The sequence below is a fragment of the Streptococcus parasanguinis genome (assembly GCF_032163505.1).
Lineage (GTDB): Bacteria > Bacillota > Bacilli > Lactobacillales > Streptococcaceae > Streptococcus > Streptococcus parasanguinis_V.
Genome location: NZ_CP134147.1, coordinates 555,295 through 611,120, shown reverse-complemented (window position 1 = coordinate 611,120; position 55,826 = coordinate 555,295). Strand labels below are relative to the sequence as shown.

58 protein-coding genes, 10 tRNA genes, 2 rRNA genes, 1 pseudogene and 1 other annotated feature (2 of these 72 only partly in view) are annotated in these 55,826 nt (G+C 43.3%); of the genes and pseudogenes, 10 read left to right on the top strand and 61 right to left on the bottom strand.

Annotated elements, in window-relative coordinates; translation table 11 throughout:
* From ileS to typA, 13 genes are all read right to left on the bottom strand, one after another.
* Positions 1 to 2,060, bottom strand: partial view of an isoleucine--tRNA ligase gene (gene ileS / locus RIN70_RS03210; RefSeq protein WP_049523021.1) — the 5' portion only. Its footprint begins 733 nt before the window's first position; 2,060 of the gene's 2,793 nt are visible here — the first part of the coding sequence; its start codon is at positions 2,058 to 2,060; its stop codon lies off the left edge, out of view.
* 254 nt (positions 2,061 to 2,314) lie between these two features.
* Positions 2,315 to 3,142 carry a DivIVA domain-containing protein gene (locus tag RIN70_RS03205; RefSeq protein WP_003005971.1) on the bottom strand — a complete coding sequence of 276 codons (828 nt, stop codon included), beginning with the start codon at positions 3,140 to 3,142 and terminating at the stop codon, positions 2,315 to 2,317.
* Between the two features lie 9 nt (positions 3,143 to 3,151).
* A complete protein-coding gene (locus RIN70_RS03200) occupies positions 3,152 to 3,943 on the bottom strand; it encodes a YlmH family RNA-binding protein (RefSeq protein WP_195623295.1) in 792 nt (263 codons plus the stop codon).
* Between the two features lie 6 nt (positions 3,944 to 3,949).
* Positions 3,950 to 4,213, bottom strand: a complete 264-nt coding sequence (locus RIN70_RS03195; protein WP_003011858.1) for a YggT family protein — start codon at positions 4,211 to 4,213, stop codon at positions 3,950 to 3,952.
* Between the two features lies 1 nt (position 4,214).
* Complete coding sequence (locus tag RIN70_RS03190; protein WP_195623296.1) at positions 4,215 to 4,844, bottom strand: cell division protein SepF; 630 nt, start codon at positions 4,842 to 4,844, stop codon at positions 4,215 to 4,217.
* Between the two features lie 9 nt (positions 4,845 to 4,853).
* Positions 4,854 to 5,522 carry a YggS family pyridoxal phosphate-dependent enzyme gene (locus RIN70_RS03185; RefSeq protein WP_003011742.1) on the bottom strand — a complete coding sequence of 223 codons (669 nt, stop codon included), beginning with the start codon at positions 5,520 to 5,522 and terminating at the stop codon, positions 4,854 to 4,856.
* Positions 5,523 to 5,524: 2 nt separating this feature from the next.
* Positions 5,525 to 6,790 carry a cell division protein FtsZ gene (gene ftsZ / locus RIN70_RS03180; RefSeq protein ID WP_003005955.1) on the bottom strand — a complete coding sequence of 422 codons (1,266 nt, stop codon included), beginning with the start codon at positions 6,788 to 6,790 and terminating at the stop codon, positions 5,525 to 5,527.
* Positions 6,791 to 6,805: 15 nt separating this feature from the next.
* Positions 6,806 to 8,194 (bottom strand): cell division protein FtsA, encoded by a 1,389-nt coding sequence (gene ftsA, locus RIN70_RS03175; RefSeq protein ID WP_070450325.1) that lies wholly within the window; start codon positions 8,192 to 8,194, stop codon positions 6,806 to 6,808.
* A gap of 142 nt (positions 8,195 to 8,336) precedes the next feature.
* Positions 8,337 to 9,560, bottom strand: a complete 1,224-nt coding sequence (locus tag RIN70_RS03170) for a cell division protein FtsQ/DivIB (RefSeq protein WP_313790664.1) — start codon at positions 9,558 to 9,560, stop codon at positions 8,337 to 8,339.
* Positions 9,544 to 10,626, bottom strand: a complete 1,083-nt coding sequence (locus tag RIN70_RS03165; RefSeq protein WP_031575925.1) for a UDP-N-acetylglucosamine--N-acetylmuramyl-(pentapeptide) pyrophosphoryl-undecaprenol N-acetylglucosamine transferase — start codon at positions 10,624 to 10,626, stop codon at positions 9,544 to 9,546. The genes RIN70_RS03170 and RIN70_RS03165 overlap by 17 nt, the downstream gene beginning before the upstream one ends.
* A gap of 1 nt (position 10,627) precedes the next feature.
* Positions 10,628 to 11,977 carry a UDP-N-acetylmuramoyl-L-alanine--D-glutamate ligase gene (gene murD, locus RIN70_RS03160; protein ID WP_195623298.1) on the bottom strand — a complete coding sequence of 450 codons (1,350 nt, stop codon included), beginning with the start codon at positions 11,975 to 11,977 and terminating at the stop codon, positions 10,628 to 10,630.
* Positions 11,978 to 12,067: 90 nt separating this feature from the next.
* Entirely contained in the window at positions 12,068 to 12,316 is a 249-nt protein-coding gene (locus RIN70_RS03155) for a DUF3165 family protein (protein WP_004219693.1), read from the bottom strand.
* A gap of 23 nt (positions 12,317 to 12,339) precedes the next feature.
* The gene (gene typA, locus RIN70_RS03150) at positions 12,340 to 14,187 is read right to left on the bottom strand and encodes a translational GTPase TypA (protein ID WP_003005937.1); all 1,848 of its coding nucleotides are present in this window, start codon (positions 14,185 to 14,187) and stop codon (positions 12,340 to 12,342) included.
* A 178-nt stretch (positions 14,188 to 14,365) separates the two neighbouring features.
* On the opposite strand from typA, the gene RIN70_RS03145 reads away from it, so the two are divergent.
* On the top strand, positions 14,366 to 15,091 hold the full coding sequence (locus tag RIN70_RS03145; RefSeq protein ID WP_037607786.1) for a 16S rRNA pseudouridine(516) synthase: 726 nt from the start codon (positions 14,366 to 14,368) through the stop codon (positions 15,089 to 15,091).
* A 43-nt stretch (positions 15,092 to 15,134) separates the two neighbouring features.
* On the opposite strand, the gene RIN70_RS03140 is transcribed toward RIN70_RS03145, so the two are convergent.
* On the bottom strand, positions 15,135 to 15,518 hold the full coding sequence (locus tag RIN70_RS03140) for a rhodanese-like domain-containing protein (protein ID WP_045759160.1): 384 nt from the start codon (positions 15,516 to 15,518) through the stop codon (positions 15,135 to 15,137).
* Positions 15,518 to 15,736, bottom strand: a complete 219-nt coding sequence (locus RIN70_RS03135; protein ID WP_003017930.1) for a YqgQ family protein — start codon at positions 15,734 to 15,736, stop codon at positions 15,518 to 15,520. The genes RIN70_RS03140 and RIN70_RS03135 overlap by 1 nt, the downstream gene beginning before the upstream one ends.
* A gap of 87 nt (positions 15,737 to 15,823) precedes the next feature.
* Here RIN70_RS03135 and RIN70_RS03130 point away from each other — a divergent pair, with 87 nt between their 5' ends.
* Entirely contained in the window at positions 15,824 to 16,483 is a 660-nt protein-coding gene (locus tag RIN70_RS03130) for a prepilin peptidase (protein ID WP_195623300.1), read from the top strand.
* 7 nt (positions 16,484 to 16,490) lie between these two features.
* Here RIN70_RS03130 and trpB read toward each other — a convergent pair whose 3' ends face one another.
* The 14 genes and pseudogenes from trpB to asnA form a co-directional block, all read right to left on the bottom strand.
* On the bottom strand, positions 16,491 to 17,678 hold the full coding sequence (gene trpB, locus RIN70_RS03125) for a tryptophan synthase subunit beta (protein ID WP_272144650.1): 1,188 nt from the start codon (positions 17,676 to 17,678) through the stop codon (positions 16,491 to 16,493).
* 121 nt (positions 17,679 to 17,799) lie between these two features.
* Positions 17,800 to 18,035 (bottom strand) — a binding site (T-box leader).
* A 67-nt stretch (positions 18,036 to 18,102) separates the two neighbouring features.
* Entirely contained in the window at positions 18,103 to 18,630 is a 528-nt protein-coding gene (locus RIN70_RS03120) for a VanZ family protein (RefSeq protein ID WP_272144714.1), read from the bottom strand.
* The gene (rlmN, locus tag RIN70_RS03115; protein WP_003005918.1) at positions 18,617 to 19,705 is read right to left on the bottom strand and encodes a dual-specificity RNA methyltransferase RlmN; all 1,089 of its coding nucleotides are present in this window, start codon (positions 19,703 to 19,705) and stop codon (positions 18,617 to 18,619) included. The genes RIN70_RS03120 and rlmN overlap by 14 nt, the downstream gene beginning before the upstream one ends.
* 6 nt (positions 19,706 to 19,711) lie before the next feature.
* The gene (locus RIN70_RS03110) at positions 19,712 to 20,287 is read right to left on the bottom strand and encodes a YutD family protein (RefSeq protein WP_049474406.1); all 576 of its coding nucleotides are present in this window, start codon (positions 20,285 to 20,287) and stop codon (positions 19,712 to 19,714) included.
* A 147-nt stretch (positions 20,288 to 20,434) separates the two neighbouring features.
* Positions 20,435 to 22,147 carry a cache domain-containing sensor histidine kinase gene (locus RIN70_RS03105; RefSeq protein ID WP_313790663.1) on the bottom strand — a complete coding sequence of 571 codons (1,713 nt, stop codon included), beginning with the start codon at positions 22,145 to 22,147 and terminating at the stop codon, positions 20,435 to 20,437.
* A complete protein-coding gene (locus RIN70_RS03100) occupies positions 22,144 to 22,878 on the bottom strand; it encodes a response regulator transcription factor (RefSeq protein WP_272144712.1) in 735 nt (244 codons plus the stop codon). The genes RIN70_RS03105 and RIN70_RS03100 overlap by 4 nt, the downstream gene beginning before the upstream one ends.
* Before the next feature lie 58 nt (positions 22,879 to 22,936).
* On the bottom strand, positions 22,937 to 24,058 hold the full coding sequence (msrB, locus tag RIN70_RS03095) for a peptide-methionine (R)-S-oxide reductase MsrB (RefSeq protein ID WP_272144645.1): 1,122 nt from the start codon (positions 24,056 to 24,058) through the stop codon (positions 22,937 to 22,939).
* A gap of 11 nt (positions 24,059 to 24,069) precedes the next feature.
* Positions 24,070 to 24,630 (bottom strand): redoxin family protein, encoded by a 561-nt coding sequence (locus RIN70_RS03090; protein WP_272144710.1) that lies wholly within the window; start codon positions 24,628 to 24,630, stop codon positions 24,070 to 24,072.
* A gap of 56 nt (positions 24,631 to 24,686) precedes the next feature.
* A pseudogene (locus RIN70_RS03085) lies at positions 24,687 to 25,017 on the bottom strand (hypothetical protein).
* A gap of 26 nt (positions 25,018 to 25,043) precedes the next feature.
* The gene (gene ccdA2 / locus RIN70_RS03080) at positions 25,044 to 25,754 is read right to left on the bottom strand and encodes a thiol-disulfide oxidoreductase-associated membrane protein CcdA2 (RefSeq protein WP_272144643.1); all 711 of its coding nucleotides are present in this window, start codon (positions 25,752 to 25,754) and stop codon (positions 25,044 to 25,046) included.
* A gap of 162 nt (positions 25,755 to 25,916) precedes the next feature.
* Positions 25,917 to 26,999 carry a SepM family pheromone-processing serine protease gene (locus RIN70_RS03075; protein WP_195623304.1) on the bottom strand — a complete coding sequence of 361 codons (1,083 nt, stop codon included), beginning with the start codon at positions 26,997 to 26,999 and terminating at the stop codon, positions 25,917 to 25,919.
* A complete protein-coding gene (gene coaD, locus RIN70_RS03070) occupies positions 26,983 to 27,471 on the bottom strand; it encodes a pantetheine-phosphate adenylyltransferase (protein WP_195623305.1) in 489 nt (162 codons plus the stop codon). The genes RIN70_RS03075 and coaD overlap by 17 nt, the downstream gene beginning before the upstream one ends.
* Positions 27,461 to 28,000, bottom strand: a complete 540-nt coding sequence (gene rsmD, locus RIN70_RS03065; protein ID WP_070465380.1) for a 16S rRNA (guanine(966)-N(2))-methyltransferase RsmD — start codon at positions 27,998 to 28,000, stop codon at positions 27,461 to 27,463. Before rsmD ends, coaD begins: the two co-directional genes overlap by 11 nt.
* Before the next feature lie 96 nt (positions 28,001 to 28,096).
* On the bottom strand, positions 28,097 to 29,089 hold the full coding sequence (asnA, locus tag RIN70_RS03060) for an aspartate--ammonia ligase (RefSeq protein WP_049514189.1): 993 nt from the start codon (positions 29,087 to 29,089) through the stop codon (positions 28,097 to 28,099).
* 160 nt (positions 29,090 to 29,249) lie between these two features.
* Between asnA and RIN70_RS03055 the strand changes: the two genes are divergently transcribed.
* From RIN70_RS03055 to RIN70_RS03040, 4 genes are read left to right on the top strand one after another with little or no spacing between them, the layout of a single operon-like run.
* Positions 29,250 to 29,927 (top strand): helix-turn-helix domain-containing protein, encoded by a 678-nt coding sequence (locus RIN70_RS03055; protein WP_021152744.1) that lies wholly within the window; start codon positions 29,250 to 29,252, stop codon positions 29,925 to 29,927.
* A gap of 2 nt (positions 29,928 to 29,929) precedes the next feature.
* Entirely contained in the window at positions 29,930 to 31,342 is a 1,413-nt protein-coding gene (locus RIN70_RS03050) for a Y-family DNA polymerase (RefSeq protein WP_129824978.1), read from the top strand.
* A complete protein-coding gene (locus tag RIN70_RS03045) occupies positions 31,339 to 31,710 on the top strand; it encodes a hypothetical protein (RefSeq protein WP_129824977.1) in 372 nt (123 codons plus the stop codon). Before RIN70_RS03050 ends, RIN70_RS03045 begins: the two co-directional genes overlap by 4 nt.
* On the top strand, positions 31,691 to 32,017 hold the full coding sequence (locus RIN70_RS03040) for a DUF5960 family protein (RefSeq protein WP_003005875.1): 327 nt from the start codon (positions 31,691 to 31,693) through the stop codon (positions 32,015 to 32,017). Before RIN70_RS03045 ends, RIN70_RS03040 begins: the two co-directional genes overlap by 20 nt.
* A 52-nt stretch (positions 32,018 to 32,069) precedes the next feature.
* On the opposite strand, the gene RIN70_RS03035 is transcribed toward RIN70_RS03040, so the two are convergent.
* The 10 genes from RIN70_RS03035 to RIN70_RS02990 all read right to left on the bottom strand — a co-directional run bounded on the left by RIN70_RS03035 (position 32,070) and on the right by RIN70_RS02990 (position 39,361).
* Positions 32,070 to 32,786, bottom strand: a complete 717-nt coding sequence (locus RIN70_RS03035) for a YebC/PmpR family DNA-binding transcriptional regulator (RefSeq protein WP_003005873.1) — start codon at positions 32,784 to 32,786, stop codon at positions 32,070 to 32,072.
* Positions 32,787 to 32,906: 120 nt separating this feature from the next.
* Positions 32,907 to 34,004, bottom strand: a complete 1,098-nt coding sequence (locus RIN70_RS03030) for a nucleotidyltransferase (RefSeq protein WP_129824976.1) — start codon at positions 34,002 to 34,004, stop codon at positions 32,907 to 32,909.
* A 6-nt stretch (positions 34,005 to 34,010) separates the two neighbouring features.
* A complete protein-coding gene (locus RIN70_RS03025; protein WP_277755713.1) occupies positions 34,011 to 34,751 on the bottom strand; it encodes a class I SAM-dependent DNA methyltransferase in 741 nt (246 codons plus the stop codon).
* A gap of 323 nt (positions 34,752 to 35,074) precedes the next feature.
* The gene (gene rsfS, locus RIN70_RS03020) at positions 35,075 to 35,428 is read right to left on the bottom strand and encodes a ribosome silencing factor (RefSeq protein ID WP_003005865.1); all 354 of its coding nucleotides are present in this window, start codon (positions 35,426 to 35,428) and stop codon (positions 35,075 to 35,077) included.
* A gap of 14 nt (positions 35,429 to 35,442) precedes the next feature.
* Positions 35,443 to 35,943, bottom strand: a complete 501-nt coding sequence (locus tag RIN70_RS03015; protein ID WP_003005863.1) for a cysteine hydrolase family protein — start codon at positions 35,941 to 35,943, stop codon at positions 35,443 to 35,445.
* Entirely contained in the window at positions 35,944 to 36,540 is a 597-nt protein-coding gene (gene yqeK / locus RIN70_RS03010; protein ID WP_003005860.1) for a bis(5'-nucleosyl)-tetraphosphatase (symmetrical) YqeK, read from the bottom strand.
* Positions 36,537 to 37,169, bottom strand: a complete 633-nt coding sequence (locus tag RIN70_RS03005; protein WP_003012335.1) for a nicotinate-nucleotide adenylyltransferase — start codon at positions 37,167 to 37,169, stop codon at positions 36,537 to 36,539. The genes yqeK and RIN70_RS03005 overlap by 4 nt, the downstream gene beginning before the upstream one ends.
* Before the next feature lie 21 nt (positions 37,170 to 37,190).
* Positions 37,191 to 37,502: a ribosome assembly RNA-binding protein YhbY gene (yhbY, locus tag RIN70_RS03000; RefSeq protein ID WP_003005853.1), complete on the bottom strand. Its 312-nt coding sequence runs from the start codon at positions 37,500 to 37,502 to the stop codon at positions 37,191 to 37,193.
* A 222-nt stretch (positions 37,503 to 37,724) separates the two neighbouring features.
* The gene (yqeH, locus tag RIN70_RS02995; RefSeq protein WP_195623307.1) at positions 37,725 to 38,831 is read right to left on the bottom strand and encodes a ribosome biogenesis GTPase YqeH; all 1,107 of its coding nucleotides are present in this window, start codon (positions 38,829 to 38,831) and stop codon (positions 37,725 to 37,727) included.
* Positions 38,832 to 38,833: 2 nt separating this feature from the next.
* Positions 38,834 to 39,361: a YqeG family HAD IIIA-type phosphatase gene (locus RIN70_RS02990; RefSeq protein ID WP_313790770.1), complete on the bottom strand. Its 528-nt coding sequence runs from the start codon at positions 39,359 to 39,361 to the stop codon at positions 38,834 to 38,836.
* Between the two features lie 182 nt (positions 39,362 to 39,543).
* Between RIN70_RS02990 and RIN70_RS02985 the strand changes: the two genes are divergently transcribed.
* The gene (locus RIN70_RS02985; RefSeq protein WP_118095828.1) at positions 39,544 to 40,164 is read left to right on the top strand and encodes a TVP38/TMEM64 family protein; all 621 of its coding nucleotides are present in this window, start codon (positions 39,544 to 39,546) and stop codon (positions 40,162 to 40,164) included.
* Positions 40,165 to 40,317: 153 nt separating this feature from the next.
* Here the strand turns inward: RIN70_RS02985 and RIN70_RS02980 are convergent, their stop codons facing one another.
* From RIN70_RS02980 to rlmD, 10 genes are all read right to left on the bottom strand, one after another.
* Complete coding sequence (locus tag RIN70_RS02980; protein WP_173019418.1) at positions 40,318 to 41,073, bottom strand: protein NO VEIN domain-containing protein; 756 nt, start codon at positions 41,071 to 41,073, stop codon at positions 40,318 to 40,320.
* Positions 41,074 to 41,143: 70 nt separating this feature from the next.
* Positions 41,144 to 43,795, bottom strand: coding sequence for a valine--tRNA ligase (locus RIN70_RS02975; protein WP_195623309.1), 2,652 nt, complete (start codon positions 43,793 to 43,795; stop codon positions 41,144 to 41,146).
* On the bottom strand, positions 43,788 to 44,366 hold the full coding sequence (locus RIN70_RS02970; RefSeq protein ID WP_070594361.1) for an AAA family ATPase: 579 nt from the start codon (positions 44,364 to 44,366) through the stop codon (positions 43,788 to 43,790). Before RIN70_RS02970 ends, RIN70_RS02975 begins: the two co-directional genes overlap by 8 nt.
* The gene (locus RIN70_RS02965; RefSeq protein WP_070594360.1) at positions 44,366 to 44,926 is read right to left on the bottom strand and encodes a GNAT family N-acetyltransferase; all 561 of its coding nucleotides are present in this window, start codon (positions 44,924 to 44,926) and stop codon (positions 44,366 to 44,368) included. The genes RIN70_RS02970 and RIN70_RS02965 overlap by 1 nt, the downstream gene beginning before the upstream one ends.
* Positions 44,904 to 45,491 (bottom strand): flavin reductase family protein, encoded by a 588-nt coding sequence (locus tag RIN70_RS02960; RefSeq protein WP_195623310.1) that lies wholly within the window; start codon positions 45,489 to 45,491, stop codon positions 44,904 to 44,906. Before RIN70_RS02960 ends, RIN70_RS02965 begins: the two co-directional genes overlap by 23 nt.
* Positions 45,492 to 45,757: 266 nt before the next feature.
* Positions 45,758 to 46,105 carry a helix-hairpin-helix domain-containing protein gene (locus tag RIN70_RS02955; RefSeq protein ID WP_195623311.1) on the bottom strand — a complete coding sequence of 116 codons (348 nt, stop codon included), beginning with the start codon at positions 46,103 to 46,105 and terminating at the stop codon, positions 45,758 to 45,760.
* Between the two features lie 180 nt (positions 46,106 to 46,285).
* Complete coding sequence (locus RIN70_RS02950) at positions 46,286 to 46,540, bottom strand: DUF1912 family protein (RefSeq protein ID WP_195623312.1); 255 nt, start codon at positions 46,538 to 46,540, stop codon at positions 46,286 to 46,288.
* Between the two features lie 2 nt (positions 46,541 to 46,542).
* Positions 46,543 to 47,889, bottom strand: coding sequence for a DUF438 domain-containing protein (locus tag RIN70_RS02945; RefSeq protein WP_195623313.1), 1,347 nt, complete (start codon positions 47,887 to 47,889; stop codon positions 46,543 to 46,545).
* Positions 47,889 to 48,122: a DUF1858 domain-containing protein gene (locus RIN70_RS02940; protein ID WP_003005810.1), complete on the bottom strand. Its 234-nt coding sequence runs from the start codon at positions 48,120 to 48,122 to the stop codon at positions 47,889 to 47,891. The genes RIN70_RS02945 and RIN70_RS02940 overlap by 1 nt, the downstream gene beginning before the upstream one ends.
* Positions 48,123 to 48,154: 32 nt before the next feature.
* A complete protein-coding gene (gene rlmD, locus RIN70_RS02935; RefSeq protein WP_195623314.1) occupies positions 48,155 to 49,507 on the bottom strand; it encodes a 23S rRNA (uracil(1939)-C(5))-methyltransferase RlmD in 1,353 nt (450 codons plus the stop codon).
* Between the two features lie 55 nt (positions 49,508 to 49,562).
* On the opposite strand from rlmD, the gene RIN70_RS02930 reads away from it, so the two are divergent.
* The 3 genes from RIN70_RS02930 to ntdP all read left to right on the top strand — a co-directional run bounded on the left by RIN70_RS02930 (position 49,563) and on the right by ntdP (position 51,761).
* A complete protein-coding gene (locus RIN70_RS02930) occupies positions 49,563 to 50,339 on the top strand; it encodes an aminoglycoside 3'-phosphotransferase (protein WP_049498318.1) in 777 nt (258 codons plus the stop codon).
* Between the two features lie 10 nt (positions 50,340 to 50,349).
* Positions 50,350 to 51,132 (top strand): recombination regulator RecX, encoded by a 783-nt coding sequence (recX, locus tag RIN70_RS02925; protein ID WP_195623315.1) that lies wholly within the window; start codon positions 50,350 to 50,352, stop codon positions 51,130 to 51,132.
* Between the two features lie 95 nt (positions 51,133 to 51,227).
* On the top strand, positions 51,228 to 51,761 hold the full coding sequence (gene ntdP, locus RIN70_RS02920; RefSeq protein ID WP_118396820.1) for a nucleoside tri-diphosphate phosphatase: 534 nt from the start codon (positions 51,228 to 51,230) through the stop codon (positions 51,759 to 51,761).
* Between the two features lie 96 nt (positions 51,762 to 51,857).
* On the opposite strand, the gene RIN70_RS02915 is transcribed toward ntdP, so the two are convergent.
* The 12 genes from RIN70_RS02915 to RIN70_RS02860 all read right to left on the bottom strand — a co-directional run.
* Positions 51,858 to 51,931, bottom strand: a tRNA-Pro gene (locus RIN70_RS02915).
* Positions 51,932 to 51,950: 19 nt separating this feature from the next.
* Positions 51,951 to 52,024: transfer RNA gene (locus RIN70_RS02910), tRNA-Arg, on the bottom strand.
* Between the two features lie 36 nt (positions 52,025 to 52,060).
* A tRNA-Arg gene (locus RIN70_RS02905) sits at positions 52,061 to 52,134 on the bottom strand.
* 19 nt (positions 52,135 to 52,153) lie between these two features.
* Positions 52,154 to 52,239 (bottom strand) — tRNA-Leu (locus RIN70_RS02900).
* 7 nt (positions 52,240 to 52,246) lie between these two features.
* Positions 52,247 to 52,318: transfer RNA gene (locus tag RIN70_RS02895), tRNA-Gly, on the bottom strand.
* A gap of 23 nt (positions 52,319 to 52,341) precedes the next feature.
* Positions 52,342 to 52,414, bottom strand: a tRNA-Thr gene (locus RIN70_RS02890).
* Positions 52,415 to 52,431: 17 nt separating this feature from the next.
* A tRNA-Leu gene (locus RIN70_RS02885) sits at positions 52,432 to 52,513 on the bottom strand.
* Between the two features lie 6 nt (positions 52,514 to 52,519).
* Positions 52,520 to 52,592 (bottom strand) — tRNA-Lys (locus RIN70_RS02880).
* Between the two features lie 24 nt (positions 52,593 to 52,616).
* A tRNA-Asp gene (locus RIN70_RS02875) sits at positions 52,617 to 52,689 on the bottom strand.
* Positions 52,690 to 52,691: 2 nt separating this feature from the next.
* Positions 52,692 to 52,764: transfer RNA gene (locus tag RIN70_RS02870), tRNA-Val, on the bottom strand.
* Positions 52,765 to 52,798: 34 nt separating this feature from the next.
* Positions 52,799 to 52,914: ribosomal RNA gene (gene rrf / locus RIN70_RS02865) — 5S ribosomal RNA — on the bottom strand.
* Positions 52,915 to 52,993: 79 nt separating this feature from the next.
* Positions 52,994 to 55,826, bottom strand: a 23S ribosomal RNA gene (locus tag RIN70_RS02860); it runs 68 nt beyond the window's last position.

Genomic DNA, 55,826 nt, shown 5'->3' with positions numbered 1-55,826 from the left:
TGGTTAAAGCGAATGGTCATGTACTTGTCCACTGAACGAAGCTCGTCGTAAGCAACTGTATCCTCAGCCGGGTTAAAGTCAGAAGTATTCGCGATCAAGAAACGAAGGGTATTTCGGATCTTACGGTAAGTCTCAGACACTTGGCTCAAGATATCCATTGAGATACGTACATCGTTGCTTGAGTCTACACTAGTTACCCAAAGACGCAAGATTTCAGCACCAAATTGCTTTTCAACATCACTTGGAGCAATGGTATTTCCAAGAGATTTAGACATCTTCTCACCTTTACCATCCAAGGCAAAACCTTGAGACAAGATTTGTTTGTATGGTGCGACACCATGGTTCGCCACAGATGTGATAAGAGATGAGTTGAACCAACCACGGTATTGGTCTGAACCTTCAAGGTAAAGATCAGCTGGGTATTTGAGTTCTGGACGATTAACCACAACCCCATTCCATGATGAACCTGAGTCAAACCAGACGTCCATGATATCTGTTTCTTTTGTAAATTCGCCATTTGGTGAACCAGGATGCGTAAACCCTTCTGGCAAGAGGTCTTTCGCTTCACGTTGCCACCAGATGATGGAACCATGTTCTTCAAAGAGTTGCGCTACATGTTCGATGGTTTCAGCTGTCATGATTGGTGTTCCATCTTCTGCATAGAAGATTGGAAGAGGCACACCCCAGGCACGTTGACGAGAGATGACCCAGTCACCACGGTCACGAATCATGTTATAAAGACGCACTTTCCCCCATTCTGAGTGGAATTTCACTTTTTCAATTTCATCTAGGATATCTTGACGGAATTTTGATACAGAAGCGAACCACTGTGGCACGGCACGCCAGATGATTGGTTTTTTCGTCCGCCAGTCAAATGGGTAGGAGTGAGAGATTTCTTCTTGAGCAAGGAGCAAATCGCCAAGTTTTTCGATAACTGTTGGAACAACCTTGTCATAGAACTGACCAGCAAAGTCAGGGCCAGCATTTTCCATCATGATTCCGCGTTCGTTAACAGTAACAGCAACTTCGAGGCCATTGGCAATCCCTACATTGTAGTCATCCTCACCAAAACCAGGAGCGGTATGGACGATACCAGTACCTGAATCAAGGGTTACATGCTCACCAAGGATCACCAATTCATCCACTTCAGGATCCCATGGGTGTTCTGTAACGATATGGTTCAATTCTTTTCCTTGGTAAGTCGCAAGGACTTCAGCATTTTCCCAACCGAATTTTTCAGAAAGGCTTGGCAAGAGCTCAGATGCTACGACATACTTGCGGTCAGATCCAGCAGGCTTCACTACGACATAATCAAACTCTGCACCCACCGTCAATCCACGAGAAGCTGTAACCGTAAATGGAGTTGTTGTCCAGACAACGATGTAAGTGTCTGTATCTAGGACACCCTTACCATCTTTAACTTTGTTCGCATAGTAAAGAGACGTTGATACCAAATCATGGTATTCAATCTCTGCTTCAGCGAGGGCTGATTCAGAAGACCAAGACCAGTAAACTGGCTTAGCCCCACGGTAGATATAGCCTTTATTGGCCATTTCACCAAAGACTCGGATCTGTGCTGCTTCATAGTCAGGCGTCAAGGTTACATAAGGATGATCCCAATCACCTGAAACACCTAAGCGTTTGAAGTCTTCGCGTTGTTTATCTACTTGAGAAAGCGCATATTCACGGCAGAGTTTCAAGTACTCAACCAAGTCCATTTCTTTGCGTTTCACACCTTGTTTAGCCAAGACTTGCTCAATTGGCAAACCATGGGTATCCCAACCTGGAATATAAGGGGCGTAAAATCCTGACATAGACTTAGAACGAACAATGATATCTTTTGAGATCTTGTTCATGGCATGCCCTACGTGAATATTTCCGTTGGCATAGGGAGGGCCATCATGAAGGGTAAAATGCGGTTTTCCTTCATTCAACTCTTGACGGCGTTGATACAATTTTGCATCTTCCCATTCTTTTTGCCAAACTGGTTCTTTCGTTGGAAGCCCAGCCCGCATTGGAAAAGCTGTTTTCCCAAGATTCAATGTTTCTTTGAGTTTCATTGTGTCTCCTTATTGATTTAAAAGCTATAAAAAAAAACACGAGCATCCTAAAAAGGACGATTGCTCGTGGTACCACCTTTGTTCGAGAAGTCGCAAGCGACCTTCTCCTCTCATCCCGTAACGAGGGAAACGTCCGTTCTTACTCAAGGGTTCAGAACGAATACTGTAAAAGGATCATCCATTAAGAGGGAGTGCAGATCTTCCACCATCATCTACTCGCTAGACCTATCATTAATGGACCTGTTTTTACAAAATTATAAAATATTGACAGATTCACGATTTGCATCATCTTCTGGTTGAACAGTTTCTTCAACCGCAACGACTTCCTCATTTTCATGACGAGCGTGCTCTGCTTCTTCTAAAGCGGATTGAACTTTTTCATTCAAACCTTCAAACGCTTGTGTTGCACCCAATTCTAAATTAGCTGCTTCAATGCGTTTTTGCAATTCTTCAATTTCAGCTGGAGAGAATTGACGAGTCAAATCAATGTTATCATCTTCTGCATGATGATGGTGAACTGATTCACCCAAAGCTTTCTCCACAATTTCACGGAAAGCTTCATCACTTGTTTGAATGTACATAGCTGTTGGACGAAGAATTTCATCCCATTCAGGTGTATCGATAATGCTCAATTGGCTTTCGATGGTTGATTTCAAACGTTGATGGAAGACGCGTGTCTTGTTCTTCAATTCCTCTGTTTCAACGGCAACCTTCTTGGCATTATCCGTTGCATGACGAAGGATTTCATTTGCTTTTTGTTTTGCTTCATCCACTAAGTGCTGTGCATCTTGTTCAGCTTGACGAACAATATTTTCAGAACGTTCGTTAGCTGCTTGTTTGACACGTTCAGCAGTATCTTGTGCAATCAAAACAGATTGACTCAATGAATCTTTCATTTCATCAAAATAGTTTAAGCGTTCTTCAAGAGCTTGAATTTTTGCTTCTTGATCATGATTTAAACGAACAAGATCTTCATAATCGCGAACAACGATATCTAGAAATTCTTCTACTTCGTTCGCATCATATCCTCTAAATTTAACGCCAAAAGTTTTATCTTTAATTTCTAAAGCAGTAAGAGCCATAACTCCTCCTCATTTTTTACTTAAGAGTACTTCAACAGTTACTTTATATTTTCCACTCTTTGAAATACCATTTTCAGAAACAATTTTAAGACGCCCAAAGCGTCGGACACTGACTAAATCATTCAGACCTACAGTATAGCTAACATTGGAAGTAGTCGCATAGTTAACTTTCACTAGACCAGAACTAATCAACTGACTAGCTTGTGAGCGCGAAAGCTTGAAGGTCTCAGCAATTACCTTATCTAACCGATAACTCGACACGAGAATATCTCGCTGCTGGCTTTCTTCCTCTACGATCATTTGTTCAGAGAGAGGAACTTCCCTCAGCTTAACAGGTACCCGAGAAATTTTCTGGATGTGATCCATGAAATAGTGAACAAAACGCTGTTCAACAAATACTTGGACCTTTCCATCACTCGTTAGAATATCTCCAAAGGACTTGCGCTCCACACCTAATTGGTGAACAATGGTCCCCAGTACCTGGGAATGGGTCAAGTGATGAAATTTTGAAGCATAGACCATTTCCAATAAGGCCAGATCAAAGTCACTTGGATCCAATTGGTAATAATCTGGAGCAACAATAACCTTGGCATACTCCATTTTCTGCTCATCACTGGAAGCAAAGGCCTGTAACTGGTAGCTTGCCGCGACATTTCGTAAAATAGTGACCTGATGAGGGTTTAAAAAACCCGTCACCTCAACAGAATAGCGTTCCACCACTCTTTCAGACAATTCAATACAACGATCAATGAATTCGTGATCTTCGCGATTGAAATGTTGGTAAATCTCTGTCTGTCCCATCGTATTCTATCCAATCAAAAGTAGGAACAAGCGGGCTAATAACTGATTCATCAAGTTCAAGACCAAAAGTGCTACTAGAACTGTAAAATCCAAGCCCCCAAACTGCAATGGTAACTTTCTAAAAAGGCTCAAAAATGGTTCAACTAGGCGGTGAACCATTTGTCCAAGAGTACTCTGAGGTGCCCCAGGGAACCAAGATAGTAAGGCATAGATGACAAGAATGATGGAATAGATTTGAATGATATTTGATAAGTATTGAAAGATAACCATCTTAACGATTACGTTTCATATCATAGTCAAATTCTGTCACTTCCACATCATTTGGAAGGCGGATATCTTCAATGTTAACGACTACATTAATTGGAGTCAACAAGTACATGGTACTTGCAACACGACGAAGATTTCCTGCTAAAACATAACGAGCCCCATCCAAATAATCTAAACAACGACGTGCTTGTACTTCAGTCATATATTGGAAGTCAATCAAGATACTCTCATTAGATAGTAATAGATCAACAATTTCAGTCGCTTCCTCGTATTTGCGGGGATAGCGTACATCAATGGTAATCTTTTCATCTGTATTCGCACGATTAGCAGCCAATTCACGTTGACGTTCATGCAAGCGAGTAATATTTTCAGATGTATTTTTCGTTGTTGAAACAGGTTCCTTCACTGCCGCTGTAGACACTGGAGTCGTAACAGGTGCGACAGGAGTCGGTTTTGGTTTTACTGGTTCTCTTTGACTAATCTGTGGACGTGAAGAAGTCACTTGAGGAGTCGGCTGTGGCTGTGGAACTGGTTGTGTTTCCGCCCCAGCTGCTTTTGCCTCGCGAACTTCTACTTCTTCACCGTCTTCTGTGAAGTAGTCAATAAAGTTGTTAAATTTATCTTTTAATGACATAGTTCTTTCCTATTTAAAAAATGATGTCCCAATTCTTACATAAGTCGCTCCGTTCGCAATGGCTACTTCAAAGTCACGACTCATACCCATACTTAGTTCTGAAAAAGGCATATTTTTTAATTGTTTCTTTTCTAGTTGTTTCTGAAGTTGGTGAGTTTTTGAAAAAATATCCTGCAACTCTTCTTGACTAGCCTCAAAAGGAGCCATCGTCATTAAACCAACAATTTCAATTTTGTCCAGCTGTGCGATTTCCGCTAAAACATCATCCAGTTCATCGGGTGCAAATCCATGCTTACTTTCTTCACCAGAAATGTTCACTTGGAGGAAACACTTGATCGGGTGTTCTGCTCGCTTTTGAATTTCTTGAGCCAGCTTCACCGAATCCAAGGCATGAAAGTAATCGACGAGATTAATCACGTCTTTTACTTTCCGCCGTTGGAGGCTCCCAATCAAGTGCCAAGTGAGGTCATACTCTTTTAGAGCTTGATACTTTTCTAGGAATTTATCGACACGATTTTCACCGATATGTTGGATACCTGTTTTCACCAGTGCTTCTGTTGTGGCAACATCCACATACTTGGTAACAGCTATCACATTAACTTGATCTTGACGGTTAGCTTTGTTTCTTGCTGTTTCTACTTGTTGCCGAACAAGATCAGCATTCTCTACCAGATTCATGATTAACGATTCCGGAAGAATGGTGGTGTTTCCAATTCATCATCATCTGAAGATGAATCTACGTAACGATCAACTTGATGTGTTGATGTTGGTTCAGTTTGGCGAACGATATTCTCACGACGAATATCCCAATCACCAAAGGCTGAGCCACGGTTTGGTTCTACCGCTGGACGACTTGGAGTTGTTGGCAATTCAACATCTTGTTTCAAATCAAATTCACGGTCAAATGGTGCAGCTTGTGGGCGTTGTTCACGTGGTCCTGTTTTATAAGGACGTTGTGAGGAAGCAATTCCGCTAACGCGTTCTACCTTGTCTTGACGGACACCAGTTGCAACAACCGTCACGCGGATTTCATCTTTAAGAGATTCATCAATAGATGTACCCAACCAGATGTTCACTCCGTGACCTGCAGCTTGGTTCACAATTTCTGAAGCTTCTTCAGCTTCGATCAATGTCATATCCAAACCACCTGTTACGTTGACGATCACGTCTTCTGCACCATCAATTGTAGTTTCAAGAAGTGGAGAGTAAATGGCTTTACGAGCCGCTTCGATAACGCGTTCTTCACCGCTACCAACACCAATACCCATGAGGGCATTTCCTTTGTTTTCCATAACAGTCTTCACGTCTGCAAAGTCAAGGTTGATCAATCCAGGACTTGTGATCAAGTCAGTGATCCCTTGAACACCTTGACGAAGAACGTTATCTGCTTCACTCAAAGCTTCAAGAAGTGGTGTCTTCTTGTCTACAATTTCAAGCAAGTTGTTATTAGAAATAATCAACAAGGTATCTACATGTTCGCGAAGTTCGTTGATCCCTTCAATAGCGAAGTTGCCACGTTTTGAACCTTCAAACCCGAATGGACGAGTGACAACGGCTACTGTCAAAGCACCTACTGCTTTTGCAATACGAGCGATGACTGGTGCAGCACCTGTACCAGATCCTCCACCCATCCCTGCAGTGATGAAGACCATGTCTGCACCTTGCAAAGCTTCTGTTAACACTTCTTCGCTTTCTTCAGCTGCCTTACGACCAACTTCAGGTTGACCTCCAGCACCCAATCCACGAGTCAATTTTGGACCCAATTGGATAACTGTTTCAGCTTTTGCACTTGAAAGTGCTTGAACATCTGTATTAGCTGCGATGAATTCTACACCGGCAACGCCTTCGTCAATCATACGATTGATGGCGTTACCGCCACCGCCACCGACACCGATTACTTTAATTACTGCACCTTGTGCCGCTGCTGTGTCAAATGAAAATGTCATAAATACTTACACTCCTTAATCAAACATATTACCGATCAAATTTTTCATTCGGTCTGTGAATGTAGTTTTTGGTTCTTGTTTGCTATCATTGCTTGCTGCTGGAATTTCTTGAGTATCCACTGGAGATTCAATCTTCTCAGCATTGTATGCAGGTACTACCGGTTGTGCTGGAGCAGCAGGTTGTGGTTGTACTTGTGGTTGCACTGGACGATCAAATTGAATCGGTTGTTGACGCAAGACTTCGTCTCCATGAACCGCAGCTTGAGCAATAATATCCACATCTGTCAAATTGCCTGCATATTCAGACAAGCTAATTACATGGGCAAAAGCTGGATTGCGAATTCCAATTTGATTTGGAACAAACAATTTCACATTTACACCAAAGACTTCTTGAGCCAATTCTTCAACACCAGGAAGGATCGCTCCTCCACCGATAATCACAATACCACCAGGAAGATCCAACAGATGTCTTCTCTCAAGGTCTTGTTTGATTTGCTCAAAGATGTGTTTGATACGTGCTGAAATGATTTCAGCTAAGTACTTCTCAGTCACTTCAACTGGCTCTACTTCACCGATGACTTCTACATGGAAGACTTCGTTTCCAGCAGATGGCACATAGGCTTCACCATAGTTGAACTTCAAGCCTTCTGCCAATTTTTGAGAAGTTTTCAATACTTTAGAAATATCTTTGGTAACATAATCGCCACCTTCTTGGTAGATATTTGTAAATTGAAGTTCTTGGCTACGAACAGATGCCACCGTTGTTTGGCCACCACCCATATCGATCACCGTTGCTCCGAATTCACGTTCGCCTTCATTCAAGACTGTTTTGATCATCGCAAGCGGTGAAATGATGATGTTTTCAACTTGTAAGCCTGCACGTTCGACTGTTTTACGCAAATTGTGCAAGATTGTACGAGGTCCTGTATAAAGAAGGCCACGCATTTCAAGTCGGATCCCCATCATTCCACGTGGATCGCGGATTCCTTGGAAACCATCAACTGTGAATTCCTCAGGAATGAAGGTGATTACTTCACGATCCGGTGTCATACTTTTTGTGAGTGCAGATTTGACAACATTCTCAACATCTGCATCTGTGATTTCTTTCGAATCACTTGTGACTGGAATCATTCCTTGAGTTGCTTCGATTTGTAGTAAGTTTGCAGGCAACCCAACATTGACTAGATTGATTGAAATCCCTGCTTTTTCTTCAGCTTGGCTGATTGCAGTTTTAATTGCATTTGAAGCAGCTTCGATATCTACTATAATTCCATCTTTGACGCCAGCACTTTTTGCATTGCTGACTCCAATTACATTCATTTCTCCATTGACATGTTCTGCCACCAATACTTTTATTGAACTAGTACCGATATCTAAACCTGTAAAAAAGCCGTCTCTAGCCATTACACCAGTCCTCTCTCTTTATTTGTTTTCACTTTACATCTATTTATAGCCCTTTTAGTTGGAACTATCCAAACTTCATTATATCACAAAGAAGCCTAAAATGGACATTTTTTCTTCAATTATTTGAGATAATTTATGGGCTTTACTCATTCCCAGAAGAATTTTCTCCTTCTGGATTCTGTTCTTGATTCTGTTCTTGGCTTGCTTCCTCAGAATGTTCTTCTTGCTTTTCTGTACTTTCAGCCTTTTCTTTTTCAGCTTGCTCTTTGGCATCTGCGATGGATTGTTCACTATAGCTGAAAACTCCAGCCTCCATATCGATAGTCGAATCATCATCTAATTGCTTACTAATGGCTTTATAATAAGGAAGCTTGCGGGTAATTTGGGAAACAGGCACCAAGATTTTATTATCGTTTTTCATGGTGATGGTCACCAGATCCTTGGTGACCTTGCTCGGTGTCAGATCAACCGAAACAATTTTATCCGTAATGGAAGAAGAAATAGACTTCATTTCTTGGACAAATTGTCTAACCAATTCTCGATCTGAGAATTTCAAGCTAATATAGGAGGACGGCAATTCCGAAGCTGGAGTTACTGTCTCAACGACTTCTCCATTTTCCAATACTGGATAGTGGTCTTCTCCGGTCACATAATAGGCAACCACTTTGTGTTCCACGATATTGACTTTAAAGGTCACAGGAAATTGATAATGCATGTGAACCTCTTTGATCCATGGACTAGCCGTTTTCATATTTTGTTCATAGACCGATTTATGAAGGAAGGTCGTCAGAGTATAATCTTCTTCCTTAATGCGACTTTTTTCATACAAGAGTTGCTGATCAACCGCTTTGTTCCCTGAAAATTCAATCACTTTCTGTGTGGACAAGGGACTTAAAAAATAGATGGAGAGAAGGGCGACAAGCGAGCTGATTCCGATAACCGGAAGGGCACGATAGATATGGCGTTTTGCCACTGTCGGTTCCTTCTTTGGCTTTTTCGTCTTTAAGCCTTTAAAGAATGAAGGCCTTTTCTCTTGCTTCTCTGAAGGATCTAGCTCCTCTACAGCCGGATCATCCTCTTCTCCTTCTGAACCTTCTCCATCTGCTTCTGGATCCTCTTCGGCCTCAGATTCATCTTCCTCTTCAGACTCTTTTCGTTCGTCAGATTCTTCCTCTGAGACGGAAGCTGTTTCTTTTTCTGAAAGGTCTTCGTCTTCTTGTGCTTCTTCGCTTTCAGTTTCCTCTTTTTCAGCTTCTTCCGCTTTTTCAAGCGCTTTTTTTTCTAAATATTCTTTGTTTCTTTTTTGCCAGGCTGACAATTCTGTAATTTTGTCATCCGTTGGCGTTTTTTTATTGTCGTCCGTCATCTTTTCCCTTACTGATATCTTTTTGAAGCAGACCATAAAAATCGTCTAGTGAAAGGAGTTCTGTCGATTTTTCCATTGCTTGGTGGTAGACTTGGCTTTGCTTCAACATTTCTTGAATGGTTTCATTAAAGGTTTCGAGCGTCAATTGCTCTTCCTGCAATTGCTCTGCATAACCTTTATCCACAAAATATTGGGCATTTTCAATCTGATCGCCACGGCTGGCTTCTTTTCCTAGCGGTACAATCAAATGGAGTTTGTTCATAGCTAAGAGTTCAAACAAGGTATTGGCCCCACCTCTAGTCACCACTAAATCAGCCTTCTGGAGCATTGGCAAATACTGATCCGTTACATAATCCACTCGATACAAACCGCCCTCAGCCTGATTCAATGTTGAATCGCCTGTCAAATTGATGATATTGTAGTGCTGCATGAGCTCTGCTTTGTGCTCTGTCACAAATTCATTAAAGACACGCGCACCAGCTGATCCTCCGACAAAGAGAAGAGTCGGCAAGTCTTTTCGGAAACCTTTTGTTTTTTCTTCTAATTCTTCAGAAGTTGTCGGAATATGATCTGTGACCTTGGTTACCGCACCGATATGCTCACTCTTTGTTAAACCATGAGCTTGCTCAAAAGTCGTGTACATCTTGGTAGCGAATTTATAAGCAATTTTATTGGCCAATCCCATTGAGAGATCCGACTCATGGATATAGACAGGGACACGCGTGAGTCGGGCTGCGATCACTGGTGGCACAGAAACAAATCCTCCTTTTGAGAAGAGAACTTGTGGGCGCACACGAAGCAGGATTGCAATGGACTGGAGCGTCCCCCAAGCTACCTTGAACACATCCATCATATTTTGGAAAGAGAAATAGCGGCGCAATTTCCCCGTTGCAATTGAATGGAAGCGTACGTCTAAGCCAGACTTTTTGATCTCTTGGTATTCGATTCCTTTTTTGTCTCCAATATAATGGACTTCCCATCCATCTTCGATAAATTTTGGAATCAAGAGGAGATTAAGGGTCACATGTCCCACGGTTCCCCCACCAGTAAACATTATTTTTTTCATCTTATTTCAACCCTTTTACTGTAGCAAGGAATTCATCCCCACGCACTTCAAAATTCGGATACATATCCCAGCTGGCATTGGCAGGACTTAGTAGTACAACATCGCCAGGGCTAGCCAAGTCGAAGGCTTTCTTTGTAGCATCTGCTACATCTGTCGCATCGACATAAGGGACGCCTGCTTTATCGGCTGCGCGTTTCACTCGAGGAGCTGATTCCCCTAGAATCACCATTTCCTTTATGCCAGTAATGTGAGGCACCAATTCATCAAATTCATTGCCACGATCGAGCCCCCCTGCAATCAAGATCACCTTGTTGTTATCAAAACCAGAAAGGGCTTTTTGTGTTGCTAAAATATTAGTCGATTTACTATCATTATAGAATTTGACACCTTGAATTTCATCCACATATTGAAGGCGGTGTTTGACACCTCCAAAGGCTGACAAGGTTTCTTTAATGACCTCATTCTCCACACCCCGGACTTTTGCAACCGCAATCGTTGCCAAGGCATTCTCTACATTGTGACTACCTGGAACGCCCAGTTCATCTGCACGCATAACAACTTCTCCCTTAAACTTGAGAAGTCCATCTTCCAAATAAGCCCCGTCCACTTTTTCAACCGTTGAAAATGGAAGGACCCTTGCCTTGGTTTTTGTAGCCAGTTCCTTGGTCAGGTCTTGGTTGAAGTTCAAGACAATGACATCTTTTTCTGTCATATTCTTTTGAAGATTCCATTTGGCAGCTACATAATTTTCAAAAGAACCATGATAGTCGATATGGGTTGGCATGAGGTTGGTAATCACTGCAATCTCTGGATGGAAGGCTTCAATTCCCATCAATTGGAAAGAAGACAATTCCATGACCAGAACATCCTTTTCTGTTGCTGTTTGTGCAACTTGACTAGCTGGAAAACCGATATTCCCAGACAATAGACCACCTTGGCCGGCAGCCGTCAAGACTTCCCCGATCATGGTTGTCGTCGTCGTTTTTCCGTTTGATCCTGTAATCCCAATAATTGGCGCATCCGAAATCAGATAGGCCAATTCCACTTCAGTGAGGACTGGAATGCCTTTTTCAAGCGCTTTTTCAACCATTGGATTAGAATAAGGGATTCCTGGATTTTTGACCATGACTGCAAAGTCTTCATCCAACAATTCCAGAGGGTGACCTCCTGTCACAACTTTAATCCCTTCTTCCAGTAAACTTTGTGCTGCTGGATTTTCTTCAAAAGGTTTGCCATCATTGACGGTCACAATCGCTCCTAAGCGATCCAACAAACGGGCAGCTGACTCGCCTGACTTCGCCAAACCTAATACAAGAACCTTTTTATTTTCAAATTGTTTCACAAATTTCATGATTTCTTCGCTCCATTTTTATCACTCTCTATTTTACCTTTTTTTAGCAAAATTAAAAAGCCCAAAGGGCTTTAAAAATCACGTCAGCGTTTATTTTTTCTGTTTGGTCGTCATTTTGGAAATATCCACCAAAGCCAGGTAGCCAACAAAGGCGAGAAAGGCACCGACAAAAAACTCAGACGGTAGTTGGAATATCTGAAAAATGGCCAGACAAGTCAGTACGATAATGGAGACGATCAAGACCACCATTGTGACACTGTTTAAGGTACCACGAATACTTTTGGGGGTCATAAAAAGGTAAAAAAGGAGAATCAAAATCCCTAAGATAAAATAGACCATTTTGTTTCTCCTTTCTCTCCATATTATTCAGCAGCTGCTGATTTTTTCTTTTTATTTGCTTTTTCGCGTTCTGCTTTGTTCAAGATTTGTTTCCGCAAACGGATAGATTCCGGTGTTACTTCCATGTACTCATCGTCGTTCAAGAACTCAAGAGATTCTTCCAAGGTCAAGATACGAGGAGTCTTGATAACCGCTGTTTGGTCCTTAGTAGCGGAACGAACGTTGGTCATTTGTTTTGCTTTCGTAATGTTTACGGTCAAGTCGTTCTCACGAGAGTTTTCACCAATGATCATTCCTTCGTAAACTTCTGTACCTGGATTGACAAAGATCGTACCACGTTCTTCGATAGACATAATAGAGTAAGTGGTTGCTTTTCCGTTATCGATTGAAACAAGAGCACCACGGTGACGTCCACCGATTTCTCCTGGAATCACTGGCAAGTATTGATCAAAGGTGTGGTTCATGATTCCGTAACCACGTGTCATTGACAAGAACTCTGTTGAGTATCCAATCAAACCACGCGCTGGAACAAGGAAGACCAAACGAGTTTGACCGTTACCAGTTGAGATCATATCCAACATTTCACCCTTACGTTCAGAAAGGCTTTGGATAACAGATCCTTGGTATTCTTCTGGTGTGTCGATTTGCACGCGCTCAAATGGTTCACATTGGACACCATCAATTTCCTTGATAATAACTTCTGGACGAGATACTTGCAATTCGTATCCTTCACGACGCATGGTTTCGATCAAGATAGACAAGTGCAATTCCCCACGTCCTGAAACTGTCCATTTATCAGGTGAGTCAGTTGGGTCAACACGAAGAGAGACGTCTGTTTGCAATTCCGCTTGCAAGCGTTCTTCGACTTTACGTGAGGTTACCCATTTCCCTTCGCGACCAGCAAATGGTGAGTTGTTGACCAAGAAGGTCATTTGAAGCGTTGGCTCATCGATGTGAAGGATTGGAAGAGCTTCAACTGCGTCTGTCGGTGTGATGGTTTCTCCAACGAAGATATCTTCCATACCAGAGATAGCAATCAAGTCACCCGCTTTAGCCTCTTGAATTTCACGACGTTCTAAACCAAAGAAACCAAAGAGTTTGGTAACACGGAAGTTCTTAGTCGTTCCATCCAATTTAGAAAGGGTTACTTGGTCCCCAACTTTTACAGTACCACGGAAGACACGTCCGATACCGATACGTCCAACGAAGTCGTTGTAATCAAGCAGGGATACTTGGAATTGAAGAGGCTCATCTGAGTTATCAACTGGAGCTGGGATGTGATCAATGATGGTATCAAAGATCGGTGCCATTGTGTGCTCTTGATCAGCTGGATCATCTGAAAGTGAAGAGGTTCCGTTGATCGCTGATGCATAAACAACTGGGAATTCCAATTGGTCATCATCCGCACCTAATTCGATGAACAGTTCAAGAACTTCGTCTACAACTTCTTCTGGACGAGCAGATGGTTTATCGATTTTATTGACAACAACGATCGGAACAAGATCTTGTTCCAAGGCTTTTTTCAATACGAAACGCGTCTGAGGCATGGTTCCCTCGTAGGCATCTACGACCAGTACAACCCCATCGACCATTTTCATGATCCGTTCCACTTCTCCACCAAAGTCCGCGTGTCCTGGTGTGTCCATGATATTGATTCGAGTTCCGTTATAAGCAACGGCTGTATTTTTAGCAAGGATCGTGATCCCACGTTCTTTTTCAAGATCGTTTGAGTCCATTGCACGTTCTTGCAATTCTTTACGTTCATCCAAGGTGTGCGATTGTTTCAACAATTCGTCTACCAAGGTTGTTTTACCATGGTCAACGTGGGCAATGATCGCAACGTTACGAATATCTTCTCTTAATTTTGTCATGATTTCCTCTATAAAATTTTAAATAATATTTCTAACTGAACAATTATACCACAGTCCTATCTAAAAAACACAGTTCAGCTAGTTGTAAATGTTTTCATCCTCATTTCTTTTCTCCGACTCGATTTCCTTTTCTTTTCATGATACACTGATGATAAGAATTTCAGAAAAAGAGGCTTCCATGAGATTAGATCAATTGATGGCAAACCATCAGTACACTCGCAAAGACATCAAACAACTTCTGGCCCGAAGGCAAATCTTGGTCGATCACCTACCAGCTCAAAAGCTATCCCAAAACATCGACCCTGGACTCCAACAGATTCAAATCGGGGAACGAATCATTCAAGAACCGCGTCACCACTACTACATGCTCCATAAACCAATCGGGGCTGTTACCGCTAAAAGAGACGCCCACCATCCAACGGTGATCGATCTAGTGGACCCTCAGCAAGAGTACCCAGATCTCTATCCGCTTGGTCGCCTCGATCGCGATACCAGTGGTTTGCTCCTCCTCACAGATAATGGTCCCTTAGGCTTTCAACTGCTCCATCCTCAATACCATGTGGAGAAGGTCTATGAGGTAGAAGTCAATGGCCCGCTTTATGCAGCCCACATCGAGCAATTTCAGAATGGGATTTCATTCACGGACGGCCCTATCTGTAAGCCTGCCTCCTTGACCATTCTAGAAAGTACCCCCAGCTACAGCAAGGCCCAGGTCCGAATCTCAGAAGGAAAATACCACCAAGTGAAAAAGATGTTTTTGGCCATCGGAGTCAAAGTAATGACCTTAAAACGCTTGTCTTTTGGTCCCTTCACTTTGGATCCTCAGTTAGCACCTGGCGAAAGCCGGCCTTTGAATGAGGTAGAGCTCACATGGGTCAAAGATTTCCTTGAAAAAACAAGATAAAAAAGCTCTAACCACACATTTGCTGCAGTTAGAGCTCTTTTTATTAAGCGTCTTTTTTCACTTTCCCATTCCAAGAATCAAGACCATAAGACAAGACATAAATGTCTGTATAACCTTTTTTCTTGAGAAAGAGAGCCGCATTGGTTACACGCGAACTACGGCTATTCTCATAGAGCAAAATTGGTTTGTCTTTGCGCAAGGCTGCAAGACTCAATTTCAACTGAGTAGAAGGAATGTTGCGTGCTCCTAAAATATGCTTGGCATGAAACTCAGCTGGCTCTCGCAAGTCAATCAACTGCCCTTGACGAATCAGCTCTTCAAAAGTAGCATTGTCCACAAATTTAGCAGCTTTACGGATGCGGAAATAATTAAATGCCATCCATCCAAATACTCCTAAAATAGCCAACCAAACAATGATATTTCCCATTACTCTACCTCACTCTTTTTCAAAAATTCTAATTCTTGCTTGTGTTCTCTTCTTAAAACGGTATCGGCTTCTAAATAATCGAGCCGCTCCATCAGGCCTGCATCATAAAGACGTTGAAGCTCAATTTTCATCAATTCGATGTCATAGAGGCGCTTCCCTACGTAAATGATGATTCCAAAACGTTTTAAAAATTGTTGAACATCATACAGGTTTTTCATGTTCATTATTGTATCAAATTTAGAAAGGCTTTACAAGATTTTCAAGCAAATGATGACATTTTTCGATTGCTTTACGAATAAATAAGTATGATCAACTTTTATTTTTTTACCATCGGTACTTGTATCGCCTCTTTTTTGGGGCTCGTTGTCGACCGTTTCCCAAACCAATCTATTCTCGCTCCTCGCAGTCATTGTGATCACTGCCAGCACGTCCTTGGCGTTTGGGATCTCATCCCCATTATCTCGCAACTACTCCATCGTTTTCGCTGCCACTATTGTCATCAGCCCTACCCATTTTGGTACTGCCTTTTTGAGGTCTGGAGTGGCCTGCTCTTTTTGGCCTGTGCCAATGGTTTTCTTTCTCTGCCTCACCTTCTAACACTACTGGGAGCAGCCGTTTTAGCCATCTATGACCTTCGCTTTATGGAATACCCCTTGGTCATCTGGTGCTGTCTTCATGCCCTGGTCCTCTTTTTATCCGGTAGTAATCTCCTCATGCTGGTCTTTTTACTCCTTGCGATCGGAGCTCATTTTTTCTTTATCGGAATGGGAGCAGGAGATTTTCTCTTACTCGCCACCTTTTCGCTAAGCTTTTCTTCCACCAAGATTCTCTTTCTCATTCAGATCGCATCCCTCTTAGGGATTCTCGTCTTTGCTCTCAAAAAAGAAAGAGACCGGATTCCCTTTGTTCCCTGTCTCTTTCTCAGTTATCACGCTTTACTGCTTTATACGATATTTTGCAGATAAATTCTTCTTATTTTGCAGTCTTCGCTTCTAGATAATCGGCGATAGCAGCCACGTCCTTATCCCCACGTCCGGAAACATTGATGATAATGATCTTGTCTTTATCCAATTGTGGAGCACGTTTGACCGCTTCTGCAATCGCGTGTGAGCTTTCAATGGCTGGGAGGATCCCTTCTGTCTTACTGAGAAGAAGAAGAGCTTCTACTGCTTCATCATCTGTCGCTGCTACATATTCGACACGACCAGAATCTTTAAAGAAAGCATGCTCTGGGCCAACCCCTGGGTAGTCCAAACCAGCAGAGATCGAGTAAACTGGCGCTACTTTTCCATCTTCGCCAAAGACTGCATAAGTCTTCATACCATCAACCACACCAATAGTCCCTTTGGTCATGGTCGCTGCGTGTTGATCGGTGTCCAAGCCATGACCAGCTGCTTCTACCCCAATCAATCCGACTTCCTCTTCTGCAACATATTCAGAAAAGGCACCGATGGCATTGGAGCCACCACCGACACAGGCAATCACATAATCCGGCAAACGGCCTTCTTTTTCCAAGATTTGACGTTTAGATTCTTCACTGATCACCTTTTGGAATTCATGCACAATGGTTGGGTAAGGGTGAGGGCCAACAGCAGAACCCAAAACGTAAAAGGCATCCAGATCCGCCATCCATGCTCCAAACGCAGCATCAACGGCATCTTTCAAGGTCTTAGTCCCGGTTTCAACCGCATGAACGGTTGCCCCCATCATTTCCATGCGGAAGACATTCAAGCGTTGGCGTTCCACGTCTTCTGCCCCCATGTAGACATCACAGGCCATGCCAAACTTAGCTGCTGCAGCTGCTGTAGCCACACCGTGTTGACCGGCTCCTGTTTCAGCAATCACGCGCGTTTTGCCCATGCGCTTAGCCAAGAGGATTTGCCCCAAGACGTTATTTAATTTATGCGAACCTAGGTGATTCAAGTCTTCGCGCTTCAAATAAATTTTTGCCCCACCTAAATGATCTGTCAAACTTTCCGCAAAGTAGAGTGGTGTTTCGCGTCCAGAATAATCTTTCAAATAATGTTTGTATTCTGCGATAAATTCTGGATCATTTTTATACTGTTCAAAGGTTTCCTCTAATTGATTGAGCAAGTTTTGAATGGGTTCTGGTACGAAAGATCCACCAAATTGTCCGAAATAGCCTTTTGTTTCTGTCATGATTGTGTCCTCTTTTCTATATCTTCAATCTTGTTTATGATCTTTTTCTCTCGCGGGCCCTTTGAGCTGCAGTCTCACTGGTTTCCTTTGAGATACAAAAAACCTCACACAGAAAAATCTGTGTGAGGACGATTCGATACCGCGGTGCCACCTCAATTGTAGGAAGCTATTCTTTCTCCTACATCTCTGACCTGTCTAACAACAGGGTGCACGATAAGGTGTGCTCACCGAATTTTTATTGTTTCAAATTCATCATCATAAACGCATCAGCCCATTTCAAGATTCACCACTGCTTGTTCGCAATCACCACAAGCTCCCTGGAAGTGAGAAAAATCTCTACTTTTCTGATGTCTTGAAGCTATTATAGCTCCCGCTTCTGACTTTGTCAACAAAAATTTCAAAAAGACACTAGAATGTTCGGATTTTACATTTCTCCATTTTTTGCTAGCAATCGTGCTCTGCAATACTGAAAGCCTAGATAAGCCAGATAAGCCCCTAAGGTATTGGTCCACAAATCATCTAGTTCAAAGACACGATTGGCATCAAACAAGAGATCTAACAGAACTTGGCTGCATTCAATCCACAAGCTCATGACAAAGCCGAAGCACAAGACCCGTTTGCGGCTCCTCAACCAGGGCCATAGCCAGAGAAGTTGAAAGACCAGCGGGCTTAACAAAAAGATATTGGCTATGTTTTGGAGAATGACCTTAATGAGTTGGATGACACTGGTGATCTGACCAAGATTCATCACCGAATTAAGAGGAACCAGCAGGACGACGATGCGACCGAAATGTTGAATACCCGGTGTTTCCATACCCGGCTCTGGCTGTTGGGGCAAAAAACACATTAGACACAAAAGGATAAAATAGAAGAAGCTGCCACTCCGTAACAGCCTTCTTCCTCTTTTTGTTAGTTCTGTATGATCGATCAGCCCTTGTTTAAGGTTGCGCATGTTCAACAATCGCTTTCTCCCGATCCCGTTTCATGGTATTTGAACGCAATTGGCCACAGGCTGCATCAATATCTGTACCGTGCTCTTGACGCACTACACAGTTAACACCTTGTTTTTTCAAGGTATCATAGAAGGCCATGACCCGTTCTTTTGGACTCCGGCTATATTGGTCATGCTCACTGACAGGATTGTAAGGAATCAAGTTGACATAAGACAATTTCTTGATATTCTTGAGCAATTCTGCCAACTCTAAGGCTTGCTCGACTCCATCATTGACTTCATTGAGCATGATGTACTCAAAGGTCACCCGACGGTTCGTAGTCTCAATATAGTATTCAATCGCCGCAAACAATTTTTCAATTGGAAAGGCCCGGTTGATCTTCATGATGCTAGAGCGCAAGTCATTGTTTGGAGCATGAAGGGACACTGCCAAATTGACCTGCACACCTTCATTTGCAAAGTCACGAATTTTATGAGCCAAACCAGAAGTTGACACTGTAATATGGCGAGCACCAATCGCTAATCCCTTGTCATCGTTGACCGTCCGGATAAATTTCAAGACATTGTTATAGTTGTCAAATGGTTCTCCGATCCCCATGACAACGATATGGCTGACCCGTTCATCTTGGCCACGTTCGTCAAAGTATTTTTGGACCAACATGATTTGAGACACGATTTCACCATTGTTCAAATCGCGTTGTTTTTTGATCAAACCAGAAGCACAGAAGGTACAACCGATATTGCATCCTACTTGAGTCGTTACACAGACAGATAATCCATAGTGCTGACGCATCAAGACAGTTTCAATCAACATGCCGTCTGGCAATTCAAAGAGGTACTTGACCGTCCCGTCTGCTGACTCTTGCACGATCCGTTGCTTAAGTGGGTTGACGACAAATTGATCATTTAACTTCGCAATCAAGTCCTTAGAAAGATTGGTCATTTCTTCGAAGGACTGGACGCGTTTGCGATAGAGCCATTCCCAGATTTGTGCTGCACGGAATTTCTTTTCCCCGTTTTCTTCCGCCCAATCAATCATATCTTGGCGTGTTAAACTATAAATGGATGGTTTCATTCTTTCTTACTCCTCTTTTTGTCGAATCACAAAATGACGTTTGTTGTCTGTCTTCGTTGTTTTTTTGGTCTCAGCAGACGGTCTTGTTTTTTTCGAGTTATTGGCTGACTGTCCCTTGTCGCGTTCTCGTTTTTGGAAACGATCTTTTTGTTTGCGATTGCGCGAACGCTTCTTCGGCTCTCTTTCTTCTGATTGAGCTTTTTTGACCGGTGATTTCTTATCAAAAGAAGCACGATGGGGCTCCTTATTTTCAAGGACAAAATAAGCACAACCATAGCTACAATATTCTAACAAATAATCGTCTAAGCGACTTAATTTATCCATCGTTGCAACATCGCGCTCTTCCTTATAAAAGCCACGCAAGCGCAACTGCTCATTGCTCCAATCACCAACAATGTAATCAAACTTGGTTAAAATCTCAGAAAATCGCTGACCAAAAACAGTCGCATCAAAAGCTTCCTTCTCATTTTTTAACAACTCAAAGGAGAGGTTTTCTGAAAGGATCTGGTCTCCTACCTGACGAAACACAGGTCCAGGAAATTTATTGTAATTATATAATTCAGGGTCAATCTCTTTTCGCATAGTGTTCCTTCATCAAAATCTATTTACTGTAACACTTTATTTTATCATAAATTTGATGACTTGCGTCAGATTTGACTAGAAAAGAGTTGAAATTCAACATTGAAAGTTTCTAAAAGGAAAAAGAGACAAAGAAGGCAATCTTTGTCTCTATACATGTTCATCAGATGATGAAAGGGGCAAATAAAGAGTGATTTTTGTATAGCTATTTGCCTTAGAATCAATCTCCATATGATAGGCTTCGCCAAATTGAAGATGCAATCGTTGGTCCACATTTTTCAAGCCAACACCTCCTAAACGAAGAAGGGTTTGGTCTGTTGATCCTGATCGGTCAAAGCCTCGTCCATTGTCAAAAATCGATACGCAGGCGTAGTCTCCACTGACTTCAGTTGTCACTCGAATGAGACCTGGCCGATCGATCTCTTTAATGCCATGGTAAATCGCATTTTCCACTAAGGGTTGAAGCACTAATTTGGGGAGCTGATAGTCGCCCAACCGTTCATCTTCTAGAATTTCATAGTTGAGCTTTTCACCATAACGTTGCTTCTGAATGAAAAGATATTGGCGGACATGGTCAATTTCATCTCTCAGTAGGATTTGCTCCTGGCCTTGGTTGAGAGCCAGTCGAAAATATTGAGCCAGAGACTTAGTGATGTCGACCACGCGCTGACTATCATTAAACTCTGCCATCCAGACAATCGTATCCAAGGTATTGTAGAGGAAATGCGGATTTATCTGAGCAGAAAGTGCCCGCAACTCGTACCGCCGTGCGTTCTGTTCCTCTTCCTTGACCTGTTGCATAAGGTGATCGATTTGGTCCAACATGGCATTAAAAGCTTGAGCGAGGTCCACTAATTCTGGAGATCCTTTGGCTGCAGCTCTCACGTGAGCATCTCCTGCTCCAATCCTCAAAATGATGGTTTGAAGGTCTCGTAAGGGTTTGATCCACAAACGCAGAACAAAGCCAATCCCTATTAAACACATGATCAAAGCTAGTAATCCTAGGCCAATGAAAGAGTAAAGAAGCTGCGACTGAAGCATCTGAAGTCCTTCAAGCGAAGCCACTCCAATCAAGGTCCAATCACTATCTGGAATTGGAACCTGATAGATAAAATTCTGCCCTCCTTTTGCATAACCATCTGTCACAGCAATATAGGGCTGCATGGCCTGCATTTCTTGGCTGGAGGAATAGACCGCCTTTTTAGGATGGTAGACAAACTCATGCTTTTGATTAATGATAAAACTAAAGCCTTGTTTCCCTAGTTGAAGGTGATCCAAGTAAGCCTGAAGGCTATCATAGCCAATATCCAAGCGTACTACTCCGAGATTTTGACCAGTCTGATCGACCACTTCTTGGGTAATAGAAACCACCCATTTTTCTTTTTCCGAAGTCAAGGATTCCTTTCGAGCTGGCGTCAAAACTGGCATGGCTCTTTCCTTAATCGCCTCCTGATACCAGCTTTCATTCATCATATCTGAGGAAGTCTGCATACTGATTTTGGAATCTGTCGCTACCAGACGTCCATCCTTGGTCACCAAGACCGCTGAGACCAAGTCCGGATCTGTTTCAATCATCGTTCGCATCAAGTGCTGAACTGTTTCTTGATTCGCACTCTTGTCTTGGGCAAATTGGCGAACAGCCTGTTCCTGGCTAAGAACCGTCGTGGTCTGCTTTAATTTTTTTAGATAGGAGGTGATAAACTGACTGCTTTGATCGATACTATTTCTTGTCGTCCGCTCTGTTTGCTGGCGGATCGTCCCTGAACTCGTTTGATAGTAAAGGCTACCGATAAGACCAAACAGCAAGAGAATGAAGAGAAAAAAGTAGAGGACCAGCTGGATCAGCAAGGGATATCGTTTCATTCATACTCTCCTTTTTTGTACTGCCTTGGTGTCACCCCAACAACCTGCTTAAAGCGTTGAGAAAAATAGTTCATATCTTCAAAACCAACCTGATCGGCGATCTCATAAATCTTTAAGTCTGTCGTGAGAAGCAAGAGGCGAGCCTTCTTCATTCGCTCTTGGATGAGGTATTCTTGGAAGGGGAGTCCCAATTTTTTCTTGATCAATACACTTAGATACGAGGGACTGAAACCAAGTTGATAGGCCAAATCCTTCAGGGTTAACTGGGAATCTGCTAAACGAGCATGAATGGCTTCTTCCAAGTCAGTCGAATAACCATGACTGACCAAATCTTCGACTTGCGCCTTTTTTCGCTCTTGATCGAGTTTTCCCTTCACCTTTGCTAACATCTCTTCAATATCATCTTTTGAAAAAGGCTTCAGCAAATAATCATCTGCACCTAACTTGATGGCTTTCCTCGCAAACTCAAAGTCATCATAACCGGTCAAAAAAATGATATGACAAGACGGAGACTGCTCTTTGACGAGATGGGCCAGATCCAAGCCATTCATTTGTGGCATATTGATATCGGTTAGAAGGATATCGGCTGGTTGCTCTTGAAACTTCTCCCAGGCCTCACGGCCATTTTCTGCCTGGTTGATGACAGTCATTCCAAACTGTTCATAGTCAACTAAGGAAGTCAGACCCTGCCGGATAAGCTCTTCATCTTCCACAATCATGATCGCATACATGTCTTTCACCTACTTGTCTTTGCTATGCTTATTATAGCAAATTGTAGTTCCAAATGTCTCAGACATAGTCTAATAAATAACCGTAGCCCTTTTCTTTCATTTCTGCTTTGGGAATGAAGGTAATAGACAAACTATTGATGCAATAGCGAAGACCGCCTTTTTCCTTGGGACCATCGGTAAAAACATGGCCCAGATGAGAATTTCCTACACGGCTCCGAACTTCTGTCCGAGTCATATTGAAACTCTTATCCTCCTTATAGATGGCCACATCAGGACTAATAGGACGACTGAAACTTGGCCAACCACAACCAGAATCAAATTTATCCTTAGAGGAGAAGAGGGGCTCACCAGTCACGACATCTACATAAATACCGGCATCAAACTGATCCCAGTAACGATTGGAGAAGGCCCGTTCGGTATCATTTTTTTGTGTCACCGCATACTCTTCAGGAGATAACTTCTTTTTGATTTCCTCATCGCTTGGCTTAGAGTAGCGACTAGCATCAATAACAGGATAAGAAGCCTGATTGACATCGATATGGCAGTACCCATTCGGATGTTTCTTTAGATAATCCTGGTGGTAGTCCTCAGCCTTGATGAAATTAGTCAGTGGCTCTTTTTCCACCGCTAACGGTTTGTCGTATTTTTTTGCTACCTCTTCAAAGACTTGGTTAATAGTTGGAAGGTCTTCTTGAGAGACATAATAGACACCTGTTCGGTATTGTGTTCCTTGATCATTTCCTTGTCGATTCTTCGACGTTGGGTCGATAATCCGGAAATAATGCAGGAGCAATTCTTTCAGAGATACCTTCTTGACATTGTAAGTGATGTGAACTGTTTCGGCATGCCCTGTTTGAGGGACCAATTCATACTTGGTCGTTTCTCCCTTTCCATTGGCATAGCCTGATACAGCATCAATCACACCTGGAACACGGGAGAAATATTCCTCTACGCCCCAGAAGCAACCACCAGCCAAATAAATTTCACGCTGATCCTTTGGATCAACCGTTTCATTTGTTTCCCTTTTGGCTACTGGAGTCTGACTCATCGATGCTTTTTTAATCATCTCAGTGCTTGTTTCTGATTGATCCATTCCGTTTGATCCCTTACTAAAGAAAAAGAAACCAATGAATAGTAAGCCAACGAGAAGGATAGCAAACACTTTCCACTTTGTTTCCATTGTCTATCTCCTTACTGCATGTTCTCTAGGGTCTTGAGGATATCCTCTTTATTCATATAGCCAATCTGGCTCTTTGCTAAAGTCCCATCACTATTGATAAAGAGCGCCGATGGATATGAACGAATCCCATACTCTTTTAGCAGTTCCCCTTTACTATCTAGCAAGACCGGGAAATCCTTGTAATCCAAAGACTGGTACCAGTTTTTGAAATCTGCTTCCGATTTTTCACCATTAAAGGTTGGAGCTACAACGGATAAGACCACATAATCCTTACCCTCCTCTGCCTTTGCTAAATCATTTGTGTCGCCTAATGTTGAAAGACAGATTGAGCACCAGGAAGCCCAAAATTTGAGGTAAACTTTCTTTCCCTTGTAATCGGATAAGCGGTAGGCCTTACCGTCTACTCCTTGCAGGTTAAACTCCTTCACTTTCTTGCCAGATGGTTGCCTAGCCCCAGCTTTGGCTGTTTGTTGGCTCATGTCCTTATTGGAAGTAGCCATTCCTTGACTCGAGCAAGCCCCCAAAAGTCCCGTACACAAGATTCCTGCAGCTACTAAAGCTAATTTCTTCATCATTATTACCTCTTTAAACAAGGAGAAAGTCATCCTCAGATGACCTCTCCCTTCTTTCATTCCTTGTCTGATTTCATATCAGATGATCCACTCTTTTCGTCTTTCATTTCTGAATCGCTAGATTTCATCTCATCTTTTTTCATATCGTCCTTCATTTCAGAACTGCCGTCAGACATCATAGATGAATCTTTCATGTCTTCTTTTTTCATTTTATCATCGGACATGGATGAATCCTTCATGTCATCCTTCTTCATATCTTCCTTCTTCATCATACTACTATCGTCTATCGTCCATTTTTTTCATATCTGAATCCGATTTTTGACCAGAACAAGCTGCTAAAGTGACAAGGCTAAGCGTAGCAATGGTAAGTGTAAGAATTTTTTTCATGATTTTTCTCCTTTAATCCCTTAAGATTAGTGAAACAGGGATGCGAGGCTATTAAGATTTCCTAGCATCAGCAAGATGCCCATCAAGATGATGAGGGCACCACCAATTTTTTTCAAGGTTCCCATATGGGGCTTGAGTTTAGCAAAATGTTGTAGAACCCAGCTAGAAGCCAAGGCCAAAAGCAAGAAAGGCAGAGCCAAACCTAATGTATAGACCATCATCAGGAGAGCGCCTTGCAATGCACCATCTCCTCCAGAAGCTGCAATGGCTAAAACAGAGCTCAAAACTGGTCCGACACAAGGGGTCCAACCAAAACTGAAGGTGACACCTATCAGAAAAACATTGAAGAATTCATTGCGCTCCCGATTCTTTTTGAGTTGGATGGTCTTTTGCTTTTGGAGTTGTCTCAGATTGATCACGTCCATTTGGTGAATCCCTAATAGGATCACAATCCCTCCTAGCAGATAGCGAAACCATGGAGCATACAATACCTGGCCAAGGGCCCCTGCACCGTATCCTAGAATCAGGAAAACAGTTGATAGACCTGCGATAAAACAAAGAGTCTTCACCAGGCCATACCAAGAAATGTCTCTTCCAAAAATACGCACCGTTTTTTCATGCTCAGAATCCAATAGAATCCCTACATAGACTGGCATCAGTGGCAAAATACATGGGGAGAAAAAGGATAGAACTCCCGCTAAGAATACTGAAATGGAAAACAAACTGGTTTGAATCATTTCACTACCTCCCTTTCTTTCTGATACCAGTATAAAGAAAAAATCCCTCTAAAAATAGAGAGATTGATAAGCAAAAACTTGAATTTGATTAGAAGGTGAATCTTCCTATCTGCCAACTCTACCTCGTACTTTCAAGTACGAGACTGATCTAACAAGATACTTCTAATTCTTCTTCAAATAATCAATAGCGTCTTGAAGGGTTTTGACGGGGACAATTTTCATCTTCGAATGAATTTGTTTCGCTGCTTCTTTAGCTGTTTCATAGTTTGATTTGGCCTTGGGATTGGCCTTCTTTTCTTCTTTGGAAACAGGGTTATTAGGGGCAAAGAAAATTTCTGCTCCTTCTTTATCGGCTGCGACGACTTTCTTGTCAATCCCACCGATGTCGCCAACCGTTCCATCTTGGTTAATGGTTCCTGTCCCTGCAATATGGCGTCCCTGACGAAGATCTGGATCCGCCACTTGAGTGTAGATGGCTAGGCTAAACATCATACCGGCACTTGGTCCACCAATCCCTTGGGTCGCAAATTGGACAGGAACATCGCCTTTGGCTTCAGTCCGGTCGATCAGGCTAATCCCAATTCCGTTTTTCCCATTGGTCAATTTGATGATCTTCCCATCCGCAGTCTTGGTTTGTCCATCCTCAATGTAGGTCACCGAAACGGGATCGCCAATTTTTTGAGAACCAACATAGTCAATCAATTCTTTGGAGCTCTTAAAGGTCTTACCATTCACCCCGGTTACAGTATCCGCAATATTCAAGATTCCTTTAAAGGTCGAGTCATCTGCCACCTGCATGACATAGACTCCTAGAAAGTCCATCTGGGTTTCTTTGCCAGCTGTCTTCAATCCTTGGTAGATGGCCATATTTTGCGAGGTTTCCATATAGAATTGGTTGATGCGCGTGAATTCTTGGCTCGAACTACCACCGGTCATATCCTTGGCAGAGTAGATATCTGTAAAAGGTGTCGCCCAAGCATAGATCAAATCAGCCGGAGTTGCCTCTTTCACTGCTACGGTTACAAAATCATAGGTTCCTGACTTGGTATCCGCTTTTCCATCCACTGTCATGACGGATCGAATATCTTCTGCCGTTCCTGGCATTTCAATATAATAGGGAAGGCGAATCACAAAAGCAGCTAGCAAGAGAAGCAAGAAAAGAACTCCTGCAATCGGCCATCGGTATTCTTTCAACCGTCCTTTTTTCTTTTTAGGGGTCAAGCTTGGTTTATTCGCTTGTGTCATCGTTAATTTCCTCCATTACACTCTCTGGGACATACGGTGAGATATCCTGCTGAAAAGCCAGCAACTCTCGAATACGGGTGGAACTAATGGCCTGGTAAGGAGGCTGGGCATAGAGATAAATAGTCTCCAATTCAGGTGCCAACTGGTGGTTAAAATAATCCATATTGGCTTCGTAAACCAGATCCTGTGCATTGCGCAATCCCCGGATCAAGGTCACCACACCAAGATTACGTGCCACTGTCACAGCCAACTCTTGGGTCGACGTCACAATTTCAATATTTTCCAAATGAGCCAAGGCCCCTTCCACCATGCGCACGCGCTGCTCAATGGAAAAGAGTCCGACTTTTTCCGGATTATAAAAAATTCCGACATAGACACGGTCAAACAAGCGGCTCGCCCGCTCGATCAATTGCACATGCCCAATGGTAATCGGATCAAACGATCCTGTAAACAATCCAGTTCTATCTGACATATACTGTTACCTTACTAATTCCATAGATTTTTTCTTTCCAAATTCCCACCTGTCCGATTTCCTCAGGAAGTTCTACATGTTTATCTGTTTCGCACACAATCATGATGTTTTCTGATAAGAGATGGCGCTCGCACAAGGTTTCGATATCGCGGACAATCTCTTCCTTGGCATAAGGCGGGTCTAAGAAAACCAGATCAAAGGTGCCCGTTAGAAGCCCCAAGGCTTGCTTGGCCTCCATTTTTAGTAGTTGAAACCGTTCCTTTTCCTTGGTCATAGCAATATTAGCTGCCACAATCTCCTGCGCTCGACGATCTCTTTCCACTAGAACCGCCTCTGACATGCCTCGAGAGACTGCCTCAATAGAGAGGCCACCGCTTCCAGCATAGAGATCTAGTACTCTTCCACCATCAAAGTAAGGACCAATCATATTGAACATGGCCCCTCTGACCTTATCAGAAGTCGGCCTGGTTGTTTTTCCTTCAAGTGTTTTGAGGGGACGTCCCCCATAAGTTCCAGATACTATTTTCATAGGGACCATTATACCAAAAAAAATCAGAAAATTGCGATTTGATATGGTTAAGCGACAATTAAAAGAGCCGAGCTCTCTGCTCGACTCTTTCATCCATTATAGGATATTTTCATATTCATCACGGACAGATTGAGGCCAGACACTGGTTTGGACTTCACCGATATGTTTCTTACGAAGTAAGAACATAGCCAAACGAGATTGCCCGATCCCTCCACCAATTGTGAGTGGGAAGAGACCATTTAACAGGGCCTTGTGCCACTCTAATTGGAGACGATCTTGATCTCCTGTAATCGCAATTTGACGACGAAGCGTTTCCTCATCGACACGGATCCCCATTGAAGACAACTCAAAGGCTGAACCTAGGACATCATTCCATACAAGGATATCGCCATTCAAGCCCTTGTAGCCATTTTCAGATTCGGTTGTCCAGTCATCGTAGTCAGGTGCACGTCCATCGTGTGGTTTGCCATCTGCAAGCTCTCCACCAATCCCGATCAAGAAAACGGCTCCGAATTCTTTGGCAATGGCATTTTCACGCTCTTTTGGAGTTAAATCTGGATAGCGTTCCACCAATTCTTCTGTGTGAACGAAGGTAATTTGTTTTGGAAGAACTGACTCAATGTCATAGCGCGCTTCTACTGCTAGTTCTGTTAAACGAATGGCCTTGTAGATTTTTTCAACCGTTTCTTTGAGGTAGGCGATGTTGCGTTGACCATTGGGGATGACCTTTTCCCAGTCCCATTGGTCTACATAAACAGAGTGGATAGCGTCTAGCGAATCTTCATCCGGACGAAGGGCCTTCATATGGACAAAGAGACCTTCGCCTTCGCCAAACCCAAAACGCGCCAAGGTGTGGCGTTTCCATTTTGCGAGTGAATGCACGACTTCATAAGTCTCATCAGGAATTTGAAGGACCTTTACAGATACTGGGTGTTCAATCCCAGAAAGGTTATCCTGCATCCCGTCTCCGACCTTGCTCAAAATTGGCCCTTGGACTTCAATGATGTCCAATTTATCTTTTAAATATTGTGTAAACGTCGTTTTAACAAACGAAATTTCTTTTTGTTGGTGTATAAAACTTTTTTTCATATAATCCCTCGTTGATAGAAGTTGTAAAACTGATTATACTCTTTTTTCACTCAAAATCCAAGTCTTTCCATCCCCTTATAACGGAATTTTTTTCTTGCAAAAGGATTTTATTTTTGATAAACTATATGTAACTTTTAAAACGTTACATAGGAGAAACGACATGTTTGATGCAAAAAAACTAAAAGAAAGACGCCTGGAAAAAGGCTTGACCCAGGCAGATGTCTACGAGGATCTCAAAATTTCTCGCAAGACTTACTCCAGTTGGGAGAATGGCTTAGCAGAGCCACACGAAAAAAATCTCAGGAGGTTGGCCAAGCGCCTCTCCGTTAAAGAGGACTACTTTATTAACAAAGACTCCGCACTCTACACCTACCCTTTATTAACCCCACCTCATCAAAAGAAAGTTGACCAATTGGCCAGCCAGTTATTGGAACAGCAGCAAAAAGTTGTTTCCTTGACGGCTTATAAGGTTCTTTCGATTGAGCTAGCAGCTGGTTTAGGACATACCTTTTATGATAACGAAACGGACTATGAAACCGTCTATTTTGACCAAGAGATCCAACACGACTTTGCCTCTTGGGTATCCGGAAATTCGATGGAACCTCTCTATCCCAATGGCTCTGTTGCCCTCATGAAGCAGACTGGCTTTGACTATGATGGGGCTGTCTACGCCCTCATCTGGAATGGAAAAACCTACATCAAGAAAGTCTATCGGGAAGCGGAAGGTTTGCGCTTAGAATCCATCAACCCTGATTACGACGATTTATTTGCTCCCTATGAAGACGAGCCCAAAATCGTCGGTATTGTGGTCGGGCATTTTCTCCCACTTGAGGTTTAAATATGCTATTTGATTATTCACGTGAGCCTCATTCTGATATTGCTTTTGTGGATATGAAAAGTTTTTATGCCAGTTGTGAATGTGTCCGTCTAGGACTCAATCCCTTGACGACTTCCCTTTGCGTCATGAGTCGGAGCGACAATTCTGCTGGCCTGATTTTGGCGAGCTCTCCCGTTTTCAAACAAGTCTTCGGCAAGAAAAATGTTAGCCGTAGCTACGACCTACCTTTTGACCTCAAGACTAGAAAATTTAATAGCTACGTCGCCAAAAAGCAAGGATTGCCAACAGATCCAGCCTTTATTGCATCCATTGAATCCTGGGCCAAGAGGACTCTGATTGTACCTCCACGGATGAATGCCTATATTCAGGTCAATATGGAGATTCAAAAAGTTTTTCAGGAATTTGCGGCACCAGATGATATTTTCCCTTACTCGATTGACGAAGGCTTTATCGATCTGACCTCTTCCTTAAATTATTTTATTCCAGATCCCTCCCTCTCTCGAAAGGAGAAACTGGATCTCCTTTCTGCCAGAATCCAAAAAAGGATCTGGCAGGAAACTGGGATCTACTCTACCATCGGCCTCAGCAATGCCAATCCCCTTCTTGCCAAGCTAGCCTTAGACAATGAAGCCAAGCATTGCCAAAATATGCGCTCCAATTGGTCTTATGAAGATGTAGAAAGTAAGGTCTGGAAACTGCCCCAGCTCACTGATTTTTGGGGTATTGGACGTCGTACTGAAAAGCGATTGCAAAAGATCGGGATCACATCGATTGCTGAACTGGCTCAGGCTCACCCCGATCTCTTAAAGAAAGAATTCGGAGTCATGGGCCTTCAACTGTGGTTCCATGCTCATGGCATTGATGAAAGCAATGTCCACAAGCCTTATCGTCCGAAGTCACGAGGCATTGGTAACTCTCAAATCTTGCCCTATGACTACCATCTACAAGCCGATATTGAACTGGTGTTTCGGGAGATGGCTGAACAGGTGGCTATTCGCTTGCGACGGAAAAAAAAGAAGACCCAGCTGGTCTCCATTCATGCCTCCTACTCCAAAACCGAGGGACTTCCGTCCATTCACTGCCAGCAAAAGATTGAGCCCACCCAATCCACCAAGGTTTTATCCGATACGGTTCTGCGGCTCTTTCGCTCCAAGTACGAAGGAGGCGCCATTCGGCAGATTGGTGTTTTTTATGGAGAACTTGTCGAGGAGTCTCTTCAACTCTTTTCTCTCTTTGATGACCCAGTAGCCTTGGAAAAAGAGGAGAAACTCCAGCAGACCATTGACCGCATTCGGGACCAATTTGGCTTTACCTCTCTTCAGAAAGGCTCCTCATTACTAGAAAACTCACGCGCCATTGCACGCAGTAAACTAACAGGCGGACATTCCGCAGGAGGCTTAGATGGATTAACATGATCGACCGTTCTTATCTCCCTTATCAATCCGCCCGTGAATTTCAAGATCGTGGCATGGCCAAATGGGCTGGCTTCTTTTTATCCGAGCACACAACTGCCCTGCAGACAAAAGAAATTGACCGCAGTCAGCTCACAATTCTTCCACTTGCTGAACAGATCCAGCTCCTGGAGCAGGCCTTTCAACAACAAACGACGATCTCGATCACGACTCTAGAGGGGAATCAATTTGCAACCTACACAGGTTCGATTCACACCTTATCTGCTTCTGAGCTTCTTCTCAAAAGCGATGGCCACTACCACCGTCTCCTCGTAGACTCTATCATTTTTATTGAATCTGAGGAAACAGCCTATGAAACCTATTCAGACTAAACACGAATTACAATTTGATTATTTTTCGGAGAATTACCACCAATTTGAGATGGACTTTTACAAGTGGGCCGCTACTTCTACGCCGCTCGTCTTTTTAGAAGACGATATTCTCCACTCTATGGCAGCAGGCCAGCGAAACTACTTTCGTCTTCACCACACCAAAAGTCGGGATCATCGAGACCATTATTTCTATTTTAAGGTTTCCACACTCTCCCAATCACCCCTGACCCGTATTTACGCTTATACAGGACATCACTTACAAAAGATAGACCCTCATCAGACAGAGAAAAAGGATAGCTTGATCTGAGAAGCTATCCTTTTTCTTAATTTATGGGATTCACTACAGTTCTTATGAGTGATTAGAATCCATCTACGTTTGTGTAGATTTTTTGTACGTCCTCGTCGTCTTCAAGAACGCTGTAAAGTTTTTCAAATGTTTCCAAATCTTCACCTGACAACTCAACTTCTGATTGAGGAATCATTTCCAATTCTGTTACTTGGAATTCTTCGACACCTGATTCACGCAAAGCAACGATCGCTTTGTGAAGATCAGTTGGAGCAGTGTAGACTGTGATCGTTCCTTCTTCTGCTTCGACATCATCTACATCAACATCTGCTTCAAGCAAAAGTTCAAAGATTGCATCCGCATCATCACCAGCAAAGACGATAACTCCCTTGTTGTCAAAGAGGTAAGATACAGAACCTGAAGCTCCCATGTTCCCACCGTTTTTACCAAAAGCAGCACGGACATTGGCAGCTGTACGGTTAACGTTTGACGTCAAAGTATCAACGATCAACATCGAACCATTTGGTCCAAATCCTTCGTAACGTCCTTCTGTAAAGGTTTCGTCAGTGTTTCCTTTTGCCTTATCGATCGCTTTATCAATTACGTGTTTTGGCACTTGCGCTTGTTTGGCACGGTCAATAACGAATCTCAAAGCAGTATTTAGTTCTGGATCTGGTTCACCCTTTTTAGCAGCTACATAGATCTCCACACCAAATTTAGCATACACTTTTGAGTTGGCACCATCTTTGGCAGTTTTTTTGGCAACAATATTGGCCCATTTACGTCCCATGAGGATTCTCCTTAAATTTTTTCAAATTATTTTCAATCTTTTATATTATATCACAAATCACAAGACTTGGAAGAGTTTTTTGCGTATCCTTCCAATTGTAGTTGCTCGACTATTCACCCTTTATTGATCTTCCACTCTCACTGGCACCCGACCCCAGATTTGTTCTGGCAATTGGGGATGGCCTAGTTGATACACCTGATCCGCTTGCTGGCTCAAACCATCCCAAGGTTCCTTACCAATTCGCGTCACCAAGTCCACTTGACCTTTTAGTGATTTGAGGTGAGCTTGGCCATTTTCAGTGAAGCCTAAGACGTGGATAGCGGTCGGCAAGATTTCCTCTCTCGCCCCTACCAAGATGTAGGTCAAGATGCGGCGAACGCGCGCCTTGGTATAGCGCTTGGTTGCGACTTTCTCCACCAGGTCTTCCACAGAGCTAGCACTTCGAACCGCATCCTTTATCCGATGGGCTAGTTCTTCATTGACCTGAAATATCTGTGTCAAATCCGGACGGGTTAGGATTTGATAACGGAGCAGTTGATCATAATTCTCCCAAGATACCTGTGGAGCCGACTGAAAGAGTTGGCTATTGGGCATGAATCTAGCAACAAAGTCCTGATCTTCCTTGTGTAGGCGTAGACTAGTGGCAGAAGCATAGGCCACCTCTTTTTCTTCTGAATGGTAGCCCGCACCCTGGCGCTGGACGGGCTTAAGCGCAATCCCCTTCCCAGCACAAGCCTTGGCATAGGCCAAGCCCAGAATATGGTTGGGAGTATCTCCTGTGAACTCCACTCCAGCAAAGGTTTCCCACATTTTTTGGTTTTTTTGTGGATAGGATAAATCTTCTGGAAGGCTTCGCAGGAAAGCTTCCATTTCCGCTTCTTTCTCCGAATAAACAGTCGCAATCGCTTGGTAATCTAAGACCGCTTCTGTCCCAAAAGTCAATTGGTCAATTCCCAGACGGGACAAGATTTCTACCGCTCCCTTGGCAAAATGATCAGCCGACTGAACAGCCACGAGAAAGGGGAGCTCGACCACCAGATCCGCTCCATTATCCAAAGCCATCTGCGCGCGAATCCACTTGTCTACAATAGCAGGTTCGCCACGTTGAACAAAATTCCCAGACATGGCCACAATCTTCAGCCCTTCTGCCTGTTCCAGCAGGTACTTGTGTCCATTATGAAAGGGATTAAATTCTGCAATAATACCTGTAACTGTCATGCTGTCCTACTTCTGTGCTACAAAAAACCAACGTTTGCTGGTCTTTGTTGGCTCTTTGTCTTCAAAGTCTGCATACAATTTGAAAGATTTAAAGCCAGCCTGCTCCAATAAGATGTCATAGGTTAAAACTTCATAAGTGCGTTCCTCATGAACTTCATCGTGGCGACTAAAGGAGCCATCCTCTTCTTGGACAAAGAAGGTTAACTCATGGACGATCGAGTGAGGAGCCGCATCCTCATAGGTATCCCAGAGCATGGCAAAATCTTCCGCATTTTCATGGTAAGAATAGCCTGGAAAAACCTCATCCGTTTGATAGGTCGAATGGACATCAAAGATAAAGACTCCGTCCTCATTGAGGGCATTATAGACTTCTTTGAAGACATCCCCTACTTCTACCTCGTCTTGCATGTAGCAGATAGAATCCGAGTAGCAGGTCACGAAATCATAAGTGCCTGCTTGCGACAGGTCCAGCATATTGCCCTCGATAAAATCAATTTTCTGCTTGGCTGAAGCAGCTCTTTTTTCAGCAATTTTCAGCATGTCAGCACTCAGGTCTAATCCTGTCACATCAAAACCAGCTTGAGAAAAGCGGACAGACTGAATCCCTGTCCCACAAGCCAATTCCAGTAATTTTCTCCGATCCTTACTTTTAGGAAGATGCCGGAGGGAAAAATCCGTCCATAAGTCATACAGACTATCATCCATGACCGCATCGTAGACCGCCGCAAACGTTTCATAAGTCGCCATATTCATGATACCAAGTCCGCCCGTAATCCGTTAGAAAATTAGGAGCACGACGATGGAGCTAAGCTCCAAGGAGAGCTATCTATTTTCCGAGGAGTACAGGACGGGTTCAAATCCTTTCTAAGATACAAAGAGCCTTAAAAGCATAGAGAAAATAGGAAACTTTCTGCCCTATCGTCAGATACAAAGGAAGTTACTCTTTTTCTCACAGCTTTTAGCTCGTGTTCAATTATCAAACCAACTAAACACGAGGCTCCATCCTTTCTTTCCGTAGAATTTTCAATTTAACCAACAAAACTCAGTTGCTACCAACTGAGTTTACCTGCTTATGCTAGGGCTGCTGAAAGATCGACAGCACTTGCTTCGTGCCATAGCTTTTCTAGGTTATAGTGGGCACGCATTTCTTCTGAGAAGACATGGACCACCACACTACCTAAGTCAAGAAGGACCCAACCTCCAGCTGAATCACCTTCGACGTGGCTGGCATTGCCACCAGCTTCAACGACCTTCTCGCGAATATTTTCAGCGATAGCCTCCAATTGACGGCTATTCATAGAGCTTGCGATGACAAAGTAGTCTGTCACGCTGGTTAAGCTTTGAACATCCAAAGCTACAATGTCTTCTGCACGCTTTTCATCTGCTGCTTTGACAACTAGTTCAAGTAGTTCTTTTTCTTTCATGTAATCCTCTTTCCTTAAAAAATTGATTTGTAATCTAAGACATCCGCAAAACGTTCTGCCCAAATATTTTCATAAAATTCATTAAGCGTTTCTGCTGGAATATCCTCTCCATCAAAGGTTGTGACAGCTCCTTCTGGAATGACCAGCTTGTAGCCATATTCAAATCCCACTTTGACGGATGTATCGACACAATATTCTGTCTGCATACCACACAGGACCAGTTGTTCAATCCCTTGTTGATCCAAGTATTCTTTTAATCCTGTCTCTTTAAATATGCTATTGTATCGCTTCTGAAACACCTTCTCATCTGCCTGCCTCTTCAACAAGGGCGATAATTGCCAATCTTCCGAAGTTAAAGCCTCTGGCGTTTCAATATGCTGCATGTAGATAATTTCAATCTGCTGTTTTCTAGCCTGATCTTGCAAATAAGCGATCTTCTCTAAGAGCTTTTCTGCCTCAAAACCTGTTTCCACTAAGATATTTTGTACATCAATAATGATAAAAGCTGTCTTCACTCACTGCTCCTCTTTCAAATACTTCACAAAGGCGTTATAGGTTTCAAGGGTTTGGGGATAAATGGGCAATCCTTGGTGGGCCAGGTGTTCGACTGTGCGAGCCGTCTCATAGGCCACGGCACGATCCAAGGAGACTTGGGCGATGTCGCGTGCTTGATCTACCCCCGGAAAGGCCCGGTTGTGCTCAATGTAATCTGCCACATAGACAACCTTGTCTAAGGTTGACATCTGATCACTCCCCACGGTGTGAATCTCAATACTGCGAAGAATGGCTAGATCTGTCAGTCCGAGGTCTTCTTGGATCTTGTAAATCCCGACCATCCCATGCCAGACATTGTTGCCCCAGTTTTTTAATGCTGGATCCAGCTCATAGCGATCAATCAAGTCCAGAAATTCCTGATCTGATAGTTTCTTGGCGTAGTCATGTAACAAACCTGCTAGGCCAGCCTGCTCTTCGTCAGCCCCATAGCGTTTGGCCAAGTCACGCGCAGCCTTCTCAACCCCTAAACAGTGAGTAAGGCGCTTTTCTGGCAGGATTTGGCGCATTTTTTCAAGCAAGACCTCACGAGAAAAGCCTAGATAGTTTTCATAGGTCATTGATACAATCCTTCTTTCTTGATGTAGTCCAAGACTGGTTTTGGCAACATAAAATTCGGCGTCCGGCCTTTGGCCACAAAATCACGCACCATACTAGAGGAGATGTCCATTAAAGGAACATCCACCCAGATCACCGGATAAGAAGTCCCTGCCTTATAGCGTGGTCGCTGTACCCCGACAAATTGTACAATCTCCACCAATTCATCGATGCGGTGCCATTTTGGTAAATAATCTACCATATCTGCACCAATAATGAAGTAATAATCTGTGTCTGGATCCCGTTCATTGAGCAAGAGCATGGTGTCGTAGGTATAGGAAATCCCTTTCCGCTCGAGCTCAATCGTCTCGATCTCCAGACCTTCAATGCCTTCAATGGCTAATTCCAGCATCTTAAGGCGATGGTGCTCTGCAATCGTTCCCTTGGCATCGACATGCGGTGGTTCATACTCAGGCATCAAGAGCACCTTATCTAACCCTAATTGTTGGCGCACTTGATCCGCAACGACCAAATGGGCATTGTGGACCGGATTGAAATTTCCTCCCAAAATACCAACTTGTTTGCGTTTCTTGTCTTTGATCTCTGGCTCTAACTCTACCTTGGTAAAGGGAGTCAATAGTTCAATTGCCATAGGTTTGCTCTCCTCGATGTCCTAAATTTCTTTTACCTTCGCTGAAATTTTACGATTTTCTTTTTTGCTTGATTGTTTGAACAAGATGAGAATCCGACCAATCTTTTGGACCGTTTCCACACCGATTTCTTCTTCCAAGATTTCTGCTACTTCATGGATATTCTCATCCGTATTTTGAAGAAGAGTTACCTTGATCAATTCGCGCGCATCTAGCGCTTGGCGCACACTGGTTTTAATTTGGTCATTGAGCCCATTTTTCCCGATTTGGATAATGGGCTTGAGGCTGTGGGCTTGGCTATTGAGGAAAGCCCGTTGTTTAGATGTTAATGTCATATTTTTACTTCCTTTTTTTGATCGTTATTTTAAGTGGTGGGGACGGCCGGAACTAATTTTTCAAAGATCTCATCTTTGAAAAATGGATTTCCTCACCTCAAAATGGAGCCTTGGTCTCCATTTTGCCCTTGCCAATCTCACGATTGGCAACTACACCACGGCAATAACGATCTCTTTATGAGCTCACTTTGTTCGCTCTTCAGATATATTTTTCCTGTTTTTTTAAATAATAGCTTTGCGGGTAACCACGGCGACACCTTCTGGTGCCCAGACGGCTACTTTGGCTTCTCCATTGACGCGGATCCAGCCGAGTCCTGAGATGACGAGGTCTGTCTTGTCCTTGATGGTAAACTCATGAGAAACCAAGGGTGGGAATTCTTCTTTTTCTTTGCTATTAGGAGGTGTTAGTAAGCCACCGACATGCTTGTCATAAAAGGCTGTTGCTCCTTCGAGCTTAGTTCGGTGAAGCTTAAGTTCGTTGTCAAAGAAGGCGGTGAAGCCTTGCTTTTCTCCCTTGATAAAGTCAAAGCGTCCCAAGCCACCCAAGAAGAGGGTTTGGTCGGGATTGAGCTGATAAGTTTTGGGCTTGATTTCTTTTTTAGGACTGACATACTTGAGGTTTTTTGCCGTCAAGTAATGAGCCATTTGGTGGCGATGGATAATTCCTGGTGTATCATAGATATAGGACCCATCGTCCAGTGGAATTTCGATCTTGTCCAGTGTCGTTCCTGGGAAGCGAGAGGTCGTGATGATATCCTTATCCCCAGTGATTTCTTGGATAATCGCATTGATGAGGGTCGATTTCCCAACGTTGGTCACACCCACCACATAGACGTCACGACCCTTACGGTACTGCTCAATCTTTTCCATCAAGTCCTTGATAGCACTCTTGTTTTGGGCAGAGGTGAGGACCACATCGACAGGACGCATGCCTTCTTCGTGGGCCCGCTCCATCAACCAATGGGTCACCTTGCTATCCTTGACAGACTTAGGCAAGATGTCCTTTTTATTTCCAACCAAGAGGACATCATTTCCTGCTACAAAGCGTGGTAGACCAGGAATGACGGAGCCATTAAAGTCAAAAATATCGACTACATTGACCACGAGAGCATCACTATCTCCTACTTCGTGAAGGAGCTTTAGAAAATCATCATCCGTTAGATGCACATCTGTGATTTCATTGTAGTGACGCAGACGGAAACAGCGTTGGCAATAAACCTCGCCTGTTTCCAAGCCCTTTTCAAGAGCTGATTGGGGAGTATAGCCTAGCCCCTCTTTATTTTCTGTCTGAATGGGGGCTCCACAGCCAATACAGAATAATTCTTCCATTCTTAAATTCCTTTTTTATATACAATCGGACCATATTTTTCGGCCATTTGCTTCATAACACGGCGTTCACGCGCCCGGTTGATCTGGGTCTTGATCGAGTCATGCTCGACCAAAGGCTTGACCAAAATCGAACGAATGCCTGCACGATGGGCAGCCCGGATATCCGTCATCAGTTGATCCCCGATCATGACCACTTCATTTTTCTCATAGTGAAAACGTTTGAGGGCACGATCAATCCCAAAAGTAAAGGGCTTGAGCGACCAGGCTTCATAGTCAATATCAAATTTCTCAACAGCGCGCTTGACCCGTTTGGGACTATTATTAGACACCACGATAACCCGAATCCCTCCATCACGAAGGTCATGCAACCACTGGCGCATCTCAGGAGTTCCATCCGGATTATTCCAAGCAATCAAGGTATTATCCAAATCCACAAGGACCGCCTTAATACCTTGTTTTTTCAAGTCTGTAACGGTGAGATCATAGGCTGCTTCCACCGCAAAATCTGGTTTGTAATTTTCGATTGACACGTTTTTCTCCATTTTTTATACTCCTTTCATTGTAGCATAAAAAGGCCCATTTTGCACCCGCTTCACGACTAAAACAGCGACAGGCTCCAATCAGGTCGCTTTCACTACTCAAAAAATAGACAAAATCCTTACAAAGTTCCAAAAACATGGTATAGTAGAAGAAAAAAATACACGGAAGAGTTATGATAACAAAAGAAAAAAAATTGAGGGAGGTCTCTCCTCTTCTCCAAAAAATCATCAATTGGTCATCCATCATTGGGGCCCTCGCAACCTTGGCCTTTTGTATCTGGGCCTACTTTTCTGGCATCCTTCAATCCAAAGAAACCTTGTCAGCTTTTATTTTGCAAGCCGGAATCTTCGGGCCTCCTCTCTTTATCTTTCTTCAGATCCTTCAGACAGTGGTCCCTATTATTCCTGGCGCCCTGACATCTGTAGCAGGTGTTTTCATCTACGGCCACATCATTGGGACCATCTACAACTACATCGGCATCGTAATCGGCTGTGCCATTATTTTCCACCTTGCGAGAATGTACGGGCCTAAGTTCGTCCAATCCATGGTCAGTCAGAAGACATATGACAAGTACATTGGCTGGCTCAATGAAGGCAAGCGGTTCGATCGCTTCTTTATCTTCATGATGATCTGGCCGGTTAGTCCCGCTGACTTCATCTGTATGCTGGCAGGTCTGACGAAGATGACCTTCAAACGCTACATGACCATCATCATCCTCTGCAAACCTATCACCCTCGTCATCTACACTTACGGTCTCACCTATATCATCGATTATTTCTGGAAAATGGTCTAAAGCATAACACCACCTCCTAAAGACTAGGAGGTGGTGTTTTTGTAAAAAAGAGAAACTTAACCAATTTTTTTAAATTACTCTATCTATGGTTATCCCATTCCATCTATGAGCTCATATCAGTAAGTGTAGTAAGCGCTGATACGTTTACATTCATTAATATAAATCTTCCAAACTTCTATATTCAACGACTTCATTTTTAATAACATTTTTTTCAAATTCAAAATGGTTAAGTGGATTATCAATCAATACCAATCTTGGAATATCGTCGAGATTAGTGACTAGAGATAGAATAAAATCTGATTGATATTCCTTAGCTTTCTCAAATTCTTTGGAGGTCAAACGAATACGTCCTTTAGGTTTTCGGATACCTTTAACCTCAGCAAGGTATGAATGTTCTTGAACATCTACTTGGAAATCATATCCATCACCATAAAGACGGGCATCAGTCAATTGGCCACCTTGAAATTTTTCTTCCTTATCAAAATGGTGTATGAAATAATTCTCTGCTTCCATTCCAGTTTCTTGTAGGCGTTTGAATTTCGTACGAACGATTGGCTTTTCAACGATGGTTATACCTGTTTTCTTCCCTTCACTTGCAAGCAGCATTTTGACTATTTCTGCAAAACCGTGAACATCCTCATTTCCAAACATCGTGTCAATTAAATCTTTTCGAAAACGGTAGACTTCAGCTTTTTGCCACCAACCTTTTCGATTGTTATCAAAATAGGGGTCGAATAAATCCATTCTATTTTTGACGACACCCGTTGTTTCTGCAACGCCTAAAGAAACTATGTAACGATAAAACTCGGATTTACTAGAGCATTGAAATTCCTTTATAAAAGTATCATCAAACTTAGCAAGACCATAGCCAATCAAGTTTAACAATTCATAGTGAGGGTGTTTAGACATAACTTTCTCCATCAATAGATATTGATTTCATTATACCAAAAAAACACGGCATACCGCCGTGTTTCTAGGTTTATTTCACCAACTTCTTCATCTCATCGATACGTGCGACTGTCGCGTCGTACTTCGCTTGGTAGTCGGCTTGTTTGTCGCGTTCTTTTTGGACGACTTCTGGTTTGGCATTGGCTACGAAGCGTTCGTTGCTAAGTTTCTTACCAACCATGTCGAGTTCTTTTTGCCATTTGGCTAATTCTTTTTCAAGGCGAGCCAATTCTTCTTCGACATTGAGAAGGTCAGCGAGTGGCAAGTAGATTTCTGCACCTGTGATGATGCTGGACATAACCAAATCAGGTACATCTACATCTGCTGCAATTTCCAGGTGTTCTGGGTTTGTGAAGCGTTTGATGTAGTTAACGTTGTCATTGAAGAAGGCATCGAGCTTGCTATCGCTTGTCTTAATCAAGATAGTGATTGGCTTACTTGGCGCTACGTTCACTTCTGCACGTGAGTTACGTACTGAACGAATCACATCTTTAAGAGCTTCTACACCAGCTGCTGCTTCTTCGTTTTCAAACTCTGGACGAACCACTGGGTATTCCGCAGTCACGATCGTTCCTTCAGAGATTTGGCCGTAGATTTCCTCAGTTACGAATGGCATGATTGGGTGAAGGAGACGCAAGATTTGATCCAAGGTGTAAAGAAGGACAGAACGAGTGATGACTTTTTCGTCCTCGTTATCGCTGTATAGCACTTCCTTAGTCAACTCAACATACCAGTCCGCAAACTCGTCCCAGATGAAGTTGTAGAGGATATGACCAGCCACACCGAATTCAAACTTATCAAAGTTTTCAGTGACCTTACCGATCGTTTCATTGAGGTTGTGGAGAATCCAACGATCTGTTACGTTACCTGCTTGGCCAGCAGCCACTTTAGCCACATTTTCACGGGCCACATCCAGGGTCAAACCTTCATTGTTCATGAGGATATAGCGAGAGATATTCCAAATCTTGTTAATGAAGTTCCATGACGCATCCATTTTCTCGTAAGAGAAACGCACGTCTTGACCTGGTGCAGAACCGTTTGAAAGGAACCAACGAAGGGCATCAGCACCATATTTCTCGATGACATCCATTGGGTCAATACCGTTACCGAGTGACTTAGACATCTTACGTCCTTGCTCGTCACGAATGAGACCGTGGATAAGGACATTTTGGAATGGCTGACGACCAGTGAATTCCAATGATTGGAAAATCATACGAGACACCCAGAAGAAGATGATATCGTAACCTGTTACCAAGGTTGAAGTTGGGAAGTAACGTTTGAAGTCTTCTGAGTCGACATCCGGCCAGCCCATAGTTGAGAATGGCCAAAGGGCTGAACTAAACCAAGTATCCAAGACATCTTCGTCTTGTTTCCATCCGTCACCTTCTGGCGCTTCTTCGCCAACGTACATTTCACCCTCAGCATTGTACCAAGCAGGGATTTGGTGACCCCACCAGAGCTGACGAGAGATCACCCAGTCATGGACATTTTCCATCCACTGAAGGAAGGTGTCGTTGAAACGAGGTGGGTAGAATTCTACCTTATCGTCTGTGTCTTGGTTAGCAATAGCATTTTTCGCCAATTGATCCATCTTCACGAACCATTGCGTAGACAAACGTGGCTCAACCATAACCCCTGTACGCTCTGAGTGACCAACTGAGTGGGTCATCTTCTCAATCTTAACAAGGGCACCAATTTCTTCTAACTTCTTGATAACAGCCTTACGTGCTTCAAAGCGGTCCATGCCGTTGAATTCACCAGCCAATTCATTCATGGTACCATCATCGTTCATAACGTTGACTTGCGGAAGATTATGACGTTGACCAACCAAGAAGTCATTAGGATCATGGGCAGGAGTGATCTTCACCACACCAGTACCAAATTCAGGGTCTGCGTGTTCGTCCCCTACGATTGGGATTGGCTTGTTCAAGATTGGCAAGATAACATTTTTACCAATCAAGTCTTTATAACGGTCGTCATTTGGGTTAACCGCTACAGCAGTATCCCCAAACATGGTTTCAGGACGTGTTGTTGCTACTTCAAGGGCACGTGAACCGTCTTCCAACATGTAGTTCATGTGGTAGAAGGCTCCTTCGACATCCTTGTGAATCACCTCGATATCAGAAAGGGCTGTACGAGCTTTTGGATCCCAGTTGATGATAAATTCACCACGGTAGATCCAGCCCTTCTTGTAGAGCTCTACAAAGACCTTACGAACGGCTTTTGACAACCCTTCATCAAGGGTGAAACGCTCACGAGAATAGTCTACAGAGAGCCCCATCTTGCCCCATTGTTCCTTGATAGTCGTCGCATATTCGTCTTTCCATTCCCAGACTTTCTCAAGGAATTTTTCACGGCCCAGGTCATAACGAGAGATGCCATCTTCAGCCAAACGCGCTTCTACTTTAGCTTGAGTGGCAATCCCAGCATGGTCCATACCAGGAAGCCAAAGCGTGTCGAAACCTTGCATCCGTTTTTGACGGATGATGATATCTTGCAAAGTAGTATCCCAAGCGTGACCAAGGTGAAGCTTACCAGTTACGTTTGGCGGTGGAATAACGATTGAGTAAGGCTTAGCCTTTTTATCGCCTGAAGGCTTGAAAACATCCTCATCAAGCCATTTTTGGTAACGACCAGCCTCAACCTCGGCTGGATTATATTTAGGTGAAAGTTCTTTAGACATGTGTGTGTCCTTTCTCTATTGTTTTCATTTTTTCTTGAATCTGCTTTGCAACTTCTTCTGCGGACAGATTCGTATTATCAATTTTAAGGTAGTGGTAAAGACCACTCGGTTGCTTTTGGGAATTAAGTTGATCCGTTTTATCAGTCTCTAAAATCTCTCTTTCAGATACCTCAACATACCGTTTCAAGGGTTTGTATTTCAACCGATTCTCTGTCCGATTTCGACGTAATCGCTCCTCCAGAGACGTTTCTAATTCAACAAAAAGAATCTGCTGATGATACTCATTTAACAAATCTTGAATGTCCTTCAAATACATCAAATGGTATTGATTTGAAAAATCAGTTACGCCTGTTAAAATCACCGACCGATGATGCCTGGCGCTTGTTCCAAGAAAAGAAAAGTTAACGCTACGAACAAATTCCCACATTTCTTCCGTAAAATCCTGATAGATTTCGAGTGCGAAATCAATTGGTTGATGGTTGAAAAAGAGAGTCGCACCGGTGAGTTTCGAAAGTTCCTGACCAATGGTCATTTTCCCTGAAGCTGGAGCTCCAATGATGAAAATATGCATCAATCCACCTCCCACTCACTCTTCAGCAAGCCATATCTCAAATCATCACAGCGATTGCCTTGGGCATCTTTTCGATCCCTTATGCGAGCTTCAAGGGTAAAACCAAGTTTCTCAGCGACTCGTTGACTTTGAAGGTTGTAGCCAAAGCAAGACAATTCTATCTTATGAAGCCCCAGTTCTTTAAAAGCTAAATCAATCAAAGCACGCGCTGCTTCAGGCACATAGCCTCGCCCCCAATAATCTGGGTGCAAGGTGTAGCCAATCTCCAGTACATCGTCTTCGTAGCGACGGGGAAAATCGACTGAGCCTATGATTTTATCGGTCCCCTTGACCACGATTCCATAGCCTGCTGGGAGATTGTCTTTTTGATTGCGCTCGGGAAGGATATGTTCTAGGTAATAAATCTCATCTTTCAAGGTCTTGACAGGTGGAAAACCTGCTGGGTAAGAGACTTCTGGACGACTGGCATAGTCAAAGATATCCTCTACATCCGCCACTGTTCGGACTCGCAGGACCAGTCGCTCTGTTTCGATTCGTTCAGGTAATGTTGCTCTTGTCATTCTTCTTTCTCGCTTTCTTGATAAAGCTTCCCATGGAGTCGACTCGGTCATCCAGATAACGATAAACGCGCTGATGACCATCCCCCATAAAGTAAGTTGGGGCAAAGCAGTCATTTTTAAAATGGCCCTTGTCATCTACCAAATCAGAATCAGCAAGTCGATCAAGAATCTTGGCAAAGATATGGCAGATGCCATCTTCCTCGATAATCCGATCTACCTGACAGTCCAATACGACTGGACAAGCCTCCAAAATCGGTGCCTGGGTCCGTTCAGAAATCTCGTAGTCAAGCCCCAGGTGTTTCAACTTTTCCCGATGGCTGATAAAGCCAGCCTGCTCCATCTCAAGCATGAGATGTTCAGTAGGAATGTTCACAGTAAACTGTCGATAATGCTTAATCTGGTCAGCCGCATTTTCCTCAGCACCAACACCGATGACCAGCCAATCTCCCAAGCTATAAGAGGAGCTACAGGTCGTGATATTGTGCCCAAAGTTCTGGTCCTGATACCCTAAGATGAAGATAGGAAAACCATAATAGAGTTTGCTGGTTTTAAAAGATTGTTTCATGACAAGCTCCTTTGGCTAGGGGTAGAAAAGAAAAATCGCCCCTGTCATTAATCTGACAGGGACGAATATGTTGATCCGCGGTACCACCCAATTTCGGGCAATGCCCGCAACTTTGTTTATTTCATTTTCATCCATTAGCAACCAGTTTTGACACATTTGTGGACTTCTCAGCACCGCCACTTTCTGTAAAATGTGGGATTCAAAACACCTCTAATAACTTCATTTTATCAAGATCTCCTGGAAATAGCAAGAAATCACAAAAGCGATTATTTAAATTTAACGCCTAGTTCTTTCAATTTCTTGATTGTAGCTGGGCCAATTCCTTTAAGGGCCAACAACTCTTTCTCCGTCCAGTTTGCGAAGTCCGCAACAGAGCGAATACCTTCATCATAGAATGTTTGCGCACGATCAAGTGCCACACCTTCCAAACTTGAAGCAAACTCTTCCACTGAAGAAGCCGCTTGTTTCACTTCTTTCGCTACTGCTTTTGTAGCTTTCTCAACTTTTTTAGGTGCTTCTTTAACAGCTGCAGTTACAGTTGCGACAGCTTTTTTCAAAAGATGTCTATTTTGATGTTTGTATTGTTTCGCACGGTTTACGTTCTTCTTTGCCATTTTTCCTCCTAAATTCAGTGATCAATTCCTAAGGCAACAAGGTTTCATCACCATAATTCCATTCAATAATCCGTTGATGTCATTTCAACTTTTTTATTGTATCACAATCCCTTAAAAAATCAAGTCATTGCTCAATTTTCAGGTAAATCTAGCCAGTAAAACGCCTTCAATAAGACTATTTTAATATTTTCTTTTACCAAAGAGGTCATCTGGTAAATCATGAAATCCTTTTCCAGCATGGAAATTTTCAAACTTCCCTTGCAAGAACTGATAGGCATCCAAACGGCTTTCATAGCGAATCATCGCGATTTTGGCTCGTTCATCCTGGTCTTCATCAAAAACCTTCTTACTTTCTTCGAGAGCCATTTCATTGATCATGACTTGGGTCTTGATCCACTCCTCAAACTCCTTCATAAACTCTGTTTCGTAACTCATCTTTACTCCATTCCTCTATAAAAATCCGTATCGATCTCCCGATAAGGTTGAATGTCCTGAACATATTCCAAGACACCTTGAAAGTCTCCCGCTTCATCACGCACTGCTGCATAGGTGACATGGACAAATTTCCCACGTGATTCGGATTTGAACCACATTTCATACTTGTCTTTTTTTCCTTCACGAAGCCCTTGCATGATGGCTTTGACCTTTTCCAAGTATTTGGGTGGATGACACAATTCGACATTGCGTCCTACCTGCGACGGCGTCCGTTTGAAAATCATCTCCTCAAAGGGCGCAGCATCGTTGTAATATTGGAAAATATCATCCTTATTGACAAAGGTGATCTCCATCGGTAACTGGTTCAAGATCAAATTTGCTTGCTCCACAGATAGAAAGCCATGCCCAAAAGCTTGTGGCTGCTGGCGATCGAAACTCTCTTCTTTTTTCTTAGGCGTGAAGGTAACGGTCAACTGCCCATCAGGAGTCTCAATGACCTGACGGTGCTCGCTTCCATTTGAAGAAGGAAGGACTTCACCTAAATCTTCTGTCTCTGTTGCTCCTTCTTCCTTGAAGTCCACGCGTTTTGGTACCCACTTTTCACTTGGGAGAATAATGGCATAACCATAAGCATCACTTTCTTCTGCAATGGAAAGCCAATCATCCTGGGTAAAGGCCTCCAGTAAAATCATCAAGAGGATGGACTCTTCCTTGAAAATCATAGCCTCAAACTCTTGCGCAAAGGCTTCAAAGCGCTTTTTAACTTCTGAAATGGCAGAATCAGGCAGGGCTTTGGCCACATCCAGAGTTTTCGCAAAGAGGTCTCGAATCTGGTCATCTACTCCCCACATGACTTTCGGAGGAGAATCATGGCCGTATTTTTCCATAATTGGAAACATCAGTTCTTCCTTACGGCGGTAATGCCGATCAAATTGACCCACCAAGCCAAGCTGACGCAAGAGGCCTTTGTGAATCTCCTGGATCATCTCAGGATCCTCCTTCGTCTCATAATTATCCAGCAAGCGACGAACCCGCATCATAGCAGCACGAAGGGCTAGATTCTCCTGTTTAAAGATCTGAACAGGATGACCTGGATGGTCAGTATCTGCCACTTCAACCCCTTGAACAGCATTCTTAAAGAGATTCGCATGGACATCACAAAGCTCCATAACATCTTCAAAAGTAACACCTGCATCTGAATTCATCAGTTCATGCTCCATGAGAGAGATCTCAATCGCAGAAACCCCCGCAAAGGTCGCATCAAATCGTTCTTGGACCGACTCAGGAGAAGCACCATGATGAAGGTCTAATAAGATATCTCTCAAGACATGAATTCGTTCATCACTCATTAGTCTAGCCCCACTACTTCATAGCCATTGGCCTCTAATGTTCGCACAATCTTTTCCATGGGAGTACCCTCTAATTTTGATCCTTGTTTCAAGGAAACCTTGCGCCCAACTGTATTACGCATGATGGGGTTGGCTAAAGGTTTAAAGCCCAATTCCACCAACAAGTCCAATACTTCCGGATGTTGATCAATGACTTGAGCCACTGGAATCGATACATCAATAACATTGTCCATTTTCCTATTTCCTTTACTCATTTCGTTCATTTTCACTTCTTCACTAACTTCACGACAGCCTCTGTCCTTGCCGTATGTGGAAACATGTCAACTGATTGAATGTATTCAACCCGATAAACCTTTGTCAAAGCCACTAGATCCCGTGCCAAAGTAGAGACATTACAAGAAACATAGACCATCTTTTCAGGTGCATAGTGCAATAAGGTCTCGATCAATTTCGCCCCTAAACCCGTACGAGGTGGATCCACGATCACAGCATTGGCCCGATAGCCTTCTTGGTACCAGCGAGGAATGATCTCTTCTGCTGTACCAGCCTCATAGTGGGTATTCTCAAATCCCATCCGTTTAGCATTGTATTTGGCATCTTCAATCGCTTCAGGAATGATATCCATCCCCCGAACACTTTTCACCCTATTCGCAAAAGCAAACCCAATCGTTCCAACCCCACAGTAGGCATCTATCAAGTGATCCTCTGGGGAAACATCTAGAGCCTTAACCGCTTCACTATACAATACTTGAGTTTGTTCTGGATTCAACTGGTAAAAAGCTCGAGGAGACAGGGAGAATTCATAATCCAAAACACCTTCCAAAATGGCCTCTTCTCCCCAAATAATCTGCGTTTGTTCCCCATAGATTTCACTAGAGCGAGACGTATTTTTATTAACAGCAACGGTGACAATCTCAGGGTGTTTCTTAACCAAGTCTTCCACTAAATCCTTTACATTAATCTGCCGACTGGTGACCACAATGATCTGAACCTGACCAGTCTTCCGAGCTCGTCGAACCATCATAGTTCTGACACCCAGTTCTTTACGCTCATCAGCAATCGGAATCTGGTAGTAAGTCAATAAATCCGCAAGATCATTGGCAATCGCTTGAATAACCGGATCTTGAACCAAACAATCTTTTAATTCTACCAAATAATGTGAATTTTGAGCATAGAGACCCGCCTTGACCTGGCCTTTAAATTTCCTTGTTTGAAATTGCAATTTGGCCCGATAGTAAAGAGGCTCCTGCATTCCGATTGTTGGCCGAATGTCATACTGTTCAAAGCCTTCAGGTGAGAACTTTTTCAAGGCTTGTTGCAATAAATCTGTTTTAAACTCCAGCTGCTTGTCATACTTCAAATGCATGATTTGACAGCCCCCACAGGTCTCATAGATATCACACATGGGTGTCACCCGATACTTAGACGCTTTATTCACAGATAAGAGTTTGGCTTCCGCAAAATTTTTCTTGACACTTGTAATTTGGCAGAAGATATCTTCACCCTTGAGGGCTCCTGGAACAAAAACAAGGGTTTTCTGGAAAAATCCGATACCTTCCCCGTTTATCCCCATACGCTTGATTTTTAATGGAATTTTTTGTTTGACTTTAAGACTCATAAGTCTATTATACCACGTAGTTTCTCAATGGTTAAGAATATGTTACAATAAAACCATGAATACAAAGACATCTCATTTCTCCCCATTGGATTTTCCTGAGCAATTACGAACTTATATAGAGGGAGCAACTCTTTCTGATAGCTCTTCTCATTCAGGCGCAAGGGTTCTCTATCTTGATTCAGGTTACTACTTGAAAATAGATCAAAAGGGAAGATTAGAGCGAGAAGCTAGCATTGCAAGGTGGTTTGAAACCAAAGGACTGGGAACTCCAGTTATCGAATATCTATCTAAAGATAAAGACTACCTCCTGACTAAAGAGGCTATTGGCCATGATGCTCTCGCTTTTTTAGACCAGCCAGAAAAAATCTGCCGTACCATGGCAGAGGCTCTTAAAAAGCTTCACAGCTTAAATCCGAAAAATTTTCCATCAGATAATCATTTACAAGCCTATAAAGAAAGAGCCTTGAAAAACTATGAAAAAGGTGAGTTCTATGCCAAGGCGCTCCTACCCCAATTCCAAATCAACAGTCGCGAAGAGGCCTTCCAACTCATCCAAGAACATGGGCACCTTTTAAAGACAGATGCCTTTATTCACGGGGATGCCTGTCTACCGAACTTTATTCTAAAAGATGCTGACCAATTCTCTTGCTTTATTGATCTTGGTTTGGCTGATTTCAGTGACCGGCATATCGACCTCTTTTGGGCAGTTTGGTCCCTCAACTATAACCTACAAGATCCTAAATACGCTGAACTATTTCTTGACTATTATGGAAGAGATCAGGTCGATATACATAAACTTCGACTCGTTGCTGCCTTTGAAGCGTTTGGATAAAAGAAAAAATATGAAAATTACAAAACTAGAAAAGAAAAAAAGACTCTACCTTCTTGAATTAGACAATGATCAAAAACTTTACATCACAGAAGATACCATCGTCAAATATTTTCTTTCTAAAGAGAAAGAAATCAGTGAAGAAGAGCTAAAAGAAATCCAAGAATTTGCACAATACTCCTATGGTAAAAACCTGGCCCTTTACCATCTTTCCTTTAAAGCTCGAACAACAAAAGAAGTCCGAGACTACCTTACAAAATATGAGATTGATAGTGAGATTATTGATAAAGTTGTCCAACACTTAAAAGAAGAAAAGTGGTTAGATGATCATCAATATGCCAGAAACCTGATAGAGGCCAACCTCCTCAGTGGTGATAAAGGCCCTGTCTTATTACAACAAAAAATTCAACAAAAAGGGGTCCCAAAATCTATCCTTCAAGAAATACTAGCGGACTATGATTTTACAGAAGTGATCAACCGTACCGCAATAAAACTCCAAAAGAAATACCAAGGAAAATACCCATTAAAAGCCATTGAAACGAAAATCATCCAAGGACTCATTTCAAAAGGTTTTGCATACAATCAAGCAAAGATAGCATTCCAATATCTCGAGCTCGAAACAGATGAAGAAACAACCAATGAGCTCATTCTAAAAGAGTTAGAAAAACAATACCGTAAATACAGTAAAAAATATGAAGGCTATGACCTCAAACAACGCTTGACTCAGGCACTAGCCAGAAAAGGCTACGATTATAGTGATATAACGTCAGCCATTAGAGAATACTTAGATTCATAAACCAAATTGAAAATTAAATAGAAAAATAAGAAAAAATTTGAAAAAATATGATACAATATAGAGGATATACTTAGATTGTAGAAAGTTGGTAAGTTATGAAACTACCTAAAGAAGGCGACTTTATTACAATTCAAAGTTATAAACATGATGGCAGTTTACACCGAACATGGCGTGACACCATGGTATTAAAGATAACCGAAAATGCAATTATTGGAGTAAATGATCATACACTTGTTACTGAAAGTGATGGTAGACGTTGGATTACACGTGAACCAGCGATCGTATATTTCCATAAAAAATATTGGTTTAACATCATCGCCATGATCCGTGACAATGGTGTGTCTTACTACTGTAACCTAGCAAGTCCTTTTCACATTGACCAAGAAGCCTTAAAATATATCGACTATGATCTCGATGTCAAGGTCTTTACCAATGGTGAAAAAAAATTGTTAGATGTTGAAGAATACGAGCAGCACAAAGAAAAAATGCACTATTCAGATGACATTGACTTTATTTTAAAGGAAAATGTTAAGGTTCTAGTAGATTGGATAAACCAAAGCAAAGGTCCTTTTTCTGAGGAATATATCAAAATTTGGTATAACCGTTATGTTGAACTGCGAAATAAATAAAGTTGGAAAGAGCGCAAGCTCTTTTTTCTTGTAAATTAATAAAAAATAACTACAAAAAAAGTCTAATGACAACTATTAGACTTTTTCGACACACTATCGGGAAGACAGGATTCGAACCTGCGACACCTTGGTCCCAAACCAAGTACTCTACCAAGCTGAGCTACTTCCCGATCTAAAGCTACCGCTTTATGCACCCTAGAGGAGTCGAACCTCTAACCGCCTGATTCGTAGTCAGGTACTCTATCCAGTTGAGCTAAGGGTGCTCGTTTCTATTCAATTATTACATAGCCTTGCGACCATGCACCCTAGAGGAGTCGAACCTCTAACCGCCTGATTCGTAGTCAGGTACTCTATCCAGTTGAGCTAAGGGTGCTTCTTTCAACCTTTGTCTATGCCGAGGACCGGAATCGAACCGGTACGATCGTTACCAATCGCAGGATTTTAAGTCCTGTGCGTCTGCCAGTTCCGCCACCCCGGCCTCCTCAAGCGAACGACGGGATTCGAACCCGCGACCCCCACCTTGGCAAGGTGGTGTTCTACCACTGAACTACGTTCGCATTGCTTTCTTTATATAAAAAAATGCCGGCTACATGACTTGAACACGCGACCCTCTGATTACAAATCAGATGCTCTACCAACTGAGCTAAGCCGGCTCATTATTATTCTCTTATGCGGGTTAAGGGACTTGAACCCCCACGCCGTAAAGCGCCAGATCCTAAATCTGGTGCGTCTGCCAATTCCGCCAAACCCGCAAAATATGACCCGTACTGGGCTCGAACCAGTGACCCATTGATTAAAAGTCAATTGCTCTACCAACTGAGCTAACGAGTCTTAAAATAATTTTCATTATCTTAACGGTCCCGACGGGAATCGAACCCGCGATCTTCGCCGTGACAGGGCGACGTGATAACCGCTACACTACGGGACCTATGGGAGTTAACGGGATCGAACCGCTGACCCTCTGCTTGTAAGGCAGATGCTCTCCCAGCTGAGCTAAACTCCCAAATGAGCCTAGTATCTACTAGGCTCAATCTCTTGCTAAGCGACTACCTTATCTCACAGGGGGCAACCCCCAACTACTTCCGGCGTTCTAGGGCTTAACTGCTGTGTTCGGCATGGGTACAGGTGTATCTCCTAGGCTATCGTCACTTAACTCTGAATGATTAAACATTCAAAATTGAACATCTATATTCTAACAAGTTAAACTCACGTTGTCAATATCTTCTGACTCTTTGGATAAGTCCTCGAGCTATTAGTATTAGTCCGCTCCATTGCTCACACAACTTCCACTCCTAACCTATCTACCTGATCTTCTCTCAGGGCTCTTACTGATATAAAATCATGGGAAATCTCATCTTGAGGTGGGTTTCACACTTAGATGCTTTCAGCGTTTATCCCTTCCCTACATAGCTACCCAGCGATGCCTCTGGCGAGACAACTGGTACACCAGCGGTAAGTCCACTCTGGTCCTCTCGTACTAGGAGCAGATCCTCTCAAATTTCCTACGCCCGCGACGGATAGGGACCGAACTGTCTCACGACGTTCTGAACCCAGCTCGCGTGCCGCTTTAATGGGCGAACAGCCCAACCCTTGGGACCGACTACAGCCCCAGGATGCGACGAGCCGACATCGAGGTGCCAAACCTCCCCGTCGATGTGAACTCTTGGGGGAGATAAGCCTGTTATCCCCAGGGTAGCTTTTATCCGTTGAGCGATGGCCCTTCCATACGGAACCACCGGATCACTAAGCCCGACTTTCGTCCCTGCTCGAGTTGTAGCTCTCGCAGTCAAGCTCCCTTATACCTTTACACTCTGCGAATGATTTCCAACCATTCTGAGGGAACCTTTGGGCGCCTCCGTTACCTTTTAGGAGGCGACCGCCCCAGTCAAACTGCCCGTCAGACACTGTCTCCGTAGATGATTAACCTACCGGGTTAGAGTGGCCATAACACAAGGGTAGTATCCCAACAACGCCTCCATCGAAACTGGCGTCCCGATCTCAATGGCTCCTACCTATCCTGTACATGTGGCACAGACACTCAATATCAAACTGCAGTAAAGCTCCATGGGGTCTTTCCGTCCTGTCGCGGGTAACCTGCATCTTCACAGGTACTAAAATTTCACCGAGTCTCTCGTTGAGACAGTGCCCAAATCATTACGCCTTTCGTGCGGGTCGGAACTTACCCGACAAGGAATTTCGCTACCTTAGGACCGTTATAGTTACGGCCGCCGTTTACTGGGGCTTCAATTCATACCTTCGCTTACGCTAAGCACTCCTCTTAACCTTCCAGCACCGGGCAGGCGTCACCCCCTATACATCATCTTACGATTTAGCAGAGAGCTGTGTTTTTGATAAACAGTTGCTTGGGCCTATTCACTGCGGCTGACTGAAAGCCAGCACCCCTTCTCCCGAAGTTACGGGGTCATTTTGCCGAGTTCCTTAACGAGAGTTCTCTCGCTCACCTGAGGCTACTCGCCTCGACTACCTGTGTCGGTTTGCGGTACGGGTAGAGTATGTTTAAACGCTAGAAGCTTTTCTTGGCAGTGTGACGTCACTAACTTCGCTACTAAACTTCGCTCCCCATCACAGCTCAATGTTATAGAATTAAGCATTTAACTCAATTCACACCTCACTGCTTAGACGTGCACTTCCAGTCGCACGCTTTAGTTAGCCTACTGCGTCCCTCCTTCACTACATACTCTAGTACAGGAATATCAACCTGTTGTCCATCGGATACACCTTTCGGTCTCTCCTTAGGTCCCGACTAACCCAGGGCGGACGAGCCTTCCCCTGGAAACCTTAGTCTTACGGTGGACAGGATTCTCACCTGTCTTTCGCTACTCATACCGGCATTCTCACTTCTATGCGTTCCAGCGCTCCTCACGGTACACCTTCTCCACACATAGAACGCTCTCCTACCATACCTATAAAGGTATCCACAGCTTCGGTAAATTGTTTTAGCCCCGGTACATTTTCGGCGCAGGGTCACTCGACTAGTGAGCTATTACGCACTCTTTGAATGAATAGCTGCTTCTAAGCTAACATCCTAGTTGTCTGTGCAACCCCACATCCTTTTCCACTTAACAATTATTTTGGGACCTTAGCTGGTGGTCTGGGCTGTTTCCCTTTCGACTACGGATCTTAGCACTCGCAGTCTGACTGCCGACCATAATTCATTGGCATTCGGAGTTTATCTGAGATTGGTAATCCGGGATGGACCCCTCACCCAAACAGTGCTCTACCTCCAAGAATCTTAATGTCGACGCTAGCCCTAAAGCTATTTCGGAGAGAACCAGCTATCTCCAAGTTCGTTTGGAATTTCTCCGCTACCCACAAGTCATCCAAGCACTTTTCAACGTGCCCTGGTTCGGTCCTCCAGTGAGTTTTACCTCACCTTCAACCTGCTCATGGGTAGGTCACATGGTTTCGGGTCTACGACATAATACTAAGACGCCCTATTCAGACTCGGTTTCCCTACGGCTCCGTCTCTTCAACTTAACCTCGCATCATATCGTAACTCGCCGGTTCATTCTACAAAAGGCACGCTCTCACCCATTAACGGGCTCGAACTTGTTGTAGGCACACGGTTTCAGGTTCTATTTCACTCCCCTCCCGGGGTGCTTTTCACCTTTCCCTCACGGTACTGGTTCACTATCGGTCACTAGAGAGTATTTAGGGTTGGGAGATGGTCCTCCCAGATTCCGACGGGATTTCTCGTGTCCCGCCGTACTCAGGATACTGCTAGGTATAAAGACTATTTCGAATACGAGGCTCTTACTCTCTTTGGCTGACCTTCCCATGTCATTCTTCTATAATCTTTAAGTCCATATTGCAGTCCTACAACCCCGAAGAGTAAACTCTTCGGTTTGCCCTCCTGCCGTTTCGCTCGCCGCTACTCAGGCAATCGCTTTTGCTTTCTCTTCCTGCAGCTACTTAGATGTTTCAGTTCACTGCGTCTTCCTCTACCTATCCTTAACAGATAGGAGTACTAGCCATCAGCTAGTGGGTTCCCCCATTCGGACATCTCTGGATCGTCGCTTACTTACAGCTCCCCAAAGCATTTCG

Excerpts from the sequence above, each read along its gene's own strand:
- RIN70_RS02975 (WP_195623309.1), bottom strand. The coding sequence starts at position 43,795 with ATGTCTAAAGAACTTTCACCTAAATATAATCCAGCCGAGGTTGAGGCT.
- RIN70_RS03005 (WP_003012335.1), bottom strand. The coding sequence starts at position 37,169 with ATGGCAATTGAACTATTGACTCCCTTTACCAAGGTAGAGTTAGAGCCA.
- RIN70_RS03110 (WP_049474406.1), bottom strand. The coding sequence starts at position 20,287 with ATGCGAAAAGAGATTGACCCTGAATTATATAATTACAATAAATTTCCT.
- RIN70_RS03155 (WP_004219693.1), bottom strand. The coding sequence starts at position 12,316 with ATGGTCTATTTTATCTTAGGGATTTTGATTCTCCTTTTTTACCTTTTT.
- yqeH (WP_195623307.1), bottom strand. The coding sequence starts at position 38,831 with ATGGAAGAATTATTCTGTATTGGCTGTGGAGCCCCCATTCAGACAGAA.
- RIN70_RS02965 (WP_070594360.1), bottom strand. The coding sequence starts at position 44,926 with ATGACAAGAGCAACATTACCTGAACGAATCGAAACAGAGCGACTGGTC.
- RIN70_RS03140 (WP_045759160.1), bottom strand. The coding sequence starts at position 15,518 with ATGGGAAATATCATTGTTTGGTTGGCTATTTTAGGAGTATTTGGATGG.
- RIN70_RS03090 (WP_272144710.1), bottom strand. The coding sequence starts at position 24,630 with ATGAAGAAATTAGCTTTAGTAGCTGCAGGAATCTTGTGTACGGGACTT.
- RIN70_RS02960 (WP_195623310.1), bottom strand. The coding sequence starts at position 45,491 with ATGAAACAATCTTTTAAAACCAGCAAACTCTATTATGGTTTTCCTATC.
- RIN70_RS03040 (WP_003005875.1), top strand. The coding sequence starts at position 31,691 with ATGAAACCTATTCAGACTAAACACGAATTACAATTTGATTATTTTTCG.
- RIN70_RS03165 (WP_031575925.1), bottom strand. The coding sequence starts at position 10,626 with ATGAAAAAAATAATGTTTACTGGTGGGGGAACCGTGGGACATGTGACC.
- RIN70_RS03205 (WP_003005971.1), bottom strand. The coding sequence starts at position 3,142 with ATGGCTCTTACTGCTTTAGAAATTAAAGATAAAACTTTTGGCGTTAAA.
- rsmD (WP_070465380.1), bottom strand. The coding sequence starts at position 28,000 with ATGAAAATAGTATCTGGAACTTATGGGGGACGTCCCCTCAAAACACTT.
- RIN70_RS02950 (WP_195623312.1), bottom strand. The coding sequence starts at position 46,540 with ATGAGTTACGAAACAGAGTTTATGAAGGAGTTTGAGGAGTGGATCAAG.
- RIN70_RS02985 (WP_118095828.1), top strand. The coding sequence starts at position 39,544 with ATGATAACAAAAGAAAAAAAATTGAGGGAGGTCTCTCCTCTTCTCCAA.
- RIN70_RS03105 (WP_313790663.1), bottom strand. The coding sequence starts at position 22,147 with ATGAAACGATATCCCTTGCTGATCCAGCTGGTCCTCTACTTTTTTCTC.
- RIN70_RS03195 (WP_003011858.1), bottom strand. The coding sequence starts at position 4,213 with ATGGTTATCTTTCAATACTTATCAAATATCATTCAAATCTATTCCATC.
- yhbY (WP_003005853.1), bottom strand. The coding sequence starts at position 37,502 with ATGACATTAACATCTAAACAACGGGCTTTCCTCAATAGCCAAGCCCAC.
- RIN70_RS02945 (WP_195623313.1), bottom strand. The coding sequence starts at position 47,889 with ATGAGTGATGAACGAATTCATGTCTTGAGAGATATCTTATTAGACCTT.
- ftsA (WP_070450325.1), bottom strand. The coding sequence starts at position 8,194 with ATGGCTAGAGACGGCTTTTTTACAGGTTTAGATATCGGTACTAGTTCA.
- rlmD (WP_195623314.1), bottom strand. The coding sequence starts at position 49,507 with ATGAGTCTTAAAGTCAAACAAAAAATTCCATTAAAAATCAAGCGTATG.
- rlmN (WP_003005918.1), bottom strand. The coding sequence starts at position 19,705 with ATGAAACCATCCATTTATAGTTTAACACGCCAAGATATGATTGATTGG.
- RIN70_RS03075 (WP_195623304.1), bottom strand. The coding sequence starts at position 26,999 with ATGACACAAGCGAATAAACCAAGCTTGACCCCTAAAAAGAAAAAAGGA.
- asnA (WP_049514189.1), bottom strand. The coding sequence starts at position 29,089 with ATGAAAAAAAGTTTTATACACCAACAAAAAGAAATTTCGTTTGTTAAA.
- RIN70_RS03035 (WP_003005873.1), bottom strand. The coding sequence starts at position 32,786 with ATGGGACGTAAATGGGCCAATATTGTTGCCAAAAAAACTGCCAAAGAT.
- yqeK (WP_003005860.1), bottom strand. The coding sequence starts at position 36,540 with ATGACCTATGAAAACTATCTAGGCTTTTCTCGTGAGGTCTTGCTTGAA.
- RIN70_RS03030 (WP_129824976.1), bottom strand. The coding sequence starts at position 34,004 with ATGACAGTTACAGGTATTATTGCAGAATTTAATCCCTTTCATAATGGA.
- ccdA2 (WP_272144643.1), bottom strand. The coding sequence starts at position 25,754 with ATGATTCAAACCAGTTTGTTTTCCATTTCAGTATTCTTAGCGGGAGTT.
- RIN70_RS03135 (WP_003017930.1), bottom strand. The coding sequence starts at position 15,736 with ATGAAAAACCTGTATGATGTTCAACAATTTTTAAAACGTTTTGGAATC.
- RIN70_RS03050 (WP_129824978.1), top strand. The coding sequence starts at position 29,930 with ATGCTATTTGATTATTCACGTGAGCCTCATTCTGATATTGCTTTTGTG.
- RIN70_RS02980 (WP_173019418.1), bottom strand. The coding sequence starts at position 41,073 with ATGTCTAAACACCCTCACTATGAATTGTTAAACTTGATTGGCTATGGT.
- RIN70_RS03120 (WP_272144714.1), bottom strand. The coding sequence starts at position 18,630 with ATGCGCAACCTTAAACAAGGGCTGATCGATCATACAGAACTAACAAAA.
- RIN70_RS03100 (WP_272144712.1), bottom strand. The coding sequence starts at position 22,878 with ATGTATGCGATCATGATTGTGGAAGATGAAGAGCTTATCCGGCAGGGT.
- RIN70_RS03185 (WP_003011742.1), bottom strand. The coding sequence starts at position 5,522 with ATGAATCTGGTAGAGAATGCTGATCTTGTTCGGCAACAAGTAGAAACA.
- RIN70_RS03025 (WP_277755713.1), bottom strand. The coding sequence starts at position 34,751 with ATGGCGACTTATGAAACGTTTGCGGCGGTCTACGATGCGGTCATGGAT.
- ntdP (WP_118396820.1), top strand. The coding sequence starts at position 51,228 with ATGAAACTACCTAAAGAAGGCGACTTTATTACAATTCAAAGTTATAAA.
- msrB (WP_272144645.1), bottom strand. The coding sequence starts at position 24,058 with ATGGAAACAAAGTGGAAAGTGTTTGCTATCCTTCTCGTTGGCTTACTA.
- RIN70_RS02940 (WP_003005810.1), bottom strand. The coding sequence starts at position 48,122 with ATGGACAATGTTATTGATGTATCGATTCCAGTGGCTCAAGTCATTGAT.
- recX (WP_195623315.1), top strand. The coding sequence starts at position 50,350 with ATGAAAATTACAAAACTAGAAAAGAAAAAAAGACTCTACCTTCTTGAA.
- RIN70_RS03145 (WP_037607786.1), top strand. The coding sequence starts at position 14,366 with ATGAGATTAGATCAATTGATGGCAAACCATCAGTACACTCGCAAAGAC.
- typA (WP_003005937.1), bottom strand. The coding sequence starts at position 14,187 with ATGACAAAATTAAGAGAAGATATTCGTAACGTTGCGATCATTGCCCAC.
- RIN70_RS03200 (WP_195623295.1), bottom strand. The coding sequence starts at position 3,943 with ATGGGACAGACAGAGATTTACCAACATTTCAATCGCGAAGATCACGAA.
- RIN70_RS02955 (WP_195623311.1), bottom strand. The coding sequence starts at position 46,105 with ATGGCAAAGAAGAACGTAAACCGTGCGAAACAATACAAACATCAAAAT.
- RIN70_RS02930 (WP_049498318.1), top strand. The coding sequence starts at position 49,563 with ATGAATACAAAGACATCTCATTTCTCCCCATTGGATTTTCCTGAGCAA.
- coaD (WP_195623305.1), bottom strand. The coding sequence starts at position 27,471 with ATGTCAGATAGAACTGGATTGTTTACAGGATCGTTTGATCCGATTACC.
- ftsZ (WP_003005955.1), bottom strand. The coding sequence starts at position 6,790 with ATGACATTTTCATTTGACACAGCAGCGGCACAAGGTGCAGTAATTAAA.
- RIN70_RS03190 (WP_195623296.1), bottom strand. The coding sequence starts at position 4,844 with ATGTCATTAAAAGATAAATTTAACAACTTTATTGACTACTTCACAGAA.
- RIN70_RS02970 (WP_070594361.1), bottom strand. The coding sequence starts at position 44,366 with ATGCATATTTTCATCATTGGAGCTCCAGCTTCAGGGAAAATGACCATT.
- RIN70_RS03130 (WP_195623300.1), top strand. The coding sequence starts at position 15,824 with ATGATCAACTTTTATTTTTTTACCATCGGTACTTGTATCGCCTCTTTT.
- murD (WP_195623298.1), bottom strand. The coding sequence starts at position 11,977 with ATGAAATTTGTGAAACAATTTGAAAATAAAAAGGTTCTTGTATTAGGT.
- rsfS (WP_003005865.1), bottom strand. The coding sequence starts at position 35,428 with ATGAAAGAAAAAGAACTACTTGAACTAGTTGTCAAAGCAGCAGATGAA.
- RIN70_RS03170 (WP_313790664.1), bottom strand. The coding sequence starts at position 9,560 with ATGACGGACGACAATAAAAAAACGCCAACGGATGACAAAATTACAGAA.
- RIN70_RS03045 (WP_129824977.1), top strand. The coding sequence starts at position 31,339 with ATGATCGACCGTTCTTATCTCCCTTATCAATCCGCCCGTGAATTTCAA.
- trpB (WP_272144650.1), bottom strand. The coding sequence starts at position 17,678 with ATGACAGAAACAAAAGGCTATTTCGGACAATTTGGTGGATCTTTCGTA.
- RIN70_RS03055 (WP_021152744.1), top strand. The coding sequence starts at position 29,250 with ATGTTTGATGCAAAAAAACTAAAAGAAAGACGCCTGGAAAAAGGCTTG.